At 46.3% G+C, this 57,671-nt stretch carries 45 protein-coding genes (1 of these 45 cut by a window edge); 23 read left to right on the top strand and 22 right to left on the bottom strand.

What is annotated here, in order from left to right; genetic code table 11:
* Positions 1–34: 34 nt before the first annotated feature.
* The 4 genes from glpC to L4D19_RS10835 form a co-directional block, all read right to left on the bottom strand.
* A complete protein-coding gene (gene glpC / locus L4D19_RS10850) occupies positions 35–1,246 on the bottom strand; it encodes an anaerobic glycerol-3-phosphate dehydrogenase subunit GlpC (RefSeq protein ID WP_428452478.1) in 1,212 nt (403 codons plus the stop codon).
* Complete coding sequence (gene glpB, locus L4D19_RS10845) at positions 1,243–2,571, bottom strand: glycerol-3-phosphate dehydrogenase subunit GlpB (RefSeq protein ID WP_428452477.1); 1,329 nt, start codon at positions 2,569–2,571, stop codon at positions 1,243–1,245. The genes glpC and glpB overlap by 4 nt, the downstream gene beginning before the upstream one ends.
* Positions 2,568–4,268 carry an anaerobic glycerol-3-phosphate dehydrogenase subunit A gene (gene glpA, locus L4D19_RS10840; protein ID WP_428452476.1) on the bottom strand — a complete coding sequence of 567 codons (1,701 nt, stop codon included), beginning with the start codon at positions 4,266–4,268 and terminating at the stop codon, positions 2,568–2,570. Before glpA ends, glpB begins: the two co-directional genes overlap by 4 nt.
* Before the next feature lie 218 nt (positions 4,269–4,486).
* Positions 4,487–5,680, bottom strand: a complete 1,194-nt coding sequence (locus tag L4D19_RS10835; RefSeq protein ID WP_428452475.1) for a GGDEF domain-containing protein — start codon at positions 5,678–5,680, stop codon at positions 4,487–4,489.
* Positions 5,681–5,991: 311 nt separating this feature from the next.
* Between L4D19_RS10835 and L4D19_RS10830 the strand changes: the two genes are divergently transcribed.
* Both L4D19_RS10830 and L4D19_RS10825 read left to right on the top strand, forming a co-directional pair.
* Complete coding sequence (locus L4D19_RS10830; RefSeq protein ID WP_428452474.1) at positions 5,992–6,663, top strand: hypothetical protein; 672 nt, start codon at positions 5,992–5,994, stop codon at positions 6,661–6,663.
* A 138-nt stretch (positions 6,664–6,801) separates the two neighbouring features.
* Positions 6,802–6,990 (top strand): DUF4250 domain-containing protein, encoded by a 189-nt coding sequence (locus L4D19_RS10825; protein ID WP_075763343.1) that lies wholly within the window; start codon positions 6,802–6,804, stop codon positions 6,988–6,990.
* Positions 6,991–7,013: 23 nt separating this feature from the next.
* On the opposite strand, the gene metR is transcribed toward L4D19_RS10825, so the two are convergent.
* On the bottom strand, positions 7,014–7,925 hold the full coding sequence (gene metR / locus L4D19_RS10820; RefSeq protein ID WP_428452473.1) for an HTH-type transcriptional regulator MetR: 912 nt from the start codon (positions 7,923–7,925) through the stop codon (positions 7,014–7,016).
* Positions 7,926–8,200: 275 nt separating this feature from the next.
* Between metR and metE the strand changes: the two genes are divergently transcribed.
* Complete coding sequence (metE, locus tag L4D19_RS10815) at positions 8,201–10,531, top strand: 5-methyltetrahydropteroyltriglutamate--homocysteine S-methyltransferase (RefSeq protein WP_428452472.1); 2,331 nt, start codon at positions 8,201–8,203, stop codon at positions 10,529–10,531.
* 106 nt (positions 10,532–10,637) lie between these two features.
* On the opposite strand, the gene L4D19_RS10810 is transcribed toward metE, so the two are convergent.
* From L4D19_RS10810 to L4D19_RS10795, 4 genes are all read right to left on the bottom strand, one after another.
* Positions 10,638–11,075: an META domain-containing protein gene (locus L4D19_RS10810; RefSeq protein ID WP_428452471.1), complete on the bottom strand. Its 438-nt coding sequence runs from the start codon at positions 11,073–11,075 to the stop codon at positions 10,638–10,640.
* Between the two features lie 331 nt (positions 11,076–11,406).
* Positions 11,407–13,026, bottom strand: a complete 1,620-nt coding sequence (locus L4D19_RS10805; RefSeq protein WP_428452470.1) for a mechanosensitive ion channel domain-containing protein — start codon at positions 13,024–13,026, stop codon at positions 11,407–11,409.
* A 441-nt stretch (positions 13,027–13,467) separates the two neighbouring features.
* A complete protein-coding gene (locus L4D19_RS10800) occupies positions 13,468–16,572 on the bottom strand; it encodes an efflux RND transporter permease subunit (RefSeq protein WP_428452469.1) in 3,105 nt (1,034 codons plus the stop codon).
* Between the two features lie 3 nt (positions 16,573–16,575).
* Positions 16,576–17,715, bottom strand: a complete 1,140-nt coding sequence (locus tag L4D19_RS10795) for an efflux RND transporter periplasmic adaptor subunit (RefSeq protein WP_428452468.1) — start codon at positions 17,713–17,715, stop codon at positions 16,576–16,578.
* Between the two features lie 158 nt (positions 17,716–17,873).
* On the opposite strand from L4D19_RS10795, the gene L4D19_RS10790 reads away from it, so the two are divergent.
* On the top strand, positions 17,874–18,803 hold the full coding sequence (locus L4D19_RS10790) for a LysR family transcriptional regulator (protein ID WP_428452467.1): 930 nt from the start codon (positions 17,874–17,876) through the stop codon (positions 18,801–18,803).
* Positions 18,804–19,581: 778 nt separating this feature from the next.
* Here L4D19_RS10790 and pstB read toward each other — a convergent pair.
* The 4 genes from pstB to L4D19_RS10770 form a co-directional block, all read right to left on the bottom strand.
* Positions 19,582–20,331, bottom strand: coding sequence for a phosphate ABC transporter ATP-binding protein PstB (pstB, locus tag L4D19_RS10785; RefSeq protein ID WP_428452466.1), 750 nt, complete (start codon positions 20,329–20,331; stop codon positions 19,582–19,584).
* A gap of 17 nt (positions 20,332–20,348) precedes the next feature.
* Positions 20,349–21,215 carry a phosphate ABC transporter permease PstA gene (gene pstA, locus L4D19_RS10780; protein WP_428452465.1) on the bottom strand — a complete coding sequence of 289 codons (867 nt, stop codon included), beginning with the start codon at positions 21,213–21,215 and terminating at the stop codon, positions 20,349–20,351.
* Positions 21,216–21,220: 5 nt separating this feature from the next.
* On the bottom strand, positions 21,221–22,132 hold the full coding sequence (gene pstC / locus L4D19_RS10775; protein ID WP_160657374.1) for a phosphate ABC transporter permease subunit PstC: 912 nt from the start codon (positions 22,130–22,132) through the stop codon (positions 21,221–21,223).
* Positions 22,133–22,242: 110 nt separating this feature from the next.
* On the bottom strand, positions 22,243–23,061 hold the full coding sequence (locus L4D19_RS10770) for a phosphate ABC transporter substrate-binding protein (RefSeq protein ID WP_428452464.1): 819 nt from the start codon (positions 23,059–23,061) through the stop codon (positions 22,243–22,245).
* Between the two features lie 338 nt (positions 23,062–23,399).
* Between L4D19_RS10770 and L4D19_RS10765 the strand changes: the two genes are divergently transcribed.
* Positions 23,400–25,028 carry a methyl-accepting chemotaxis protein gene (locus tag L4D19_RS10765; RefSeq protein WP_428452463.1) on the top strand — a complete coding sequence of 543 codons (1,629 nt, stop codon included), beginning with the start codon at positions 23,400–23,402 and terminating at the stop codon, positions 25,026–25,028.
* Positions 25,029–25,157: 129 nt separating this feature from the next.
* Entirely contained in the window at positions 25,158–26,078 is a 921-nt protein-coding gene (locus L4D19_RS10760) for a LysR family transcriptional regulator (protein WP_428452462.1), read from the top strand.
* A 4-nt stretch (positions 26,079–26,082) separates the two neighbouring features.
* On the opposite strand, the gene L4D19_RS10755 is transcribed toward L4D19_RS10760, so the two are convergent.
* Complete coding sequence (locus tag L4D19_RS10755) at positions 26,083–26,523, bottom strand: cytochrome C (protein WP_428452461.1); 441 nt, start codon at positions 26,521–26,523, stop codon at positions 26,083–26,085.
* Positions 26,524–26,861: 338 nt separating this feature from the next.
* On the opposite strand from L4D19_RS10755, the gene L4D19_RS10750 reads away from it, so the two are divergent.
* Positions 26,862–28,079 (top strand): NupC/NupG family nucleoside CNT transporter, encoded by a 1,218-nt coding sequence (locus tag L4D19_RS10750; protein ID WP_428452460.1) that lies wholly within the window; start codon positions 26,862–26,864, stop codon positions 28,077–28,079.
* Positions 28,080–28,409: 330 nt separating this feature from the next.
* On the top strand, positions 28,410–28,685 hold the full coding sequence (locus tag L4D19_RS10745; RefSeq protein WP_428452459.1) for a hypothetical protein: 276 nt from the start codon (positions 28,410–28,412) through the stop codon (positions 28,683–28,685).
* 72 nt (positions 28,686–28,757) lie between these two features.
* Here L4D19_RS10745 and L4D19_RS10740 read toward each other — a convergent pair whose 3' ends face one another.
* Positions 28,758–29,552, bottom strand: a complete 795-nt coding sequence (locus tag L4D19_RS10740; RefSeq protein ID WP_428452458.1) for a family 16 glycosylhydrolase — start codon at positions 29,550–29,552, stop codon at positions 28,758–28,760.
* Positions 29,553–29,691: 139 nt separating this feature from the next.
* Positions 29,692–31,188, bottom strand: a complete 1,497-nt coding sequence (locus L4D19_RS10735) for a DUF3131 domain-containing protein (protein WP_428452457.1) — start codon at positions 31,186–31,188, stop codon at positions 29,692–29,694.
* 276 nt (positions 31,189–31,464) lie between these two features.
* On the opposite strand from L4D19_RS10735, the gene L4D19_RS10730 reads away from it, so the two are divergent.
* The 3 genes from L4D19_RS10730 to L4D19_RS10720 are packed head-to-tail and all read left to right on the top strand — an operon-like array spanning position 31,465 to position 35,360.
* Positions 31,465–33,216, top strand: coding sequence for a type I secretion system permease/ATPase (locus tag L4D19_RS10730; RefSeq protein ID WP_428452456.1), 1,752 nt, complete (start codon positions 31,465–31,467; stop codon positions 33,214–33,216).
* Positions 33,209–34,507 carry an HlyD family type I secretion periplasmic adaptor subunit gene (locus L4D19_RS10725; protein ID WP_428452455.1) on the top strand — a complete coding sequence of 433 codons (1,299 nt, stop codon included), beginning with the start codon at positions 33,209–33,211 and terminating at the stop codon, positions 34,505–34,507. The genes L4D19_RS10730 and L4D19_RS10725 overlap by 8 nt, the downstream gene beginning before the upstream one ends.
* A gap of 25 nt (positions 34,508–34,532) precedes the next feature.
* Positions 34,533–35,360 carry a hypothetical protein gene (locus L4D19_RS10720; protein ID WP_428452454.1) on the top strand — a complete coding sequence of 276 codons (828 nt, stop codon included), beginning with the start codon at positions 34,533–34,535 and terminating at the stop codon, positions 35,358–35,360.
* A 63-nt stretch (positions 35,361–35,423) separates the two neighbouring features.
* Here the strand turns inward: L4D19_RS10720 and L4D19_RS10715 are convergent, their stop codons facing one another.
* The gene (locus tag L4D19_RS10715; RefSeq protein WP_428452453.1) at positions 35,424–39,575 is read right to left on the bottom strand and encodes a calcium-binding protein; all 4,152 of its coding nucleotides are present in this window, start codon (positions 39,573–39,575) and stop codon (positions 35,424–35,426) included.
* A gap of 265 nt (positions 39,576–39,840) precedes the next feature.
* The gene (locus L4D19_RS10710; protein WP_428452452.1) at positions 39,841–40,770 is read right to left on the bottom strand and encodes a hypothetical protein; all 930 of its coding nucleotides are present in this window, start codon (positions 40,768–40,770) and stop codon (positions 39,841–39,843) included.
* A 315-nt stretch (positions 40,771–41,085) separates the two neighbouring features.
* Here L4D19_RS10710 and L4D19_RS10705 point away from each other — a divergent pair, with 315 nt between their 5' ends.
* Genes L4D19_RS10705 through L4D19_RS10665 form a run of 9 tightly spaced genes read left to right on the top strand, consistent with a single transcriptional unit; the run spans position 41,086 to position 51,470 of the window.
* Positions 41,086–42,345 (top strand): SpoIIE family protein phosphatase, encoded by a 1,260-nt coding sequence (locus L4D19_RS10705; RefSeq protein ID WP_428452451.1) that lies wholly within the window; start codon positions 41,086–41,088, stop codon positions 42,343–42,345.
* On the top strand, positions 42,297–42,629 hold the full coding sequence (locus tag L4D19_RS10700; RefSeq protein WP_428452450.1) for an STAS domain-containing protein: 333 nt from the start codon (positions 42,297–42,299) through the stop codon (positions 42,627–42,629). Before L4D19_RS10705 ends, L4D19_RS10700 begins: the two co-directional genes overlap by 49 nt.
* 10 nt (positions 42,630–42,639) lie before the next feature.
* Entirely contained in the window at positions 42,640–43,821 is a 1,182-nt protein-coding gene (locus L4D19_RS10695; RefSeq protein WP_428452449.1) for a nucleotidyltransferase family protein, read from the top strand.
* Between the two features lie 15 nt (positions 43,822–43,836).
* Positions 43,837–44,289, top strand: coding sequence for an ATP-binding protein (locus L4D19_RS10690; RefSeq protein ID WP_428452448.1), 453 nt, complete (start codon positions 43,837–43,839; stop codon positions 44,287–44,289).
* A gap of 17 nt (positions 44,290–44,306) precedes the next feature.
* On the top strand, positions 44,307–46,169 hold the full coding sequence (locus L4D19_RS10685; RefSeq protein WP_428452447.1) for a glycosyltransferase family 2 protein: 1,863 nt from the start codon (positions 44,307–44,309) through the stop codon (positions 46,167–46,169).
* On the top strand, positions 46,159–47,478 hold the full coding sequence (locus tag L4D19_RS10680) for a DUF3131 domain-containing protein (protein ID WP_428452446.1): 1,320 nt from the start codon (positions 46,159–46,161) through the stop codon (positions 47,476–47,478). The genes L4D19_RS10685 and L4D19_RS10680 overlap by 11 nt, the downstream gene beginning before the upstream one ends.
* 26 nt (positions 47,479–47,504) lie before the next feature.
* Entirely contained in the window at positions 47,505–48,899 is a 1,395-nt protein-coding gene (locus L4D19_RS10675) for a DUF3131 domain-containing protein (protein WP_428452445.1), read from the top strand.
* A 28-nt stretch (positions 48,900–48,927) separates the two neighbouring features.
* Positions 48,928–50,310, top strand: coding sequence for a DUF3131 domain-containing protein (locus L4D19_RS10670; protein WP_428452444.1), 1,383 nt, complete (start codon positions 48,928–48,930; stop codon positions 50,308–50,310).
* 59 nt (positions 50,311–50,369) lie between these two features.
* Entirely contained in the window at positions 50,370–51,470 is a 1,101-nt protein-coding gene (locus L4D19_RS10665) for a hypothetical protein (RefSeq protein ID WP_428452443.1), read from the top strand.
* Positions 51,471–51,475: 5 nt separating this feature from the next.
* On the opposite strand, the gene L4D19_RS10660 is transcribed toward L4D19_RS10665, so the two are convergent.
* Positions 51,476–51,718 (bottom strand): hypothetical protein, encoded by a 243-nt coding sequence (locus tag L4D19_RS10660; protein ID WP_428452442.1) that lies wholly within the window; start codon positions 51,716–51,718, stop codon positions 51,476–51,478.
* 365 nt (positions 51,719–52,083) lie between these two features.
* On the opposite strand from L4D19_RS10660, the gene L4D19_RS10655 reads away from it, so the two are divergent.
* The 3 genes from L4D19_RS10655 to L4D19_RS10645 all read left to right on the top strand — a co-directional run bounded on the left by L4D19_RS10655 (position 52,084) and on the right by L4D19_RS10645 (position 55,242).
* Entirely contained in the window at positions 52,084–53,169 is a 1,086-nt protein-coding gene (locus tag L4D19_RS10655) for a TRAP transporter substrate-binding protein (RefSeq protein WP_428452441.1), read from the top strand.
* 130 nt (positions 53,170–53,299) lie between these two features.
* Positions 53,300–53,866: a TRAP transporter small permease subunit gene (locus L4D19_RS10650; RefSeq protein WP_428452440.1), complete on the top strand. Its 567-nt coding sequence runs from the start codon at positions 53,300–53,302 to the stop codon at positions 53,864–53,866.
* Positions 53,863–55,242, top strand: a complete 1,380-nt coding sequence (locus L4D19_RS10645; protein ID WP_428452439.1) for a TRAP transporter large permease — start codon at positions 53,863–53,865, stop codon at positions 55,240–55,242. The genes L4D19_RS10650 and L4D19_RS10645 overlap by 4 nt, the downstream gene beginning before the upstream one ends.
* 41 nt (positions 55,243–55,283) lie before the next feature.
* Here the strand turns inward: L4D19_RS10645 and L4D19_RS10640 are convergent, their stop codons facing one another.
* From L4D19_RS10640 to L4D19_RS10630, 3 genes are all read right to left on the bottom strand, one after another.
* Positions 55,284–56,042 carry a DUF481 domain-containing protein gene (locus tag L4D19_RS10640; protein ID WP_428452438.1) on the bottom strand — a complete coding sequence of 253 codons (759 nt, stop codon included), beginning with the start codon at positions 56,040–56,042 and terminating at the stop codon, positions 55,284–55,286.
* A gap of 258 nt (positions 56,043–56,300) precedes the next feature.
* Positions 56,301–56,948: a LutC/YkgG family protein gene (locus L4D19_RS10635; RefSeq protein ID WP_428452437.1), complete on the bottom strand. Its 648-nt coding sequence runs from the start codon at positions 56,946–56,948 to the stop codon at positions 56,301–56,303.
* 11 nt (positions 56,949–56,959) lie between these two features.
* Positions 56,960–57,671 carry the final stretch of a LutB/LldF family L-lactate oxidation iron-sulfur protein gene (locus tag L4D19_RS10630; protein WP_428452436.1) on the bottom strand. Its footprint extends 719 nt past the window's final position, so the window shows 712 of its 1,431 coding nt (coding positions 720–1,431); its start codon lies beyond the right edge, outside the window; its stop codon occupies positions 56,960–56,962.

Genomic DNA, 57,671 nt, shown 5'->3' with positions numbered 1-57,671 from the left:
AAAAGAGGAGAGGGCCGGTTAGGCCCTCTTAGGATCAGGCTAGAGCCATCGCCAAGACTGAGACGGGATGGATGGTTTCAAGGTCGGTATTTTCTTCGATTTGCCATTTACAGGTTTCACAGTCCGTAATGGCGAAATCAGCATTTTCCTGGCGAATTTGCTTGAACAACTTGCTGCCGATAGCCATCGAGGTGTCATAGTTCTCGGTTTTGAAGCCGTAGGTTCCGGCTAGACCACAGCACTGGCTGTCCAGCACCACCAGTTCCAGGCCAGGGATCATCTTCAGAAGTTCAATGGTATACAGGCTGCCACCAGTACGCTCTAGGTGACACGGCGTGTGATATACCACTTTCTTATTGACCGGCTTCATTTTCGGCATATTGCCATTCATAAAGCTTCTTAGAAGAAAGCGGGTAACGAACTCGATTCTGTCGGCCACCTGGCTGTTATCAACTTTGAGTACCTCTGGGTATTCTTCGCGCAAGGTGAAAGAACAGGTCGATGATGTCGAGATGATAGGCGCATCATACTTTTCGATGGCATCGGTAAAGTTCTTGATGTTCAGCTTGGCGTTTTTCTTGGCTTTATCAAAGAAGCCGTTGGCGATGAGCGGCACGCCGCAGCATTTCTCTTTGTCGAGCAGCTGGACACCGATGCTCATGGCGTTCATGACTTTGACGAAGTCTTTACCTAGCTGAGGGTGGTTATAGTTTACATAGCAGCCGTGGAAGTAATGTACCTGCTTGGGATACAGCGCCTGGCTGGTGCAGTTTTGCTTGTACCAGCGACGGAATGTGCCATGGGAGTACTTCGGCAGGCTTTTATGATCGTGCACGCCGATGGTTTTGTGCATGATCTTTTTCACCGGCTTCATACCAGTGATGGCGTTAACAACAGGGGCAAATGGGGTTGCTGCTGTTCCCATCAGATCGGTATGGCTGAGTACAAAGTCACGGATAGTCTTGATGTTCAGCGGCATTTTGGCATGCTCGTCGCGGGCGACGGCAATCATATCGCCAATCTTGACTCCGGAAGGACAGGCCGTTTCACAGCGCTTGCAGTTGGTACACAGCTTCAGGGTTTCATCATAAAACTCAGGACTCTTGATTCGCAGACGCTCGCCATCCGGGCCACATTGCTTCGGCCCCGGATACTGCGGGTTGGCCTTTGCGACTGGGCAGTAGACGGTACATACAGTGCACTTGATACATTGATCAAAGCTGGTGTCTTTTTTTGGAAGGCTCATGCGATAGTCCTTTCTTGTTGTACGTTTTCTGTTGTTTGGTGCTGCGCTTTAATCATTTTCTCGGCAACATGATAGCCGGTGCTGATGGCGACACCGCTGCCGCAGCCTTCGAAGACCGGATCATAATGGGCAAGCAGGGCGCCTGCGCAGTACAGATTGCTGATGCTCTGGTTGTTGATAGATGGCTGTAGCTGAGAATTGCAGGTGACACCCATCTTGAGGAACGGATGACTCTGCTTGGCAAAGAACTCAGGTTGATACCAGTGATCGCGATGTGGCAGATCAGTCATGTCCAGACCGAAGATTGGTTCTTCGATAGCATGTCTTTGTGCACTCATACCACGGCTGAAGAAACTACCGCTGGCAATGAGGTAATTGTCAGCAACGAGCGGCATGTCATGATGGTGCTTGGTATAAATACGTTTTAGCTCGCCGTCTTCGAATTCACCGCGCTTTACTTCGTCACCGGCAAGGATCAAGCCGCCTAGCGCTTTGAAGTGAGACTTCATGGCTTCTTCCAGACGAATACCCAGCAGAGAAGGTGGCATGGTTGGGATCTCACAGATCTTAAAGCCAGTCAGCCCTTCAAGCAGCTTAATAGTCGCCGCCCCGTCGCCATTGCCAAAAATGGACGGCAGAATCACAAGATCGGCTTTGCCGACGTGTTGGATTAATGACTTGGCAAAAGCACAAAGCTTGGTTTCGTCACGTAGCACCCGGGAGAGATCGATGGAGCGAAATTCACACGGGTTACGTTGCATTGTCTCGAAGTCAGGTAGCTCGACGGCAGCTGTCGTGATGGTGACATCTTTAAACTGCGGTAGCTTCGCCAGGTTGTCGGCCGCCAGTTTAGGCTGGAAATCACGGAAACCGTCAATTGTAACGAGGGCAACACTGCTCAGACCTTTCGCGACATCCTTTAGGGGGAATTGATGGACGGTTTGCTGAGATAACCAGGTAGAGCGGAAAGTGCCCATAGGTGTGACGCGCAAATGGTTGGCTCCATCTTCCTGAGCTGTCAGGTAGACGCCGCATTTTTCCATCATCGACTGATACCAATCGAGAGCGTCACGTGTCGTTTTTTCACCCAGCTTGCTGTAGGGATGCTCCGGGCTTTGGTTTTTCAGTTCGTCAAAGGCACTGAATGGGTTGGCGACTGGTTGGCCGTCAGGCAGGCGGCTCAGTACATCGATAGATCCCGACGAAAAGTGCAGGGCACTTTGGCCTGCAGCAATAACTGCTGTCTTTAACCCAGCCTCGGCACAGCGGATCGCACAACTTAGGCCGGCAACACCGCCACCAATAATTACGCTATCAAATTTCATTGCTCGACCTCGTCTGCTGTTTCGCTTGTTGTTTTGTTTGTGGCGTTTGTTGCTGTACTGGATGCCTGATGTGTTGTTTCCGGTTGTTGTTCCGGGAGATCACTGACACCAAACAAGCCTTCGTAGATCCAGTAGGTAAACTCGCCTTCGCGCATAGCATCGCCCCAGAATACCGGCTTTATACCTTTCCAGCGTTCTTCAAGGAATTCGCCCAGTAGGTGGCTCGCTTCGGTCCCTGATGTTTTGCCGTACTCCGAGAATAAGCCAGCGGCACGGTAAGAGCAGAGTTCTCCCTGGCATGGCCCCATACCAACGCGGGTACGGCGACGTAAATCAACCAGGTTATGGACATCAAGCTCTTTGATGGCGTATTCCACTTCGCCACAAGTAACCATCTCGCATTCGCAGATCACGGCCTGGCTCTTCTTGTCGCCCTTGAGGAACTTCTCGGCCCGCTCGCCATGACGGTAGTAGGCGGACTGATAGACAGGTTTGGCAAGACTAGCTGTTTTCTTGGTTTTCTCGGTTGCTTGCTCCGAGCCGGGCAGTGGTTTTTCATGGGTAATACATGGTTGCGAGTTGCCCAGTTTTTTGGCAACTAGATCGGTCGTCCATTCAGCCATCATGCGGTATGTCATCAGCTTGCCGCCGGTGATGGTTACGAAGCCGTCCATGCCATCTCGTTCTGCATGGTCTAGCAATACAATGCCGCGGCTGATATTACGGCCGCTGGTATCACCGTCGACGGCAACGAGAGGGCGGACACCCGCGTAGGCACGAAGAACACGGGTGTTGGCCATGATAGGCGCAAGCTTGGCGCCTTCCTCAAGCAACACATCGATCTCTTTACTGGTGACATGCAAGTCGTCGATCTTGTCGTAATCGATACGCTCAGAAGTGGTTCCGATCAGAGAAATCGTGTCACCGGGTACCAGAATATCGGCATCCGACGGTTTACGGCAGCGGTTGATGACAAGGTTATTGATCCGGTAGTCGAGGATCAGTAGGGATCCTTTGGCAGGGAACATCTTGATATTGAGATCCCCATACTCACAGATCTGTTGACCCCAGATCCCTGCAGCATTGACAACCTGCTTGGCGTAAATCTCAAAATGTTCGCCCGTTTTCGTGTTCAGACAGTTAACGCCTTTCACTGTGTGGCCGTCTCGGATCAGGCCAGTCACAATCGTGTGATTGAACAGGCGAGCACCATGCTCGACTGCATCAAGTACGTTGGAAGCGGCAAGGCGAAACGGATCAAGCGTACCGTCAGGTACCTTGACGGCACCAATCAAATCCGGGTTACAGTTAGGCTCTAGTCTCAGTGCCTCTTGCGGTGTCAGCTGCTCGACATCAATGTCTGCTTTCTGGCAGGACGAAAGAAAAGTTTTCTGAAAATCGAGATCATCGTCCGGCAGTGAAATAAACAGCCCCTGCGTATCTTCCACACAGTGGCGAGCAATCTTTTTGAGGATGCGGTTTTCTTGAATGCACTCTTCAGCGGATTCCTGATCCGTGACGGCATAACGAGCGCCCGAGTGGAGTAGGCCGTGGTTACGTCCGGTCGTACCTGAAGCAAGGTCATCCCTTTCAACCAGAATACATGCCATTCCTCGTAACGCACAATCACGCATGATGCCTGTGCCGGTTGCGCCACCGCCGATAATAACAACGTCTGTTTCAAACCAACTAGTCATGTTCGTTTTCGCTTATTGTTTTGGTCAGTTACTCAGGAACTGTTTGATTCCCTATCTCATAGGAATAAATATGCCACTTTTGCTGCGGGTATTATTTGATCTAATACACATAAATGAGCGAACGAACATTCGTTCGCGCTATAAGGGGCTTGATTGCATGAAAAGCAAACAAAAAAAGAGCCGTTCGGCTCTTTTTCGAAGGAAGGTATGTGTAAAAATTAGGCGATTGCCTTTCGGCGCTCATTTCCATGGTACTGAAAACCAACTGGATGAAAGCGGCTGCAGTCACGGCCGGAGTCTTTGCACTCATAAAGAGCACGATCTGCCCGTTCAATCATGGAAGAGAGCGTATCGCCGCAGGAATAGGTAGAGATGCCGATACAGGTGGTGATCTGTAGCTTGGTATCGGCATAGCCGATTGGCAATTCAAGTTGGCGAATGTAATGAAGCATGCGTTCCGCAATCTTTTCGGCCATGTCAGAATTACAACGAGGCAAGCACAGGATGAACTCTTCGCCGCCGTAGCGGCCAAACAGATCGGTTTTTCGGATCTTGCTTTGCATGAAATCAGCAAATCCCCGTAACACTTTATCGCCCGCGCCATGTCCCCAGGTGTCGTTAATTCGCTTGAACTTGTCGATATCGAAAATCAACACCGAAAATGGCTGGCCTTTATTTTCGCAGTGGGAAATTGACTTGTTTGCCAGTTGCAGGAGCATACGACGGTTATAAATGCCGGTTAACGGGTCCAAAGTGGCCTGGCGATACAGGCGCATTAGCATATATAGCTTGGACAGCTGCGACCAGATCACCATCATTGCCAGGACATTTTGCAGCCAATAGTCAGCAAGGTTTTCGGGTGTAAGTAGCCTGTCAGCCTGAAACTCAACAAAAAGCTGAGTAACAGCAGTAATAAAAAGCAGCCCGAGGCTTTCTTTTATGGTGACTGGAAGAATGGTCAATATGGCGACATGCAGGATAGGAAGCAGGGTATAACCGTATTCAATGCCACTATTGCCGTTGGGAAAGTCGAGCACCTGCATCGAATACAAGTAGAACAAGTTCAATCCAATTACCATCAAAGTCATACACCATTGGGCTTTTTTCAACGACGTTTGACGGCTGTTGTATTTGGCAATGGTAAATAAATATGCAGCGAGGGCAGCACGAGAAATAGCAATTTCGATCCCCTGCGAGCCGGAAAGGAACATTAAATCGAAAGGAACCCAGAGAACAATTAAGATTCCCCAGACGATGGCGAGCATCGAGATGCGGTCACGCAGATAGCCGCTTCGGGTGTTTTGAAAACTGGCGCTGTGCGCTTTTGCACTCCATAAATCAGGAATATACAGCTTAAGCGTCTTAAAAAGCTGCTCTTGATTATCCTGCATTCCTTTATTCGGGTTAGTCATTTTCGCCCTGTATGTTATGTGTCTGACTACCTATTTAGGGTTTAATTGCATAAAAAATGACGCAGCGCAAAGTCAACACAAACTGTCCGTGATTAGTGGGTAATTATTCTACATATTGAATAAACAAACCGTGACCTTGATCCAGTATATTGATTGGTTTTTCTAATGTGACTGGATGAATTAATTAATAGGTTAATCGTTCTTGGTTGAAAAATTTGCCGGTGAGTACTTTTACCGTGGTACTTCATTGTGCAATCAAACAGTGAACTTGATATGATCCTTCCCAATTTTTTATTGATACAAGTTAAAGCATGATTACAGGTTATTTGACGTTTCTGATCCCCGCACTGCTGGGGGCACAATTGATTTTGACGTTGGTGTTAACCAAGGGGGAAATCTGTCCGGGTCAACGAGGCAGGGTACATAAAATGTTGCCTGTAATCTTAGTGGGTTGGCTTGTTGCGGTCATTAGCCACCCGGTAGCTCTATTACCTTTGTTAGTGCTGGGCTTTTTTACCTTTAAGGTCAAGACGGGCAAAACCCGTGACGCGGGGCCGCTCAAGGCTCTGTACGCGGCCGATGTGCTGGCAGCACTGAGCTGGTTATTGCTTCTGCCGACAATGAGCCTGCCTCAAATTGGCCTGAGCCTGATGGCTGTGGCACTGTTTGGCGCCTCTCTGGCCCATTTGTTGTTGACGCTGGCAAGAACTCGCCTGCAGGCTTTTCACCGTATTTTGCCATTTACCGGTTTTGTCAGCGCGATTATGAGCGTCTTGTTGATGTTATGGCTCTTGACTGGGATGGAGGAATCCGCACTACAGGCCATGACTGCAGATGTTGTCGGGGCATTGGCCTTATTAGTGTTGGCACTATTGGTCTGGGGGGGCCACATTCTGCTGACCAAGACGGTTAATCGCTGGCAGCTTTTGGTCGCCTCATCATTGCTGGTGGCATCCGGCAGCATGCAACTGGTGATGTTCTAAGCTACATCACAATATTACGCATTTTCTGTATAAGCCCTTCCATTTGGAAGGGCTTTTGTTAGCAGGCTAACGGAGAATGACTATGCTTATCTTTAGGTACAGACACTGTTACCGTTGCTGTTGAGCTAAGGGGTGAGTATGGAAATTAGCAATCTACTGAATATGGATGGCAATATCGTTCTTGGCATTGTAAATGAACGGCTACGGCTTGAATGCTCGACTATCGAAGAGCTGGTAAGTCGTTATGAGCTGGATAACGATGAATTGAATGAGAAGATGGAAGCGCTGGGTTATCACTACGATCCCATCTCAAATCAGTTTAAATAAAAGCTGGATAACAACTTAACGCTTTAGGCGCTTTTAATTCCCTCAAGATGGGTTTGGCATTGCTGCTTGGCGGTTGCAAAAAACGCCTGCAGATAATGCCTTTCCCGCTCTGAAGCTCGAATGGCTGCAAATAGCCTTCGCCATAGTCCCTCTCCAAGCGGTTTGCTCACGACCAGCCCCTGACGGGCAAAATCATAAATGGCCCAGTTAGGCAAGGCGGCAACCCCCAGTCCGGCCGACACCATCTGGACCAGCATCAGGGTATTGTCGGCTTGTTTCCAGTTTTCTGGCTCGATATCTGCCGGTTGCAAGAAGTGTTTCACCACATCCAGGCGTCCTTTTTGAACTGGGTAGCTGAGCATGGTCTGATCGGCGAGATCCTGTGGTGAGATAAAGTCTTTGCTGGCCAATGGAGATTGCGGAGAAACTACCAGACGCATTTCGAAATCAAACAGGGGTTCGAAGTGGACTTCACTGCGGGCCTGAATGTCCGAAGTGATCACCAAGTCGAGTTCACCTGCGCTTAACGCCGGCAGTGGTTCGAATCCGAAACCTGACGAGAAATCCAACGTCACGCTAGGCCAGTGAATCTGGTATTCCTTGAGAGCTGGCATCAACCATTGGAAGCAGGAGTGGCATTCAATAGCCATGTGCAAGCGACCGTTGGCGTCTTCCTTCAGGCTGGCAAGCTCATGCTCGGCTTTGGCGATGCGGGGGATCAGGTCATCTGCGAGTTTGAGGAGGATCTCGCCTTCGGCAGTGAACTTTACCGGCCGGGTTTTCCTTAAAAATAGCTGGCCGCCGAGCCGCTGCTCGAGATCTTTTAGCTGGTGAGACAGGGCGGACTGGGTCAGGCAGAGGGTATTGGCTGTTGCTGTCAGCGAGCCGGTATCCCGTAAGACTGATAATGTTCTTAAGTGTTTAATTTCGATCATGACTTCCTTTACCGTCCTTGTCTCAGATGGCTCATCGCTTTCGTTATCATTTGAAATCCAGCGATTTTCCTGTTGCTGTCCGATGAGCTGATGAGATCAATGTACCTGTAAAAATGAGAAGTGTAAACATCTAGACGTCCAAATGGATTTGTTGTATGAGCCTTGATGATTATTAATTTTTTTCATAATCACTTTGAATTATAAGAAATTGTTCATGTATCGGGGTTAAGTCATTGTTTGGTCATCAACAGTTACCAGCACAGAGAGACTGCAACATGACGACGAACAACACCGTACCTGCGAATAACACAACGACCGCAAATAAAACAATCACCCATATTCTTGGTTACCCACGAGTAGGCAGCCAGCGTGAACTCAAGTTTGCCCAGGAAAAATACTGGCGAGGTGAAATCGACCAGAAAGAGCTTAAAGAGGTAGGTAGCTTGCTGCGTCATCGCCACTGGGGTGATCAGGTCGGTGCCGGTCTTGACTATGTATCGGTCGGGGACTTTGCCTGGTATGACCATGTGTTGAGTACCAGCATGTTGCTTGGCCACATTCCTAAGCGTCACAATACTGGCTTCCCTGATCTCGATACCTTATTTCGGGTAGCGCGAGGCAAGGCGCCGACAGGCTGTGCTTGCGCAGCGTCAGACATGACAAAGTGGTTTAACACTAATTATCATTACATCGTTCCAGAGTTCAGCGCCGATGATCAGTTCAATGTCAGCTGGCAGCAGCTGTTCGAAGAAGTAGCAGAGGCCAAGAAGGCCGGCCATGACGTCAAGCCGGTGTTGCTTGGTCCGGTGTCCTACTTGTGGCTGGGTAAAGAAAAAGAGCTAGATTTCGATCGTTTGTCGCTATTGCCTCGACTGCTGACTGCCTATCAACAGATCCTTGGTAAGCTGGCAGGACTTGGGGTGGAGTGGGTTCAGATTGACGAGCCGGTGTTGACCCTGGAGTTGCCAAAAGAGTGGGCGGATTCCTTTAAGCTGGCTTATCAAGTGTTAAATGGCAGTACCAAGCTGTTGCTGACCACGTATTTTGACAACATTACCCACCACCTGGACAAAATAGTTGCGTTGAATGTCGACGGCTTGCACATTGATTTATCAGCGTCACCGGAACAGCTAGGTGAAGTGGTCGCCGCTTTGCCACAAGGCTGGGTACTGTCGGCGGGGGTAATTAACGGCCGGAATGTATGGCGAGCTGATTTGGCTCAGCTACTGTCAGTCTTGCAGCCAGTTAAAGAGCAGCTAGGCTCGCGCCTGTGGCTGGCAAGCTCTTGTTCTCTATTGCATAGCCCTATTGACCTTGACCTGGAAACAGAGCTTAAACCCGAGGTACGACAGTGGCTCTCATTTGCCAAGCAGAAGTGTCGCGAGGTGACATTGCTTGCACAGGCACTTGACGGTAGCAAGCTGGCTCAACAGGAATGCCTCCAATACAGTGCGCCAATTAAGGCCCGTGCAACCAGTCAGCTGGTAAACAATGCAGAGGTGCGTCAGCGCACTGCGGCAATCACGCCGGCACTGGCTGAGAGAAAGGCTCCTTATGCTGAGAGGGCCAGACAGCAGCGAACGGCGCTTAACTTACCATTATTACCAACCACAACGATTGGCTCGTTTCCACAGACGAATGAGATCCGTACCCAGCGACGTGACTTTAAAGCCGGGCGACTAACGGAAGCCGAATACAATACTGCACTGAAAGGGCATATTGCGGATGCAATTGAGCGCCAACAAAAGCTCGATCTTGATGTGTTGGTGCACGGTGAAGCCGAGCGTAATGATATGGTGGAGTATTTTGCCGAGCTGCTGGAAGGCTTTGCTGTTACGCGTTTTGGTTGGGTACAAAGCTACGGTTCCCGCTGTGTTAAACCAGCCGTTATTGTTTCAGATATCTACCGTGCCAAACCGATGACGGTAGACTGGACGTGTTATGCCCAATCGCTGACAAACAAACTGGTGAAGGGCATGCTTACCGGACCGGTAACAATCCTTGGCTGGACTTTCCCGCGTGAAGACTTGACGCGGGAAGAAGTGGCCAACCAGATAGCCCTGGCATTGCGCGACGAAGTGGCTGATCTGCAGTCTTCAGGCATTAAGGTGATTCAGATTGATGAGCCGGCGATCCGTGAGGGCTTGCCGTTAAAAGCCTCGCAATGGCAGGCATACCTGGATTGGGCGGTGAACGCATTCAAAATCTCTGCTGCCAGCGCGGAGCCGCAAACTCAGATCCACACTCATATGTGTTACAGCGAATTCAACGACATTATTAAGTCTGTGGCAGCGTTGGACGCCGATGTGATCACTATCGAAACGTCTCGTTCAGATATGGAGCTACTGAAGGCCTTTGAGGAGTTTGACTATCCGAATGAGATTGGCCCGGGCGTCTATGATATCCATTCACCTAATATTCCGGAGGTCGAACACATTACCCAGTTGGTTGAAAAAGCGGAAACGCTCATTCCTGCAGAACGACTGTGGATTAACCCGGACTGCGGTCTGAAAACCCGTAACTGGGAGGAGACAGAAGCTGCACTACGTAACTTGGTGGCAGCAGCCAAAGCATTGCGTGAGCAGTGGCAGGCGAAAGCGGTGTAGCGAAAGTGGGCCGCATAATATAGCTTGGTCGTATGATAAATAAAAAGAGCGCATTTGCGCTCTTTTTGCTAACTGCACCAGTCCCGCTGTAGTGGCGGCTCGAGGATTATTGTGTTTCAGTACGCTTGAATGTCAGCGTGTGGTCGGCATTGGTCAACGTTAGTTCACTGCCTGTAATGCTGGCCTCACTCCACTCCATCAGGGTAGTACTCATGATTCGTTCCATTTCCATGGCTGGTTCTGGACAGGCCATCATGGTCATTCCCATTTTCTCGACACGCAGCTTACCTTCTTTCAGCTCTGCCTGACCGAAGTAGCGGTTACAGCCAGAGTGACCGTTGGCTGCCAGATCTGTGCTTAGTTCAAGGTTTGGTGCTTTAAATGGTTCCGGCAAATCAATGGCTTTGTTATCGACCTTGGTTAATACCCAGTTGTGGGTGGCCAGATCGGACTCGGCGATGACATGTGTACTGCTGCTGTTGTTGGCCGCGCAGGCCGCTAGAATAACTGGTAACGCTAGAATGGCTAGAAAACGCTTTCTCATAATATGATTCCCGGAGTTTAATTTTTATACTGCGTTCATTCGAACATAAGCTTCCTGAATATTAGTTTAATCGCTTACATTATCAATTGTACGCCGTTTCTTATTGATATGACTCGACTATAAACCAAGAGTTCAATCTCGTGAACACATCGCAACATGTATTGGTAGAAATAACAGTGGAATGTGAGTATCTATAATTTATAGCTAATAGTTTGCCAAAGGTAATCTTGTTTTCTGTTAGGTGGATGTCATTTTTATCCCATAAAATAGGGGGATAAGATAGCACTTTGCAGTGACTATTAATCCGGCAAATGTGTAGCACGGTAATGTATTAATCTTTTTTATTGTCGACCATATGAAGATGCACATCTTGCTGCGGGAATGGGATGGACAATCCTTCTTTGTCAAAGCGAATCTTCACTTCTCGGGTAATGTCCCAGTACACATCCCAGTAATCTTCTGTTTTTACCCAGGGGCGAACAATGAAATCGACCGATGAAGTATTGAGGGTATGAAGCTTTATCGTTTTTTCTGGGGATCTCAGTATCGCCGGGTGTGCGTCAACAATATCGTTCAGTACTTGTTCGGCGTGCTCGACACTGTCGCTATAACCAATGCCGAATACCATGTCGACACGGCGGACGCGCTCATGGGTGACATTCTTTATAGTGTCTCCCCAAATTTTGCTGTTGGGCACAATCATTATCTGGTTGTCAAAGGTCTTGATGGTGGTACTGACCAGACTCATGTGACTGACTTTGCCGGATACGCCGCCAGCCTCGACAAAATCTCCGACATCAAATGGGCGATAGATTAGCAGCATCATGCCGGATGCAAAGTTCGACAGGGTATCCTGGAGGGCAAAGCCGACGATAACACCGGCAACACCGAAACCGGTCAGTATGGGAGCCAGATTGAGGCCAATTTGCGACAGGGCGATCAACAGGCCGATGATGAAGACACCCTTGCCGCTCATCGAGATAAAGAAGTCCTGCATTAACTGGGACATGCGCAGATTAGGTGAGGATACCGCCCGGGTGACCATTCTTCGTGTGAGATTTTTTAAGATCCTGAAGATAAAAATAATAAAGGCAAAAATAACCAGCTTGAACAAGACCTGAGGGGTATTGTCGACCAGCCATTGGCCGATACCCTTTACCCAGCTGGAAAATAAGGAAATGAGGACTTTGGGCTTTAGCAAATCATCGGTCAGGTTTCCGGTTACCTCAAAAATTTGCTGGGTATATTGAGTGGTGTCTATCTCCATTTCGTCGGCCAGTTCGACGAGAAATCTGAGGTTGTCAATATCGCTGGCGACACTTCTCTGAGCCAAAAGGTGTTCAAGCTGGACAGAGGGCTTCTCACCTTCAGAGGCTGTTTTTAGCTGTTTGAGCAACAGGGCTTCTTGCTGGCTATTGAAGGAGAGTGAGGCTGACATGAATTCAAGCCGGTGGCTGATGTCTTCGGTGAGAGCGTCAGCACTGTTGGGATTCGGAGAGCCAAGTAATTCAAGCCATTCGTAGTTTATCCATTGCTCAGCCAGCAACCGTGTATAGAAGCGGCGGGCATCATCGAGGTTTTTTTGTACGGATAACTTATCTTCCTGTGCTGCCTCGTCGAGCTTCACTTCTTCTGTAGTTATTTTACCTTCAAGAAACTCAGAGGCCTGAGAGATGAAAATGACCTGTTGATTGACGTATTTTAGCAGTATCGGAACGGTTTCATCTGTGCGGTTGTCGATTAAGCTTTTAATTATTCTGCGCAGTTCGTCATTTTTGTTGAGCAGCTGCATTTCGACGACACTTCTTGCCGAACCACTTTTGGTAAGAGATTCCTGATGGAGTGCGGCGATCTCTTGTTCGAGTGATGCCAGTTGTTGTGTTTGTTCGTCATGTTGTTCTGCCACCACGACAGAGGAGATGAATAACAAGATGATCATCAGTATGCGCATCTTACAGCTCACTCTTGCTAACTGATTTATAAAACAGGTTAATCAGGCCAATAGTTGAAGCTGTTGGGCCATGATACCCAGTATCAGATTATGTATTGTTGAAATAAAAATCGGTGCCGGGGAGAAGTGCCAACACCAGTCCGGCATGTCATTCCCACGATAATGATAACCGTCATAGGCTGGTGGCGGAGGCTCAATATGTAGATTAGGGCGTTATAATGGCCTAAACACATCAAAAACAGTCAATACTGACGACTTTGAAACAGTGTTTTTATCTTAGGGATGCGGTTTGGGGGTATTGTCAGCAGAGGGCCAAATGATTTGAATAAAAAAGCCCATAACACTTGCATGAATCAGCAAGGGCTATGGGCAAAGTAGCGAGGAGCAAAAGCGTGTGTTAAATGAACACACAAGTTAGTACTCTTTGTTATGTTCTTTTTATTAGGCGGTAACTGGAGCCTCCTGGGCAAAGGCCGGTTGTTCGGTTTTAGTTGGAATACGGAAAATCAACGTATAACTAACCGGCAAGACGATCAGTGTCAGCACGGTGGCAAAGCCAAGACCAAAGATGATAGTGACTGCCATTGCCACAAAGAACGGGTCAAACAGCAGCGGGATCATACCTAGCATAGTGGTAATTGCTGCCATGCCGACCGGTCTGACACGGCTGACGGAAGAATCAAATACGGCGTCATATGGCGCCATGCCTGATTTGATCTCGGCGTTAATTTGGTCGACCAGAACAATGCCGTTTTTGATGATCATACCGCTAAGGCTAAGCATACCGAGGATCGCCATGAAGCTTAGTGGCGCATCAAGCAGCAGCAGGCCGGATGCAATACCAATAATCGCAAGGGGGACGTTGAACCAGATCACCAGTGGCTGCCTGACTGAGTTGAACAGGACAACAGTGATCAGGAACATCGCGAGGTAGCCTAGTGGCAGGGAGCTAAAGATACTTGCCTGCGCATCACGTGAGGTCTCGTACTCGCCACCCCATTCAAATGAATATCCGTCCGGCAGTTCAATCGCCTCGACTTTGTCGCGTATCTTGCGATGGACTGAGTCGGCTGTTTCGCCGCTGCCAAGTACCGGATCAGCAAACACGGTAAGCATACGCTTTCGGTCACGACGCATGATAATAGGGTTTTCCCATTCGGTATCGAAAGAGGAAACCAACTGTGTCACAGGGACAAACGTGTTGTTCTCGCCACTCCAGACCTGCAGTTTAAGCAAGCTGTTTGCATCAAGGCGTTCCTGCTCCGGCGCTCGGGCCATGATCGGCATCAGGTGTGACTGCTCTCGATAGGTACCGATAGCTTTGCCGCTGAAGTTGATCAGCAGGGCGGTATCAAGATCCTGTTTGCTGATACCGACCTCGCGAGACTGGGCCAGATTCAGCTGAGGACGAACTACTGTTACCTGATTTCGCCAGCTGTGACGGATATTCTCGGCCATTGGCTCAGCCAGAAAGATTTGCTCGGCCTGATGGGCAAGCTGTCGCAGCACCAGAGGATCTTCACCATAGAAACGCGCTTCAATTTTAGCCGCCGGTGAAGGGCCGTTTTCCAGCAGTTTTACCCTGAATTCCGCTTCTGGGTAGCTCTCACGCAAGTGGGCTGTCAGTTGCGGCATATTTGCACTCTGTGTTTCCAGGCTATCCATTTCAATGATGAGCTGGGCGTAGGCGTCGTAGCCTTTCTCCGGAACATAAGGCAATACAAAGCGCTGTGCACCCTGGCCGATAACCGATGTAAGGTTTACCAGTCCGACCTTGTTTTCTTTCTCGTAGCCCAGAATCTCTTGTTCAACGTTAGAAACAAACTTTTCTGTTCCACGAATATCTGTGCCTTCCGGCAGCCAGATATCAACAAAGAAGATTGGTGTGTTCGATGGCGGGAAGAATACATTCTTCACATGTCCCATTCCGATAACAGCGGCAACCAGCATAGCGATGACCAGAGCAAGCGTAACAACACGGAATCGCATTGCTGTCGTTAGCAGGCCACGGTACAGGTTAAAGAACCAACCTCGATACAGCTCTTGTGGCTCGTCGCTGACTTCTCCGTCCTTAAACAGAAGGTGACAGAAGAAGGGAGTGATGGTGATAGCCGTGATCCAGCTGATAAACAAAGAGATCAGCAATACCTGAAACAGAGACGCACAGAATTCACCTGTCGCATCCTGAGACAAGCCAATAGGGGCAAAAGCAATAATGGCGATGATTGTTGCGCCGAGGAGCGGCCATTGGGTTTGCTTGACAACTTGACCGGCAGCCTCGAAGCGTGTCTGGCCTCGCTGGATACCAATCAGGATCCCTTCGGTCACAACAATCGCATTATCCACCAGCATGCCGAGCGCGATAATCAAGGCTCCCAGTGAGATGATTTGTAGCTGGATACCGAGGACATTCATCACGATGAAGGTGCCCAGTATCGTCAGCAACAGGACAACACCCATCAGCAGGCCCGAGCGCACGCCCATAAAGACCAGCAATACGACGATAACAATGGCAACAGACTCGGCCAGGTTAATCAAAAAGCCGGTAACAGAGACCTCAACGATGGAACCTTGGTCGTAAACTGTATTTAGGTCCATACCTACCGGTAGCTGTGATTCTAACTCGGTAATTTTCGCCGATACGGCTTTGGATACATCGACAACATTGACACCTGTGGTGAACGAAATACCCAATGACAACGCGTCCTGCCCCATGTTGTGGTATAGCAGGGTAGGGGTTTCTGTCGTTGTCTTATATACCTTGGCAATGTCACCCAGATAAACCAGATCGCCACTGCTTGGTGGGCTGACCAAAAGACGGTTCATTTCGCTGACGTCATCGAACTCACCGGTTGGGTGGATACGAATTCGCCCGTCACCAATTCGAATTTTACCTGCATTGGAGACCACGTTCTGGTTTTGGATCTGGCTGTAGATATAGTTCTGGTCAAGGCCAAGCGCAGATAGTTTCTGCTGGCTGATCTCGACGACGATTTGCTCCTCTGGCGCACCGACGACTGAGACTTTCTTGACACCGTCGATAAGCACCAGCTCACGACGAAGGTAGTTGGCATAGTTCTCCAGCTCGCGATAGCTGTACCCTTCACCGCGAATATTAACCAAGATGCCAAACACGTCAGAGAAATCATCAATGATCTGTGGCTGCAGAGTGCCCGGAGGCAAATCGGCAACTGCGTCATTCACCTTGCGACGCAGTTCATCCCACACTTGCGGCAGGGCATTGGCGTCGTACTCGTCTTTCATCTCGACTTCGATCTGTGAAAGACCGGCGTTGTTGATCGAGGTGATATGCTTGATTTGCGGCATTTGCTGGATGGCATCTTCCAGCGGCAGTGTGACTTCCTCTTCGACTTGTTCTGGTGAGGCGCCCGGGTAAGGGGTGATTACCAGCGCATTTTTGATAGTGAACTCTGGAAATTCCAGCTGGCCGAGGCCGGTGAAGGAAATTGCTCCGCCGATTAACATTAGCAGAACGAACATCCAGCTTATGACTTTGTTTCTAATACTATAGTGTGCAACATTCATCAATTAAACGCCTCGTTCCCAACGAAGAGGTTTAACTTCCATGTTGGATTTCACTGCAGCAGCACCGACGGCAACCACCTGGTCACCTAGTTTCAGGCCAGACAGGATTTCAATTCCGTTTGCTCGTACTTGTCCGAGAATGACCTCTACAGATTCAAGTGTTTTGTTACCGGACTGATAGCGCCATACATTGGTTTCACCGGTATCGTCGCTACGAACGATGGCGGTTAAAGGAAGTACGGTAATGACCTGACCGGAAGTGTTCACCGCAGACATATCTAGCAGCAGCTCGGCGCTCATTCCCGGCAGAATGTTCAGGTTATCTGGCGGTGTCAGGCTAAACACAACCTCGTAGGTCTGGCTGCCCGGGCTAACAGTGCTGGCGTGCTCTTTGTATTGCACCGGGTAGGTACCCTGCTGGCCAGCCGAGGTTAGGGTAGGTGTAAAGCCCTTTTCCAGTGCCAGAGTCTTAGGAGCATGAAAGCGCACAGTTGGCTTGAATGCTTCGTCGAATGAAACATCTTTTAGCGTCAGTAACAGGGATTCAGGAACTTGGATCTTTACATCTATCTGATTATTTCCCTGAAGCGTCAAAACGACCTGGGTCGCTTGGATCATTTGGTGGTTGTCCAGGTTTACCTTGGCAACGGTACCGGAAAACGGTGCTTCCAATCGGGTATAGGCCAACTGGTCACGAGCAGAATATAGCGAGGCCTTGGCAGATTTCAACGTGGCCCTGGCGGTGTCGAACTCAGCTTTTGAAATCAGCTTACGCTTATAGAGTTCTTCTTTTCGTTTGAAATCAACAGCTGCTAGGTCGTGGTTGGCTTCGGCGTTCAGTAAGGCGTTCTTGGCATCGCGATCATCTAACTGTGCGAGCAGTTGTCCTTTCGTGACATGCTGGCCTTCTATTAACCCAAGCTTTACCAATTCGCCATTGATGCGAAAAGCCAGATCAGCTTGCTGACTTGCTGCGATTTTTGCGGGGAAGACACGTATTTGATGAGAAGTACTGTCGTTGACGGTCATGAGCTTGACTGGGCGGATAACGGCCGATTGCTGGATTGCGCTTTCAGCTTCATCACAGCCAGTTAGTACAACTGACATCATAACGGCAAGCAGGCTAAGTAATGCCGGTTTCATGGTGGTATTTCCTATTGTTATAACTTGCGGAAAACTATAACCTTTGAATGGGTTGCGAAAAACCAAACATTTTGGAAAGAGTAGTTCTGTTTTTTGCAACAAATAATGGCAGTAATTGGCTTTACAATAACTGCAGACTGTGAACAAACGGGTGAGAAATGAAGACCGAAGATATTAAGTTATTTCATCAAATTGTCGATGCGGGAAGCCTGATTCGCGCTGCTGAAATCTTTGATTTGCCGAAGTCGAATCTCAGCCGGCGAGTGAAGGCGCTGGAAGAGGAACTGCAGGTCCAACTCTTTCACCGTCACAACCGTTCTATGCAGTTAACCGAAGCCGGTGAGACATTTTATGAACGCACCAAAGCTCTCATTAGCGATTTTGAGCTGTGTATTCAGGAGGTTACGGCACCAACGTACGAACTGTCGGGGCATTTGCGGGTTCAGGTTTTGCCGTTGCCCGGGGTTATTGATATAGGGCGAGCAATATTTAAGTTTATGGATTTATACCCGAAGGTGACGGTCGAAATTATTACCAGCTCGATAGAAACGGATCTAATTGAAAATCATATTGATGTTGCCTTACGTATCGGCGATAAGTTAGAGGATTCAACTTTAATTGCCCGTCCGTTTATGTCAGCATCATTTGGCTATTATGCTACTGAAAAGTATATCGAGGCCAATGGCATGCCTCAAACACCTGAAGATATGGCTAACCATAATATGATCCGTTTTCGTTATCCTAATGGTCACTTGTATAACAAAATGCCCCTGGGACAAGATAAGGTCATCGAGGGAGCTGGAAATCTGATCATGAATAGTGCGCCGCTGATGATGGAGGCCTGCTTGCAACACCGCGGGATCATTTTTATACCGGAGACCTTGGCTGATTTTTATATCGAGAGAGGCATGCTGGTAAGGCTATTTGAAGATATTGAGCCATCAATGAGTTATGGTTGGCTGGTTTATCCTTCCCGAAAATACCTGTCGGTAACGGTACGCACTTTTATCGACTATATGATGACCGAAGCAGAGAATTTAGGGGTTTGTCAAAACATCGAAGGTGATATTCGTGGGATGTCGATTTGAGCACTTAACCTGGTGGGCCTTTCCTTGGCAGGTACTGACTGTAAATAGCATGCTATTACATGGGGGAGGTGTCAGTGTCCTTAAAATTCTTACATGAAAGTTCGTCATGTTCGTTGATTAGACTGTGAGTGTTATATTTTTCTAAAAACTTTCTTCTAGTGTTTTTTAATATATCCCTAGATTTTGAATTAATATTCCGTTTAATTAACACTGAGTCTTTATTCATATTTTAAATATTTTACCGCAGTCTTTGCATCTAAATATCGAACTATAAAATAAGCGTTGCCAAAAAGTACGTTTGACCCTTTCTTTGTGAATACAACTGCAATTTGTCATCTTGGAAACTGTTTTTCTGTAAATCAGGTGCAGAATGATACATAAAGTCCCCTTAATGCTCAACAAGTTTAATATGCCAAATGTGACAAGTAAACATGATGATTTTATTAAGTAACATTGATGTGGCTGAACGAAGAAAATAAAATATAAAACAGCATTCACATGCGCGAGTGATATAATTTAAGATATTGTTTTGGCGTGATGATAAATGGGTAGCCCACGGCCATGCAAATAAAACATTCAAATAAAGCAAGCAATCGTTTTCTATTTCCTGAGTTTATATTATCGGTCGGAAATATTAACCGAAATGACTCTGTTCTGCTTTTGTGAATCCGCTCTATAAAAAAAGCCCCCTTACAAGAAGGGGGCAATAAGTACCATCGCTTTTTATTATTCGCTTACATAGCCTGCGAGCTGAGGAAGTAATGTTGTGTTGGCTCGCTTAGCCGAAGTCACCATTTACGTAGCCACGGGTGCGATCATCACGCGGGCTGTTAAACAGTGCATGTGTTTCATCATGCTCTACCAGCTCGCCCATCAGGAAGAAGGCTGTGCGGTCAGAGATACGTCTTGCCTGCTGCATTGAGTGAGTAACAATGACAATGGTGAAGTCTTTCTTCAGAGACTCCATCAGATCTTCGATTTTCTTGGTTGCAATGGGATCCAGTGCCGAAGTCGGTTCATCCATCAGGATTACTTCTGGCTCCATGGCAATGGTACGGGCAATACACAGGCGTTGCTGCTGTCCGCCTGAGAGGCCGAAAGCGTGTGACTTCAGGCGATCTTTAACTTCGTCCCACAGAGCAGCACCACGCAGTGATCTTTCGACGACTTCATCAAGGCGTTTCTTGTCAGTGATACCCTGGGCACGTAGACCGTAGGCAACGTTCTCATAGATACTCATCGGGAATGGGTTTGGCTTCTGGAATACCATCCCCACCTTGATACGCAGCTGCGCGACATCAATGTTGCCGTAGACATCTTCGTTATCCATGGTCAGCTGACCATCAATCTTGACACCTTCAATAAGGTCATTCATACGGTTCAGGCAGCGAAGCAGTGTAGACTTGCCGCAGCCTGACGGGCCGATGAGCGCCGTTACCTGACGGTTAGGGATTGGCAGGCAGATTTTTTTCAGTGCCTGGTTTTCGCCGTAGTATAGATCTAGGTTTTCGATGCTGAATTTATTCATGGTTCTCTTCCTCAAAATTAGTAAGTCGCAGTGTTGAATCGGCTAGCAATCAATTTCGTAATCATGTTAATCACAAGAACAATCACAATCAGGACGGTGGCGGTTGCATACGCCTGGTTCCATTCATGAATGGTGTAGAGTTCCTGTGTTAGCTTGTACAGGTGAACGGTTAACGTACGGCCAGAGTCAAGCATGCTCTCCGGGATACGCGCTACCATACCTGCTGTCATGAATACCGGTGCAGATTCACCGATGACACGACCAACGCTGAGGATGATGGAGGTTACGATACCAGGCATTGCGCTTGGCAGAATAAGTCTCCAGATGGTGTAGATTTTGGATGCCCCCAAACCGTACGAGCCTTCGCGGTAGGTTTGTGGTACAGCCATCAATGCTTCTTCCGTAGTACGGATAATGACCGGAAGAATCAAAATACTTAGGGTTAGGGCGCCAGACAGAATCGAGTAACCAAAGCCAAGTACAACCACGAAGAAGGTCATACCGAACAGGCCGTAGATAATCGACGGGATACCGGCCAGTGATTCGGTACAGAAGCGGATCACCTTAACTAACTTGCTGCCGACCTTGGCATATTCTGTCAGGTAGATGGCAGTCATGATCCCTAGTGGGGCGGCAACGGCAATTGACGCGGCAACCATGTAGAGGGTTGAGACAATCATTGGCCAGATACCTGACTCTTGGCCGATTGTGGTGTAGTTACTGGTAATGAAGGTCCAGTCTACGTGTGACAGACCGTTACTTAAGATGTACCAGACAACCCACAGAAGGAAACCGACAGTGATAGAGGCAGAGAGCCAGATAACACCCAGTGCGATTTTGTCTTTAAACTGCTGCTTGGCAGCATTGGTTGATTGTAATGACATAGTGATTACCTCGCACGCTCACGGTTTAGATAAAGAAGCGCGGCATTAAGCATCATGATGAAAACCAGCAAGACAATACCTGTAGCGTACAGTGCACTTGCGTGAATACCAGTTGCGTAAGACATTTCGATAGCGATGTTGGCTGTCAAAGTACGCGCTGAGTCCAGTAGGCCTTCCGGCATCGCAGGTGAGTTACCCATTACCATAATGATGGCCATGGTTTCGCCGAGAGCACGGGCAACCCCCAGAATGACACCGGTCATGATGCCTGAACGAGCGGCAGGCACGAGGAGTTTAAAAATAGTAAACATATGAGATGCACCCAGTGCCAAAGAACCTTCTTTGTACGTACGAGGTACAGCTCGAATCGAGGTTTCGGATACGGTAATAACGGTTGGCAGAATCATTACTGCCAGAACAATGATACCGGCCAGTACTGTGTTACCTGCAGGTACCTGGAAAATATCCTGAATGAGCGGCACGATGATGACCAAGCCAAAGAAACCGTATACCACAGAAGGGATACCAGCCAGTAGTTCAATCATCGGGCGGATAATATCTGCCAGGCGCTTAGGTGCAACCTCGGCAATGAAAATAGCGGTAAGTACACCGATTGGCACACCCAATACAACCGCACCTGCAGTGGATACGATAGAGGCAACAATCATCGGTGCGATACCGTATAGAGCCGGTGGCAGCCAGTCGGTACCTAATACGATGCCAGTAACACCAGAGTGCTCAAACGCGGCGTAACCTTCACGGAAGATAAAGTAGCCAATCGTAATGAGAGACAAGATACCTAGCGCGGCACTTCCCAAAAATAAGTACTTAAAGAACACTTCACGCCAATCAATTTTATCTTTGGCTTTTAGTGAAGACCCTTTAGTAGGATTTTCTATATTATTTGCGATGGTCATAATGCTTACTCCAGATATTGATCAAGCAAAGGGCTTATTCAAATACCGAGGAATCAATAAAGACCGGCCACCGCCACGAAGACGCTGACCGGGAAAGTTGTGTTCAGCTGTTACTTAACAGAGATGAAACCTTTATCAGCAACGATTTTCTGAGCTTCGGTGCCTTTGACCCAAGTCAGGAAGTCCAGTGCTGCTTTAGATGGACGGCCATCTTTATAAACAACCAGGAATGGACGCTGTACGCCGTATTCACCAGATTTTATTGCCTCAACAGAAGGCTTGTGGTTGTCGATAGCCAGCGGCTTAACCGAGCCGTCTACTGAACCAAGAGAGATGTAACCGATAGCAAACGGGTTGTTGGCTACGATTGTTTTTAGCTGGCCGTTGCCGCTGGCAACCTGCGCACGCTGAGAGATAGCAGAAACTTTGATACCGTTAATTTTCTTCTTCAGTTTCATGATGTCTTCGAAGGCACCACGAGTACCAGAGGCTGTGTCACGTGTTGCAACGACGATTGGCTTATTTTCGCCGCCAACCTGGTTCCAGTTAGTGATTTCGCCTTTGTAGATTTTAGATACTTCTTCTTTCGTCAGGTCTGCGACTGGGTTGTTGTTGTGAACGACAACAGCGATACCGTCACGAGCAATAACGATTTCTTTGATATTGTCAGCTTTCTCTGATGACTTAAGGTTGCGAGAACTCATACCTAGGTCAGAAGAACCATCGTGTGCTGCTCGAACACCGGCAGAAGAGCCCGGGCCCTGAACCTCGATGGTGACATCATTGGATTTTGCATAGGTTTCACCAAGTACTTCCATGATTGGTGATACGGAGCTTGAGCCTACAACAGAAACAGTCTCATTTGCTACCGCAGTGTTGAATACCATTGAACCTGCTAGGGCTAGTGCACCAATAACCTGTGTTTTCATTTTCCTAATCCTTAAAAAGCTTGGCCTTATTGCCAATAGGTTTGAATGAACGAAGCAAAGATTAGGAGAGTAATATGACAATCATGTTTCAAAAGTTTGAACACTCTATGACGTTAGTCATAAATGCTTAATAGGTATCTGAGAAATAACGAGAGGTTTTTGTTTATTACGCTTCCATACGATTATTTAATGGAAACATCAAATTGCATGCGCGTGGTTGCATTGGTTTTGTTGTTTTTTGTGACGCAGCTCTATCTTTTTGAGGGTTTTCGGGTGATAATGCCGCCATTATTTTGTGCACGGATGCATATCTCAATCTTCATGTCTTTGAGGCTGTAATGCAATTTTCATTAAAAAACATATCAATTAGATATCAGGTATTGTTGCCTGTAATGTTAATGGTAGTTGTTCTGTTGGTGTCTTTGCTAACAACAAAAACTAAGTTAGAAACTGAACAGCAAATAATCTCAACCAACACTGAAAATCTTGTTGATTATAAAGATACGATTGCCAGCATAGATGATCGTATTTACCCATTGCGTATTAGTGCGGTGTATTCCATCTATGATGCCAAACGCCGTAGTTCGTTTCTTGGTGAGTTAAAAACGACGTCTAGCGATGTTGCTAGTGACTTGCAGTTGCTAGAGCTGGTGCCTGAGTTTAAAGCTGAGTCTCAAGCTGTTCGTAGCGCTATCAATGATTACATTAATTACTCAACACGTGCTGTTGATGTGCTTACCCGCCACGATCGCGGTGAAGTAAGTGAATCAGAATTTGAGGCATTCATTGCACAATATCGTCAGATAGGTAATACGATGGTCGGTTCGATCAACCAGCTATCAGAAAGCGTGAATAGGTTCTCGTCACAGAGTATGGCGCAGAGTGCCGAGAACAACAAAGTGTTGATGTCAACGGCATCAATGGCAATTCTATTTGTTTTCGTTGTCGTTTTTGCTGTTGCATGGTGGTTGTCGGGGCTGATTGTAAATCCGATAGTGAAGCTGCAGGCCGTTATGCGCGAAGTCGCGAGCGGTAACTTGCGTGTCCATGCTGAGCAGGACGGTGACAATGAGGTTGCACGACTCAGTGCCGACGTAAATATAACGGTAGACCAGCTTCATAAAACCGTTGATGCCCTTGTACGCATTAGTGAGGATGTGGCGTCTGCCTCGACTGAACTTGCTGCCGTGATGACCCAGTCTGAAGCGAATGCGCAGTCTGAGCTGAATGAAATTGACCAGGTTGCCTCAGCCGTTAATGAGCTATCAAGTACCGCAGAAAACGTGAGCGACAATGCCACAGCGGCAGACTCAACAGCCAAGCAGACCGACGAGCTGGCTCGAGAAGGGCTGGAAATCTTTGAACAGAGCAATGCGGCCAGCGAACAGATGACTCAAACTTTGTCTGATGCTGCCGGTGTTGTTACACGCCTGCAGGAGCAATCTGAGCAGATCAGCAAGGTGATCGAAGTGATCCGCGGTATTTCCGAGCAGACAAATTTGCTGGCGTTGAATGCTGCCATTGAAGCTGCTCGAGCTGGTGAATCAGGTCGTGGTTTTGCGGTAGTTGCTGACGAGGTGCGTATGCTTGCGGCTCGAACCCAAGATTCAACTCAGGAAATTCAGGCAATTATCGAAGAGCTTCAGTCGCAGTCAAACAATGCTAACGACAGTATGCAGCTGAGCCTGGAAATGCTGGAGCGTAATCAGGATCTGACGAGTCGTGCTAACGAGGCTTTGATGGGAATTACGGAGTCAGTCGTGCAGATCAGCGATATGAATACCCAGGTAGCGACCGCTGCTGAGCAGCAGTCCCAAGTGACGCAAGACATTAACCGTAATGTCACCAATATGTCTGAAATCATTAATCAGAATGTCGCCGGTATTAGCCAGAGTGCTTCTGCAAGTAACGAGCTGTCTCAACTTGCCGAGAAGCAAAAGCAGCAGCTTTCTTTCTTTAAGATGTAAGCTGGAATACAATATTTGAATGTACCACGCCATGCGTGGGTTACATCTTATCTAAAGACCTGTCACTGACAGGTCTTTTGTTTTTGTGCGTAGCGGCTTGTTGCGCGAATCGAGTTCTTGAAGGTCTACATGCTAAAAAAAGCCCAGCAGATGGTTGTGTTCAATGCCCTGACAAAGCAGCAAAGCTTTACCCGTGCCGCGCAGATACTCGATATATCCAGAACACAGGTCAGTAAATTGGTGCAGCAGCTTGAACAGCGGCTGGGGGTACAACTGGTTCAGCGAACAACTCGCTCTTTTGCCCTTACAGAAGCAGGCCGGCAGTTTGCTGTTCACTGTGCCAATATTGTTGACGAGATCAATGAGGCAGAAAGCGAGCTGGTGCAAGATACTGATACCCTGCACGGCGCACTGCGTGTCGGCATTGCACAGTCCTTTGCCCTCAATCATATCGGCCCTTACATTTCCGAGTTTCATGAGCAGTATCCCCAGCTTGATCTGGAGATGAGCCTGTTTGATCATCGGGTCGATCTGATTTCCGAACAGCTGGATCTGTGGATAGGGATCATGTCATCACCGCCGGAGGGCTTTGTCGCAAGACATCTTACCGACTGTCAGTTTGTTCTGGCTGCCAGCCCGGGCTACTTAGCCAAGCATGGCGTACCGTATCATCCGGAGGATCTGAAACAGCACAACTGTATTACCTACTTCAGCCGGGAACGTAAAGATACGACGTGGCGTTTCTGCAACGAGCAGGATGATTTGCAGGTGAAGGTTAAAGGTAACTATCGTGTCGATTCGGCCGATGCCATCCGGGATGCGACATTGGCCGGGCACGGCATTGGTTATCTGGCGACTTACCTGCTCAAGAATGAACTTAGGGAAGGGCGGCTGATCCGCTTGATACCAGATTGGCAGCTCAATCAGCAGATGCCCTTGTATGCTATTTACCCACGCCACAAGTATTTACCAGCCAAGGTAAAGGTGTTCATAGATTTTGTCCGGGCTCGTATCGGCGAGCCCGCTGTTTGGGATCGCGGTCTGTTCTGAGTTATCAACGGTATATTATGTACTCAGTGCGTGTGTATGGCTCTAGCTCATAACGTGACTCTAGGAAAGTGATGAGGTTGATGAGCTGCTCTACGGTTAATATGTCGTTATATACGGGCATGACAGACTCACCCGACTCCTGGATCTCTGATAGCTCGTAGCCTTCCGCAAGCTGGTGTGAGGGATTAATAACTGACGTGACAAGCTCGGCATAGGTTTTCAGGTTCGCAACCTTACCTCCTAGCGTCACTGAAAGTTTGTCCACTCCGCTTTCGGGTCGTTCGTAACCTTCCATTTCATGGCAGCTCAGGCACTGCATACTCATAAAGACTTCTTCACCTTGTACCGGATCGCCGATCGGAAGGCTAAAGCCTTTTGATGCTTGCTCGCAACCAACCAGTCCAAACACAATGACAAATAAGATTAGTATTTTATGGCAGTTCATGGAATACCTCTCAGAATACACCAGTGACAACTAGTTGATGGCAGCTTGATAATGAGCACCGCAGTGAAAAGTGTAGAAGATGTATCAAAAAGCAGGGGAAAAAGTCTTACAAAATTTGTGGCTATTGGGTTGGGTAATTGTCATCTGATGTGACAATAGTATCCGCATATGGAACTAATCGGCCGATTTCGTTTGCTTTGTCGATAAAGGCAGCAACTTTTTCAAGATGTGTTTCTTTACTGTAAAACGGCTTAACAATTTGATCCTTGTCACGGTTTTTTTAATCCCTACAATGCCGCCGCAATCGTTTACTAAAACACTAACATTGGAGAATGACCGTGAACCATTTGGTCGGCATCTTAGGCATTATTTCGCTATTTGCGGTTGCTATACTTTTTTCTGAAAATCGCCGTGCGATAAGCTGGCGCGCTGTAGGTGGTGCGTTTGCAATCCAAATCTTGTTTGCTGGCTTTATTCTATATGTCCCTGTAGGACGTGAAGTACTGAACACTGTCTCAAATGCTGTCTCCGGTGTGATTGACTATGGCCGCATTGGTTCTGAGTTCTTGTTTGGCGATTTGGCCAAGTTCAAAATCGGCTTTATTTTTGCCGTGAATGTACTGCCGACCATCGTGTTCTTTTCTGCACTGATCTCTGTGTTCTATTACCTTGGCATTATGGGTTGGGTGATCCGTTGTCTGGGTGGCGGTCTGCAGCGCATCCTGGGTACGAGCCGTACCGAATCGATGTCTGCCACGGCTAATATTTTTGTGGGTTCTGTAGAAGCACCATTGGTGGTTCGTCCATACCTGGCCAAAATGAGCCGCTCTGAGCTTTTTGCTGTCATGGTGGGCGGACTTGCCTCGGTTGCTGGTGGCACCCTGGTAGGCTATGCCGGACTAGGCGTTGAAATTAGTTACCTGATTGCCGCAAGCTTTATGTCTGCGCCTGCAGGCCTGATGATGGCGAAAATTCTGGTTCCGCAAACGGAAACCTTGAGCGACGAGCCACAGGTTGATGAGGAAGATGAGACGGCACCGGTAAACATTATCGATGCGGCTTCGCAAGGTGCATTGAGCGGCTTGCAAATAGCGATGGCTGTCGGTGCAAGCCTGCTGGCAATTATCAGTTTGATCGCGTTATTAAATGGTGGCCTTGGCCATGTCGGCAACTGGATTGGCATTGATGACCTAAGCCTTGAACTAGTGTTCGGTTATCTATTTGCACCCGTTGCCTGGTTAATTGGTGTTCCTTGGTCTGAGGCAACGGTAGCTGCAAGCCTGATTGGTAAAAAGATTGCAGTGAATGAGTTTGTGGCATTTGCGGATCTGATGGCCGTTAAAGAGCAGTTGAGCGAACACTCTCAGGCAATCGTGACTTTTGCATTGTGTGGTTTCGCCAACCTGACATCGATTGCCATGATGATGGGGGGATTGGGAGGAGTAGTACCAAGCCGCCGTCCGGACATTGCACGACTTGGCCTTAAAGCGATATTCGCTGCTACTCTGTCAAACTTGATGAGCGCAACGCTAGCCGGCATCTTCCTGTCGTTCTAACGCTAGTCCTCCAGAATAAACAACAACAGAGAGCCAATGCTCTCTGTTGTTGTTTTCAGCAATGAAACTCGAACTCAAAATAGCCCGCTAGTCAGGATAATCCTGTAGCGGTATAAGACCTAAGGACACATTAATAGTAGTGCGATGGTTTGAGTGATTTTGTCTTATAAATGATACTGAATGGATGTTAGTCGTATTATTATTCACGTTAAAAGCTATATAACCGTCTGTATTAAAAGCTATTATCAAATAGACATCGATAGTTTGAATCATTGCTTGTGGCTGTGAATTCATTTAGCATTTCTCTATTACGCGTTATAGAGATAAACCATGAAGTCGCCCGTTGATAAATTACTGCACAGTCATGAAAGCCTTGTTCATTCCGAGGGGGTAAAAGTGCTATCCCATACTCAGCGTGAAGATGGAGAGTGGGTTCAGCATACCTTGATGATTGAAGGCTGCGACGCGCCGTTTAAATTTAAGCGAAAGAAAAAATACAAAAGCCTGAAAGGGGCTAAGGTCAATATGACTTACTACCCGGCGGTTGAAGTGGTTGCCGGCTTCGATATCGAAGTGATGAAAGTGGTGCGGGTTAAGTTGTACTGAAACTTGAGCGTGAAACTAAGAGTCGATTACCAGACTCTTAGTTTAGTGTTGATTTCCGCCTATCATTATATTTTAGGGCTTGAACTTACATTTTCGCCCTGCCTTGTATCGTATGTTTCGGTAGCTGGCGGTGAGCGCAAGTTTGCTATTTGTATCAAACAATCCTGCCCAATTAGATATACGTTCATCGGTAGGCCATACATTGGCCATTATGCGCAGTTTGCTGTCTTTGGCTGATGGCGTCGGTACTGCTCCACTGTTTTTGGCATGATGAACCAGTTTACCATCGACGTACCATCGGATAGCTCTTTTGGTCCATTTTATTCCATAGCGGTGGAAAGCTTCTGAGGCATCGAAGTCAAGATATATCAATGTTTCATTGCTGCTGAGGTATTGGTCATCATTGGTCCAAAAGTTGAGTTGAACAGCATTGGTATTGTTACCGAGAAACTCGATATCAATCTCATTATGTTGGCCATTGCCTCCCTCAGGCTTATCGTAGGGACCGGCGAAAAGGAAAAAAGATGTGATAACACCGGATTTGGCGATGGGTTTTATTTCAGCTTCAAAGCAGCCGTAGCCGTAGAAGTTATGGCTACGAAGTTCTCCAGACCTAAACTCAAAATGGCTATCGGTAGTGGGGGCCTTGTTTAATAGAATATGCATTCCATTATTGTCAGTTATTATTGATGACTCCTCCCATCGGTTATTAAACGGAAACCCGTTACTCCATCCGTTTGATTTCCACCAGAGTTCTTGGTCGAAACTAGTTAATGGATCGATAAAGCTATTTGAAGCGATTGTGTGACTAGTAAATAAGGTTGCGGCTGAAAGTAATCCCGGCCTAAGTGCTGGAAAAAAAGACATAATAATTCCCGAAAAGATACAACAAACGGATAAAGAGTAGCTGTGGATTTGTGGCTGAACAGGAGAAAAAATGTCTCACCAATAAGACGAATCTATAAAAAGGGAATAATTGTGTGTTCGTTGATGATTATTTTTACTATCAATTGGTTATAAGTGATTTTTGTCTTGTGTTTTGTACTTTATTGTCGGTAATTACAGCATCCTCAAGGATTGGTCGTTTGTTGCGGTGTTTAAACCACAGAGAAACAAGGATCAGTGAATTGGTGTTGATGTTATATGCTAGGTTAGGGGCATTATTGAGGTATACGCCAGTGGGGACTGATTTCGAAAAGCGGCTATTTTTTATGACCTGTTGCTGAAGTCGTTCGCTAAATGCATCATTAAAAATAACGCTTAGCGCAAAAGCTATTTTATTGCTGAATACTTGTGGGTTTTCAATTGGCTTACCTCCAGCAGATGTGCTCAGCCAGCTTTTTCCATAAAAGTAGATATTGTTGTAGGAGAACCACGGCGCTTTGCTTATTGCGTCTTCGGCAAAAATCCATAGTTGATCGGTTCTGTTAAACTGATTCTTGTGAATTGAATAAAGAGCTTCTAGTTGGTCCCACCAGATGTCGTGAATCCCAAGCTCAATTGCATTCAATACATAGGGATCGGGCGTGAAATAGGGGAGGTTACGTTTATCGATGATTAACTCTGTATTACCCTGATATACAACCTGAGTATCAGTCTTTTCATAAGCTTTAGATACATCATACCCGGATAACGAATAGCCTTGAGCAGCATACTGTAAATAGCCTAGCCTTCCTTCCTGACGATATTGGACTCGTTGTTTGTTTCTGTATTCCCCGTAAAGATTTTGTTGGTTGACGGCATCAGCTAAAGACCAGTTCTTCTTAATTTTCACGATCTGGTTAATAAACTCAGGTTTGTATTTGGCGGTGATCTCTAGCCATATTAGTAACCGCCCAATATCGAGAGCAGACCAACCATTGCCGTTTGAAGCGGTACTGCTGAGAGAGCCAGAGGGAAGCCCTGTCTTGGTGTTGTATTCACGATTGGGAAGCTTGCCGTTATAGAGCGGCATGGCTCCCAGTGTTGATAGGAGTGCCTCAAGTTTAGAAGACGCCTGATCAGAGGGAAGTAGCTCAAGTGCCTCAAGGGCTAGTATGGCGCCTATACTGCTGGCAATATCCCACATTGTACTGTGGTGATAGCCCTGAACAGAGTCAATAAACCCGGTATTGGGGTTCCAGTTTTGCTCAATGTAGTAATGGGCTTTGTTAGCAAGCATTCTCTCTTGCTGCGTTAAGGGAATTGATATTGTTAGTCGCGCCTCATCTGACACTTTCTGGTTTTCGGTTCGTGCTTCGGTGGCAAGTATTGAGGCTTTTTCTTCTTTCTTGTTTTCTTCTTGGTTCACAATTGGTGGGGCAATAGCTCGTCTTTGAAACGTGATTTTTTGTTCTGCAGTTGGAGCCTTAGATTGGGTAATTGCTCGGTTGCCGTAGAAGCTTGGCTGTTTTGGCTCTGAGTTGCTGGTATCAGAAATAGGATTATCTTGAGCAATGACAAGGCTACTCAACAAGAGTAAAGCTGATGTAGTTTGAACCAAAAGTAACTGGCCCGGCCTCATTGAACCCCCAAGTTTTCCTGTCTTAATATTGTCTCTACAACTATATGATTAGTAAAAGATTTCAATAAGTTTAAAGCGCCTCCTATTAACAATCCCCGTTTTAGAACGAAATATGTTCGTTTTGTGATGAGCTTCAAAGGATACTGGCCAATTTGGAGGCATTGATGAAATACCCCATAAACCAATGAAATTTATTAAATTTTCAGAAGAAAGATTCAGCATTTTTAGTTCTAATGTCTATATTTATATACTACAGGTGGCTTATGGGGTTGTGTTTTGTTACAGCGCATATTGGAAAATGCTTTAAAAGCATGCAAAAGGGACTTGGTGTTTGTAGCATTTTTTAGCTTAGCGATTAATTTTCTGGTTCTAACTTTACCTGTCTATAGTTTACAGTTATTTGACCGCGTGTTGAGTAGTGCAAGTATAGATACATTATTTGCTTTGCTTATTGTGGCAATAGGTTTGCTTTCTGCTCAAGCTGTTATTGAACATGTGCGAACATTGTTGTTACAAAAATCAGGCTTGAAGCTTGATGTTGCTTTAAGTCCGCACTTACTAGCTGACAGTATTCGCCACTCATCCAAACAAAACCGGATAGAAAAGCAAGGTCTTCAGGATCTTTCTGAACTAAGAAACTTTCTGGTTACTCCGTCAACTTCTGCCATTTTTGATATTCCTTGGGTGCCTGTATTTTTAGTAATTCTCTTTATTCTTCATCCTTATATAGGAATTGTTGCCATTATTGGCAGTTCATTGTTTGGCCTCTTAGCTTTATTGATGATGTACACAGCACGAAAGCCGAGTGATGAAGCACAAATACTGGGGAATAAAACCAGTATGGAGTTGAATAACTTTTTACGAAATGCGCCTACATTAAGAGCCATGGGAATGGCTGAGAGTATTGGTAGATTATGGAACAATCGAAATTTACGGTTATTGGATTTACAGTGGCGGCTTAATGGAAAAACAAGCCTGTTACTGGCCATTAGCCGTTACGTAAGGACATTGCTTCAGGCGATAATATTAACTGTCGGAGTTCTCCTAGCCTTAGATAATCAGTTAGGTGCCGGGGCGATTATTGCAAGCTCTATTATTATGTCACGAGTGTTGTCTCCGTTTGAGCAGGCCGTCAATGGTTGGAAAAGTTGGTACAGTGCATATTTGGCCTATTCTCGCCTGAAAAACTATGATGATCTTAGCCGAATTGATACAAAAACAGCATTGCCTATCCCTACGGGCGAGTTACTACTTCACAATGTTGGCTTGAAGTTCCCCGGGCAAAACCAACCTGTTCTACAGAACATTAGTTTTAAATTAGGTGCTGGAAACGCTTTGGCTATCATGGGGAATAGTGGATCGGGCAAATCTACACTTGCCGCTCTGATGATGGGAATTCATAAACCAACAATGGGAAGTATAAAGATTGACGGGGCTGCTCTGGAACTATGGCCTGAAGAGCAGTTTGGTCGGTATATTGGCTTTTTACCCCAAGATGTTGGTTTATTTGCGGGAACGGTGGCGGAAAATATCTGTCGTTTTTCAGATGCTTCTGCGGACGATGTCATCAAAGCCGCAAGGCTTGCTTGTATCCATGAACTTATTATTTCTCTTCCACAAGGTTATGACACCTATATCGGTGAAGGGGGAGTACAGCTTTCTGGCGGGCAAAAGCAACGAATTGGTCTTGCCAGAGCAGTATTTTCCAACCCGAGTTTGCTCATACTTGATGAACCCAATTCCAACTTGGACCCGGAGGGAGAAGTTGCACTGGCAATCGTGCTGCAGCACTGTAAAGAGAATAAAATCACTGTGGTAATGATTAGCCATCGCCCCGGCTTTTTACGACAAATGGATTGGGTTGTTATTTTAAAAGATGGAAGAGTTGAAAAAGCAGGAACATGCGACAAGTTTCTTAGTGCTATTTCGGGAGCTAATTCGTCTGGGGGGGACTTGATAAAACAGGAACAGAGTACTGCTTCCATTAATCAAAATGCTGTACATCAGGCAGGAGTCACTCATGGATAAAGCAGCGTTTGAAACGAAACGGATTATTATCTTTGGCTGTTTATTTATTTTGCTGACGGTTGGTGGGTTCCTGCTCTGGAGCTTTACAGCAAAGCTGAGTTCTGCGTCTATTGCTCCCGGCACGCTGGTGGTTGAATCGCAGAGAAAAAAAGTCCAACACCTTCAAGGTGGATGGGTTAAAGCTATATATGTGAAGGAAGGTCAGCACGTCGAAGCTGGGGATGTTCTTCTTGAGTTAGCTAATAGTAAAGTGGAATCGGATTATCGAAGGCTCCAACTCAGGGCTGCCACATTATCTGCTCAACGTCATCGGTTACAGGAAGAGCTGAATCATGTAAAGGAAGTAGATTGGTCTGATATACAAGTGCTAGGTATTGAACCTGAAGAGCTGGACAATATTCTACGATCTCAGAAATTACAGTTTCAGCAATCATTGCTTAGGGCTGAGTTACGAGAAGGGCAGTACCAGCAGCGCAAGATGTTGTTGGAAGAGCAGTTACGCGGATCGAACTATCAGTTAAAAGCTATTTCTCGTCAGTTGAGCTTGGTAAATCAAGAAATCCAAATGACATCTGGGCTGGTTGAAAAAGGTTTCGTATCTAAAACTCGGATGTTAGAGCTACAGCGATATCAGGCTGGAGTAGAAGCAGAGGCTGCTGAACTAAAGGCGAATGAGGAAGTATTACTAAGGCAGCTGACTTCCCTGAAGCAAGACTTCCGAACAGAAAAGGCTGAGTTTGAGCAGAAACTAGCTTCCGAGTTAGTACAGATTGATAAAGAGTTATGGGATGTGCAGCAGTCTCTAAATGCAGTCACAGATGTTCGTTCAAGGATTAGGATAAAAAGTGAACATACTGGAACTGTTGTTGGCATGAATGTCCACAGTATTGGCGGTGTCGTTAATGCTGGGGATGTTATATTGGAAATTGTTCCGGACAGCGATGATTTAGTTGTAGAAGCCTTAGTCAAACCAGAAGATATTGATGTTGTTCATTATGGGCTTGAAGCTAAAGTTAGATTAAGTGCCTATAACATTAGGCGAACTCCTCCTGTAGAAGGAGAGGTGATATATGTTGCTGCTGATCGGATAATCCCCTTAGACCCGAATCACCCGACAGGGTATCTGGTAAAGATCAGGCTGAATTCTGATGAAATCTCATCGTTGAAAGATATAGATTTATATCCAGGTATGCCAACAGAAGTGTTTATTTTACTGGAAAAGCAGACATTGTGGGAGTACTTCACAGCGCCGCTGTTTAATTCGTACTATCGTGCATTTCGAGAGTCGTAATGGCGTTCTTACAGATGGAGTTTATATGGGAAAAGTTAAAACTCATCGGCTAAATAAAAAGATTGATAAGCCTAAAATGTTTTCTGTGCCGTTAAAAAAAGCAAAGTTTGTAATTTTGTTCATCAGTTCTCTGCTTGTAGTGCAAGGTGGATATTTATACTATTCAGCAGAGCAATATAAGTCTCAACTTGAAGCTAACCAGCTCGAGATTAAAGAGCAAGAGCATGTAATCAATGAGCTCGTTGAACAGCTTGGTGTGGTAGAGAAAAGCTTCAGTGACCTGAAAAAAGAAGTTAGTGTCAGTAGCATAACGGTGGTTGACCAAAATCGTGTAATTAATGATCTTGAGCAAGAGTTGCGAAAAACTAAGAATGCATTTAACAACAAGTCTAAACAATATGTGCAGCTCAAGAGATCCTACAAAAAGCAGCTTGATCATGAACTAGATCTAGAACGTAAACAGCTGGCTGAAACCCAGAGATTACTTGAAACGGAGCTTGTAACGGTTAGGAAGAAAGAAGAAAGTATAAGTTCGAAAATATCTGATGTTGGTGAATGGGAAAGGAAAAAGGCGGAGTTTGACCGCCTTTATGCTAATTCTGCCCTTGAGGCTGAGAATGAAAAGCGTGTGAGTGATCTAATGAGTCAGTTTAATGATCTTCGTGTTGATCTAGATGTGGTTAATGAATGCGATAAAGACTATTTATATCGCTATAACGAGGCAAAGAGTTTACTGAGTCATATTCGAACCTTTATTCAGAAATATGAAATGAAGCAGGATTTTTATTACTTTGTAATCTCTAATGATAGTTTGATTAGTGCTCAAAATAGAAAGCTGTGCCTAACCAACTAATATGAGCGCTAAGAGCAAGGCCCGAATGTATTCGGGCTTTGCTTCTTAATTAAGACGAAGGGGCTAGATATCTGTACCGTTGAAGCTGATTTGATCAGTTTCGTTATCACTCCAGATAGTTACAGCCTTACCGTCTGAGTTTGTGAAGGTATAGCCATGGAGAGAGTCGGTATCAATGTTTCCTGCTGAATAAATATCTCGTAACTCGGATGATAGTTCAGGAGTGCTCTCTGCCATTTCCCAACCATAACCTTCAAGTTCGAGTTTTCCTGCACCAGAGCACACGAATTGACTATTACTGATATCAGCAGTTTCGTTGACCAATATTTTATCTAGGCCGATTTTTAGCTCAGCATCGGTAGCATCAATAACGACAGCTTCGATTTCCTGAAAGGCTGTCTGGGTCATGTCGATGATTTGCCCATCAGCTTCATTCCCAACAGCAAGAATATCAACACCTTGTCCACCACTAAAATGAACGGTGGTTCCGTCAGTGTTATCAGCCTCTTCTTTGTCAAAGACAAGAATATCATTGCCAGCACCGGCAAATAGCTGATCCGAACCAGAGCCGCCATCTAAACGGTCTGAACCTTCCTGGCCAAAGAGGATGTCGTTGCCTGAACCTCCGGATAGGACATCATTTCCAATTCCGCCGTCAAGGGAGTCGTCGTTGTTACCACCAACCAACGAGTCATCGCCCTCCGCGCCAGAAAGTGTATCATTACCCGAGCCTCCGGATAGGGTGTCGTTGCCATCAGCACCGTACAAAGTGTCGTTACCGCTGTCTCCAACTAGCTTGTCGTTGCCAGATTCACCATATAGGACGTCGTCATTAGAACCACCGCGAAGGGTATCATTACCTTCTCCCCCATAGAGGGTATCGTTGCCGCTGTCGCCTTTGATAAAGTCATTCCCTGTGTTGCCAAGGAGACGATCATTTTCAGAACCACCGTAAATACTATCGTTACCTTCGCCACCCTCGATTTGGTCTGCTCCACCTTCACCGTAGAGTTTATCCGCTCCTGCACCACCAAGCAGAATGTCATCACCAGCACCGCTTTTTACGGTGTCGTTACCAGCTCCGCCGTCAATCTTGTCGAGGCCAGATCCAGTCGTAACACTGTCATTGCCCAGTCCGCCAGAGACGGTATTGTTTCCATCCTTGGTTGCAATGTCATCATTACCATCACCACCATCGATGATATTGTTACCTTTTCCGCCTTCAATGACATCATCGCCAGTATTTCCGTAGATGGTGTCGTCACCGTCAAAGCCTTTTAAAGTATCGTCGCCTGTTCCACCGTCAATGGTGTCAGCATCGATACCTCCATAGATGGTGTCATTACCGTCATCTCCGTACAGAGTATTGTTTCCGGAGTCGCCATGAAGCTCGTCATTACCGCTTCCGCCATGAAGCTGATCTGTACCAGCTCCAGCGAACAGTTTGTCGGCACCAGCGCCTCCTTTCAGTGAATCGTCACCTTTGTCACCGAGCAGTATATCGATGCCATCCCCCCCATCTACGGTATCATTACCAGAACCAGCTTCCAGTAGATCATTGCCATCGCCACCAGTGATAGTGTCATTGTCTTCACCGCCATAAAGGGTGTCAGACATAGCACTTCCGATAAGCTTGTCATCGCCGCTACCGCCGAATATTTTATGACTGCCCGATGAAGCGGCGACTAAGGTATCGTTGCCACCTTCACCCAGCACGGTATCAGTTCCATCATCCTTGATGTAATCATCGCCTTCGCCACCTGCAAGGTAATCGGCTCCCGCGCCTCCAACGAGAGTGTCATTACCGCTACCACCGAGAAGAATATCGTTACCCTCACCGCCATCCACGGTATCATTGCCAGAGCCTGCTTCTAGCAGATCATCCCCAGCACCACCTGTGATGGTGTCGTTATCTTCACCGCCATAGAGGGTGTCAGACATAGCACTTCCAATAAGCTTGTCATCGCCGCTACCACCGAATATTTTATGACTGCCCGATGAAGCGGCTACAAGGGTATCGTTGCCTCCTTCACCCAGTACAGTATCTGTACCGTCATCCTCGATGTAATCATTGCCGTCACCCCCGGCAAGGTAGTCAGCCCCTAAGCCCCCCACGAGAGTGTCGTTACCGCTACCACCGAAAATGGCATCGTTACCTTCACCACCCAACAGGTTATCATCACCGGCTGCGCCATCGAGAGTATCATCGCCCTTACCGCCGTTAATGCTGTCACTATCTTCACCGCCATGTAAATAGTCATTCTCGTCAGAGCCCGTCAGGCTGTCTGTACCTTTCCCTCCGAATAGTTCTGATGCGTTTAAGCCTGCTGTGATAGTGTCATTTCCACTCTCGCCATAGAGCTTATTGTTACCAGAAACGCCCTCAATGATGTCGTCATCAGCACCGGCATACACTTTATCGTTACCTGTACCGGCTGTAATGGTGTCGTTTCCTGCTCCTGTGAAAACAGTGTCATCACCAGAGCCCGCTAATATTGTGTCTTGGTTCTTGCCAGAATAGATTGAATCATTGCCCTCACCGGCATCGATAGTATTTGCACCATCTCCGGAAAAAACAGTATCGTCACCGTCTCCTGCAGTGATCTGATCGTTTCCTGAGTTAGAATAGATTGTATCGCTGCCAATGCCCGTATCTATTAGGTTCGAGCCACCACCTGCAAAAACGGTATCGTCGCCATCACCGGTTGTTATTGTGTCATTACCAGCGTCGGAATAGACGATATCGTTGCCAGCACCTGAGTTGATAAAATTATTGCCAGCTTCTCCAAAGATGGTGTCATTTCCCACGCCACCATCGATGATGTCATCGCCGTCACCAGCGTAGACAAAATCATCACCGTCTCCAGCATTGATGATGTCTTCGCCTTCATTAGCATGAAGGGTATCGTTTCCTTCGCCACCATCTAGCGTGTCGTTTCCTTTCCCCCCGAACAACTGGTCATTGTCGGCACCACCTTTTAGCGTGTCCTGCCCATCACCACCGTAGAGCATGTCATCACCGGCATTCCCGTAAACGGTATCGTCGCCCATTTCACCAAAGACCTGATCTTTACCGTCACCACCGCTAATGGAGTCGTTATCGTCGCCACCTAGCAACAGATCATTACCGGCACCACCTTCTATCGTATCTTTTCCTGCGCCTCCCATGACGAAATCATCACCGTCATCACCACTAATTTTGTCATCACCAGCATCGCCATGGATTTCGTCATTGTCGGTGCCTCCTGAGAGCGTATCTGCACCGATTCCGCCAAATAGTTTATCTGCACCAGACCCGCCGAAAAGCTGGTCGTCACCATCATCACCTAGAAGAATATCGGCACCGGTACCACCATCTAGTTTGTCATCACCGAGTTCGCCTAACAGTAGATCATCACCTTCACCACCGTAAATTATGTCGTTACCGTCACTGCCAAGCAGGGTGTCAGCACCTGCATCGCCATATAAAGTGTCATTACCATCACCGCCGATAATGACATCATTATCGTCTCCTCCGTGGATGGTATCGTTATTGATATCACCATCTAGGAAGTCATTGCCTTTACCACCATATATTGTATCTTCACCTTGTTGACCAAATATTGTATCGTCGCCATCACCACCCTCAATGGTGTCATCGTAAATATGGTTGGCAATGATTTCGACAGAACTAATATCAGTGATTGTATTGCCAGAGTTATCGACCAAGTTAAAAGTAATAAGCTGGTCGTCCCCGAATTTCTGATTGGAGTAGGTGTAATCGAGGCTGACTTCACCTGTGCCACTAATATTGGCAGGCACTTTGTCTACTACATTCCCATTGGAATCGGTTAGCTCGATGTATATAGCCGCATAGGATTCAATCAGAGTGAATTTCGCATTGATTGAGCCGCTATTATCAACCAAATAGTTTCCAAGCCTTACGCTGTGGGTGACTGTTTCTGTTTTATCTGCTGAGGCTGTGTACTCATATACAGATTGTGCAGTACCCCAGCTATTATCAGCGGTAGGCTCAGAGGGGGTATCATCACCATATTGAACATCGCCGAAAATGGTATCGGCGCCCTCATTACCTGCTAATTTATCACTGCCTTCACCACCGACAATAAAGTCGTTACCGCCTTTTGCTTCAACCTCATCACTACCGGAAAGTACATCAATGCTATCGTCGTGCACCGTCCCGGTAACTTTGTCGTTATATTTGGTTCCTTCCATATTAATCTCTCCTGAGTTTATAACTTTGGCTCGTGAACTATGCGCTATAAATCAATTGCATATGGAATGCCATAATTAATTAGTTAGCCCCAAAAAAGTTGATTTTGGTTATAACTATTTGTTATTTATCAACTTTTATGTTTTTGATTCTATATGCAACTAGTAGCTTTAGTTTGTTAGCTCAAGAATAGACGGGAAATAAGACATTGCAGTATGGATTTTTGCAATCTGCATAACAAAATTGCAAATTAGAAGAAGAGGTTACTTAGAATGAAAAACTGTAAGCAATACTGATAGATCCATCTTTAAATCGACCTGTATCTTCGCCCCTATCGGAAGAGTTCCAGCGGTTACCTGAATAGTTGTTGTACTGAATTGTAATGGTCCCGGGGCGCCAATCGAAATAACCAAAGCCGTAGGTATAGTCTGGGTTCCAAGGCTGTTTTTGTTGACTATCCAAGTAATAGAATGCGGTTGCATTGACATACCAATTTCCGACAATAGCGTATTTGCAACCAAGGCTTATTGTATTGTGGCTTTTCTTATAACTAGTTGAAGTTAAATCAAAATATTCGGGGGTGTAGTTATAATCTACTTGGCATCCAATTGCGCCGTCATCGGTAAAAGTCAGCCAATCATCAAAGGGAGCAGTGATTGGGAATTTCCATCCTAGTGACCACGTTCCTTGATTGAAATGAGTGACAGGTTGCTCATCAGTTGCTTGGAAACGATTGCCTCCGTAATTGGCGTATATAAGACTTAACGTGTAAGGACGCCAATCGCTGTAACCAAATACATAAGTGAAATCAGGATTCCAGGGTTGTTGCTGGTCTTTATCTAGATAATGATAAAGAGTTCCTGAGATAAACCAGTTACCAAGGACGGTATATTTTAGTGATAGAGAGGCGACCATGTTGTTGTTGGTTGGCCCCTGGACTGTATTAGCTGGCAAATTAGCCGCCGGTGTTTCCAAAAGGGGATAGCCAAAACTTAGATTTCCGCTTAGGCCATGAAGCCAGGTTCGATTTTCATCCTCGGTATTTTCCCATTCTTCAAATGGGAGTGAAAAAGAGCTTGAAACACCTTTCCAGATTAAATCAATCTCTTTTTTTTCCTTCTCTTCAGTTTCAGTGGCAAAAGTGTGCGTAATGTTGGGTGATTGAGGGGAAGGGGCATGTTTCTGAGAAGCTGCCATGTAATCACTCGCATAACTTAGTGAGCTTATTGAGTAACATGTTATCAACAAAAGGGTGTGCTTTTGCATCGCTTTCCTTGCCGCCAGTTATGGTCGCTTCTAGTGCAATAAAATCGAAAATACGCTAACTATTAGATATTTATATTATTTTTTGATGCTGATTGGAATTGAAATGTCTAAATTTTTGTTTCTCTGAGTTTGCGTTACTAGACTTTCATGTATAGACATAAAGACAGTAAAAAATTGACATAAACACAAAACAGATGCAACATGTTGTTTATGCTGGAAAAGCATATGGCTGGCAGGTGCTTCTAAATGAAAGATGTTCTACTTGTTGAAGATAATAATACCATGCTGATGTATATGAAATCAGTATTGACAAGGCGCGGATACAATGTAATCACAGCCAGCAATGGCGAGCAGGCTCTGTCTATATTAGATAGCTGTCCATACATCCAGTTTGTATTGAGTGACTGGATGATGCCTGAGATGAATGGTATAGAGCTCTGTGCACGCCTCAAGTCCGGAAATTATTCGCGTTATATTTTCTTCGTTCTGCTATCCGGCAAAGATGACCAAGAGTCTATTATTAATGGTATTAATGCGGGTGCTGATGACTTTGTGGTTAAGGACACCCATGTTGATGAACTTCATGCTCGTATCAAAGCTGGCTTTCGCACACTTGCTCTCCATAACGAGATAACGAAAAAAAACATTGAGCTCGACCGAGCGCAGGCCGTCATGAAAAAAGACTTGGAGTCTGCAGCTGATCTGCTCAGCCAGCTTCTCCCAGCTCAAAAGGAGTTTACTGGCGCTGAGGTTAGTTACGTGTCGCTACCAAGTGCCCAGATTGGTGGAGATATGTTGGGTTATATGCAGCTGGATCCGGACAATATCGCCTTCTATTTGTTTGATGTTGCAGGGCACGGGGTTTCATCTGCGCTCATGTCATTTTCTGTGCAGCAAAGTATAAGCGCTAGTTCAAATAAAGGCTCTCTTGTTAAATCACCAATATCAACTCCTCCCTATTATCAGCTGAACTTACCGCATGAAGTTATTAAGCAGCTTAATGATCTTTATCTTAGTGATGATAAGAATTTGCTCTATTTCACCATGGTGTATGCGGTGCTTAATGTCAAAACTGGGAAGCTAGCCTTTTCTGTGGCTGGCCACCCGCCTTTAGTGTGGTTGCATAAAAAGACGGGGAAAGCTGAATTTGTCGGTCAGGACAGTTTCGTTGTTGGAGCGTTTGATTTTGTTGAATACCAAACCTCATTTATTCAGCTTGAGCCAGGAGATAGGGTTTGGATTTATTCCGATGGAATCACAGAGGCAGAGCAAGGAGCTATCCAGTTTACTGAAAAAGGCTTGAAAGAGATGGTGGTGGAGTTAATTGATCACCCGATAGCAGTACAAACAGAGTTATTAGTCAATAAAGTGAGAGACTGGCAACAGTCAGAGCAGTTTGATGATGATGTCAGTGTACTTGTCGTGGAGTGGACCGGTCATTCAGAAGGGGAAGCGTTATGCAATACGAAGTTATCAACAAGGGGCAATGCACAGTTTTTCAACTAAATGAAGAGCGCTTTGATGCAAAGTTAGCGCCTGTTTTTCGTAAAGAAGTCGAACAGATGTTAGACAAGATTGAGCCAAACTTGGTACTGGATTTATCTAATGTCCGCTTCATGGATAGTAGTGGCCTTGGAGCAGTGATGAGCATTTACAAAATGTTAAAAGGAAAAAAAATCAGTGTAGTAAATCCTCAGAGAGCGGTTCGCGAGCTCTTGAAGCTCACTCGCATGGATAAATTGATTGCAAGCTATGACTCGGTAGAAGATGCAGTTGCGATGATGGCATAAGGAGCAAGAGATGAAAGGAATGATTCTCGCGGCGGGGAAAGGGACACGAGTCCGGCCGATTACTCATACTATTCCAAAGCCGATGATCCCTATCCTAGGCAAGCCCGTTATGGAGTCCATGATTCAGCTCTTTGCGCAGCATGGTATCGACGAGATTGTTGTAAACACCAGTCATTTGGCCGAGGTGATTGAAAACTATTTTGGCGACGGGCATCACTTTAACGTTCAGCTTTCTTTTTCGTACGAAGGAGAAATGCAAGACGGCCAGTTTGTGAGTAAGGCGATAGGCTCAGCTGGTGGAATGCGGAAGATTCAAGATTTTTCAGGTTTTTTTGATGATACCTTTGTAGTCGTATGCGGTGATGCATGGATTGATCTTGATTTTACTGAGGCGATTCGGCGTCATAAGCAAAGTGGGGGAATAGCGACAATTATCACTCGTGAAGTAGATCTTGCAGAGGTAAGCAAATATGGTGTTGTTGTAACTGAAGAAGATGGCCGAGTGACTAGCTTTCAGGAAAAACCTGCGATTGACGAAGCACTATCGAGACAGGTTAATACCGGTATTTATATCTTTGAGCCTGCCATTTTTGATTATATTCCCAAAGATCAGGAGTACGACATCGGTAGTGAGTTATTTCCGAAGTTAGTGGAAAAGGAAATAGACTTCTATGCAACTAATATGAACTTTCAGTGGCTGGATGTTGGAAATATTAGCGATATATGGGGCGTTACCCGTGAAATCCTAAATGGTAAGGTTCCCGGTTACCCAATTCCAGGCAGACAAATAAAACCCGGTATTTGGGTTGGTATTAACACTGTTTTTGAACCTGAACAATGTCAGATCACTCCACCAGTCATTATTCGAAATGGTTGTGAAATTGAAAATGGTGCCATTATTACTGGTCCGGCAATGATTGGAGCTAATTGTAAAGTTGAGTCTGGTGCCGTTGTTAACCAAAGCTTGATTAGTGATTATATCCATATTTCGTCGTCGGCCTATGTTGATAATAAAACGGTCTTTGGCGATTACTTTATTAGCCATGATGGTTTTACCCAGTCTCTAAATGAGTTGAATGCCGTTCACATGGTTAAGGATCGCCGACAAGTTCAACCATTAGGTAGAAGTGGGGTTAATTTCCCTTTGTACAGTTCTGTTGGGAATGTTGAGGAAGATATCCTAGATAAGTGAATTAAGGACCGCTTGATGGAAACGCTATCGCAAAGTTTTACCAAGCAGTACTGCAGTTCATCTGATGTATCGAGAGCTGTTGCGAAAGATATGCGCTCTTTTATTACCGGCTTAGGTATAGAGGGTGCAGTGATAGATCTCGTAGAGTTATGCACTGTAGAAGTCGTTAATAATGCGTACGAGCATGCTTATCGATATGCAGAAAATAGTCCGATAGGTGTTTCCTGTGTGTTGGATGGCCATAATCAACTAGTGATTGAAATAACAAATTATGGCCTTTCAATGTCTCAGGAAGCTTTTAATCAGGCAATTCACAATGAGTTCATTGAGCCTGATCCTGATGTTCCTGATAGCTGGGTTACATCGGGAAGAGGTTTCATTATCGTAGCTCAACTAGTCGATGCTATTGAGTATCTTCGAAGTGGAAAGGCGAACACGTTTAAGATAACGAAAAGAATCAGCGAATAATAATCGAGTGCGAGCAGATGGATTTTTATTTCAAGGAATTTGAACACCGAAAACCACCTGAGCCAGTATCCTACAGTATGCCCAGGGAGCTGCTTTATCAGTATTTGGCCACGTGTAACTTAACGTTTGGTATCTGGTATCTATGGTGGCGATGGTCTTATGCATTGAATTATGACGCCTTGTGGTTTTCGCTACCGCTGGTAGTGGCAGAGTCGTGTGCATTTATTGGATCGATGCTGTTTACTTTTAATCTCTGGAAAACCAAAGACGAGCCAAGAAAAGCGCCGCCGTATAAGATAAATGAATGTGTTGCTAATGGATCTCTAGACAGTGAGTCGACAAGACCGATCAGCGTTGATGTCTTTTTTCCCACCTATGATGAAGAGCCGGATCTGGTGCGGCTAAGTATTCTGGACGCGCAGAAAATCCGTTATCCCCATGCCATTGATATCAAGATCTTTATTTTAGATGACGGAAAGCGCAACGAGATGGCATCTCTAGCAGCTGAGCTGGAAGTGGAATACATTACCCGAGACAGCAACATTGGTTTTAAGGCTGGCAACCTCAGAAATGCACTTGAGCAAACGGCTGGTGATTTTATTGTTATTTGTGATGCGGACACCCGACCGTTTCCGACAATATTGGAACACACACTGGGCTATTTTCGTGATCCTGATGTTGCCTGGGTACAAACCCCACAGTGGTTTTTTGACTTGCCTGAAGGAGAACGCCTTCCTGCATGGCTGGAGCGGAAAGTAGGGAAAAGTAGCTCGATATTGGGGCGTCTTGTCGAAAGAGTTTATGGTCCGGTTACGATAGGGGCAGATCCCTTCGTTAACGATCCCCAAATGTTTTATGACGTGATTCAGCGTCGTCGTAACTGGGTGAACGCCTCTTTCTGTTGTGGTGCTGGGTCTATTCATCGCCGAGAAGCTGTAATGGAAGCAGCGTTGCGCAGCTACAGCGAACAGATAGGTAGAGAACACAAAGAAGTCGAGAAGCAAATACGCAAACTGACCAAAGAGAAGTGTGTTGATCGCGATGTATCTGAAAATCTACGCCAGGAAATAATGTTCGACACTGAGTTTACTCCTTACAAGTTTCATGTATCTGAAGACATCTACACATCTATGGTGTTGCATTCTGATACCGAACGGGAGTGGCGATCTATTTTGCATCCTCATGTTGAAAGTAAAATGTTATCCCCACAGGATTTGCAGACATGGACCGTGCAAAGATTTAAGTACTCAGGGGGATCAATAGATATATGCTTCAATGATAATCCTTTGTTTCGCAAGGGGATGAGCATAAAACAGAAGATGATGTACGGTGCAAGCTTCTGGGCGAACTTGTCGGCCATCTGGAATGTTATTTTTCTTGCTAGCCCCATTCTGTATTTCCTTACCAGTATTGCGCCTGTTAGTGCTTATGATACGACTTTCTACTTGCACTTTTTGCCTTTCATTCTGACTGCTGAGGTTGCCATGATGGTCGGTACATGGGGAGTTGCGGGCTATAAAGGGAAAACAAATTACTTGTCGTTTTTCCCGGTGAACCTCCGTGCCTTATGGACAGTATTTCGAGGGCGAAAGATCAGTTTTCCCGCTACACCGAAAGAACGCCAGAACGGTACTTTTGGCCATCTGGTGATTCCTCAGATGATGGTATTTGGCTTAAGTCTTTTCAGTCTTTGTTTTGCATGGTTCAACTATGTAACAGGACTGTTCGGTACCTATTCGTTCGGGGGGCTGGTACTCAATAGCTTTTGGATAATAAACAACATGATGGCGATGTGGGGAATGATACGGGCGGCATATTGGGTGCCACCAGTTGGCAATAAACAGGATAAGGGCTCCGAGGAGTTAGAGTATGGAATTTAGAGAGGCGATGGTTAATGCTCGGCATCATATAGTATTTATCGCCGGACTCGTTACGGCTCTGATTGTTGCTTTTAGTATTGAGACGCGTGATGAGGGGCGGGTATTAGGAAATATCTCATTTGATGTGTCAGAGGAGTTACCCCTTCGGGAGCCACGAGTGTTGACCGAGGAGGAATTTTTCTGGGCTAATACAGCTTGGGTTTATTTCGAGAATAATTATCAGGAAAACACAGGGCTGGTCAATTCTGTTGATGGTTATCCTTCGACGACTATGTGGGATACGGCTTCCTATCTGATGGGCTTGCTGGCAGCCGAAAAGTTGAAGGTCATCAGCCAGACTGAATTTTCATTGCGAATGGAGAAAGCCTTGACGACACTGGCACGTTTACCGTTGGTGGACGGGCGCTTGCCTAACAAAGCCTATAACACCCGTACCTTGCAGATGGTGGATTACAACAACAAGGTTGCAGAGAATGGGATTGGTTGGTCGGCTATAGACATAGGGCGGATCCTAGTGCCTTTAAATATATTGGTTTGGAAGTATCCGGAATATAACCAGTATGTGAATAATATTCTGAATCATTGGGATATCAGTGCCATGGTTGATCATGGCTACATGTACGGCTCTCGTCCGGACCCAAAAGGGAGTGGTCTGGAGTTGGTTCAGGAAGGTCGTATTGGTTACGAGGAATACGCATCGAAAGCTCTGTCGCTAATGGGTAGGGATGTATTTAATGCAATGAAATACATCGATCACCTTGAGCTAAAGCAAATTGATGGCGTTGATATTCCTACTGATAACCGCGACCCAGCTCAGTATCATGCACATAACTATGTGGTTAGTGAGTCTTATATTTTGGATAGTATCGAGTTCGGTGCTGACAGTGTGTCTAAGATTTTTGCTCACCGAGTTTACAAGGCCCAGGAAAATCGGTATCAGCGTACGGGTATTCTCACTGCAGTTAGTGAGGACAATGTTGATGAAGCCCCTTATTTTGTCTACAACACAGTTTTTTCTGATGGAAAACCATGGAATGCGATCACTGATTTAGGGGAAGATGCGTCTCACCTGAAAACGCTATCGACCAAGGCTGCTTTCGGTTGGTATGTCTTATATGACACACCTTATACGTCGCTGCTTGTCGATGAGGCCAAGACATTATCTTCCAAAGATCGTGGCTGGTATTCAGGACGATATGAAGCTGATGGTCGTATTAATAAGGCAATTACAGCCAATACCAACGGTATTGTTCTGGAGTCATTGGCCTATCTCGAAAATGGTGCACTGTTAAGTGTAGGAATTAAATAAAACGCAAATATGATAGGGAGTATTGTATGCGTTATATCATTGTTTGCCTTTTGGGGCTAATGGCTGCGGGTTGCGGCAATAGCTACGATAGTTTTTCTGATGAAGTTGTTGAGAGAAAAACACATTGGTCCGTTCCTCAGTCCCGTTATGGTAACTTGACTGAAAAAGAAATGGATATGGCTAGGATTGCCTGGAGGTACTTTGAAAATAACTACCAGGAGTCAACGGGCCTGGTAAATGCTGTTAATAATTATCCGTCGGTAACTTGGTGGGATGCTGCTTCGTATATGGCCGGTATGGTTAGTGCGTATGAGTTAGGCATAATCGAGAAAGAAGAGTTTGATCGGCGCTTTATTCGAATGTTGACGACTTTAAATACCTTGGATCTGTTTCATGGTGAACTCCCGAATAAAGCCTATAACACCCAGACCGCAGCGAAGGTTGACTACGGTAACCAGCCGGGTGAAATAGGTTATTCCGCGTTGGATTTAGGACGTTTGTTAATTTGGCTACATATAATCAAGCATAGGTATCCTGAATATGCGACTGGGATTGATTCTGCCGTATTGCGTTGGAATTTTTGTAACGTTGTAGACGAGAACGGCACGATGTTTGGCGCATTGCTTGAAAAAGACAAGCCTGTTCAGTATTTACAAGAAGGTCGACTGGGTTATGAGGAATATGCTGCCAAAGGTTTCCAGCTATGGGGGTTTGATACAACACAGGCTTCTATGCCTGAGCCTTATAGTACAATTAACCTTTACGGTTATGATGTTCCTTACGATACCCGAGACCCGAGAAAACTGAAAGCACACAGCTATGTTGTGACTGAAAGTTATGTGTTGGACGGTATCGAGCTAGGCTGGGATCTGACTGATGATCGAACTGTTCATGACTATAAGTTTTCAAATGCCTGGATGGCCAAGTTTGCACAGCAGATATATCGCGTTCAAGAAGAAAGATATAAGCAGACAGGTATTATAACGGCTCGTACAGAACATCAGCTGGCAGGTCCTCCGTATTTTGTCTATGACACAATTTATACGGATGGATTTGCTTGGAATACGATTTCTGAAGCGGGAGAGTTTCTTCCCCAATATGCAGCTGTAGCTGTAAAAGGGGCTATGGGGATGTGGGTACTATGGGATACAGAGTATACCGATTTATTGTTTGATCATGTCTCCCACCTGTATGACAGAAACAAAGGTTTCTATGAAGGGATATTCGAAAACGGTACTGGCTTGATTAATACCTTTACCTCAAATAATAACGGAATTACGTTAGAGATATTGTTATATAAACAGCAAGGTAAATTGCTGCAATACAAGGATAATTTAGCGCCGAGTCTATGGGAAAAAGCACTTCAGTCACCATTTGGCTACGAAGGGCAGTGTCTGCCACGTAAACGTCCACAAAGCTAATGTGCATTTCTCTGGTGTAGAGGTATTGATGTTGAGAAAAGCGCTGATTGTCTGCTCTCTGGTTTCCCTTGCATCTTGCGGGGTTGTTTATCAGGGGGTGCAAGATGGTATGACGACGATAAATGGATCCCAGTTGATCCGTCAGGGGCGCTATGGCGAATTGTCTGAGTTGGAACTCCAGTGGGCTGAAACGGCTTGGAAGTATATTGAGAACAATACGAACCTGAATACAGGTTTGGTTAACTCGATTGATAACTATCCAACCTTAAACCTGTCGGCATTGGCAGACTATCTGGTTGCCTTAATGGCTGCTCGAGAGTTTAACTTTATTACTAGCAAAGAGCATGATGAGCGCTTATCGTTGGTGATCAGCTTTCTTGCGGAAATGCCATTGGGGCCAACTGGTGTTCCTAACAAAGTGTATAGTACCTCAAGCGCTAAGAAAGTTGATTATGCCAATCAGCCTAATGATATTGGTTGGTCATCGATTGATATTGGTCGTCTGTTGATTGTGCTGGCTATGACCAAGCAACGAAACCCTGAATTTTCAGAGTATATAGATAAGGCCGTACTACGATGGAACTTTTGTGAACTGGTGACAAAAGACGGAGAGTTGTTCGGTGGAGATATACAGGATGGAAGGGTTCAGCGATATAAGGAAGGGCGGTTAGGGCAAGAAGAATACACAGCATATGGTTATCTTGATTGGCAAGTTGTTCCGGAAAAGGCGATGAAGTTGGAGCCTTATGAAGTTGTTACTATCAATGGAATTGACTTGTTATTTGATGGCCGAGACCCTCGTTATTATGATGTTCTTCGCCCAGTTTATAGCACTCCTTACCTGCTCCTCGGATTAGAGTTTAACTGGGATAAAGTGGACGATACCCGTTCAAGTGATGCTGAGCATAGTAATGAGGTACTTTCCGCAATGGCGGACTCGGTGTATAGGTTGCAGGAATCCCGTTGGGAGGTTGATCGAATCTATACAGCTCGAGGAGAGCATGTTGTAACTGGGGAGCCTTATCATGTTTATGATAGTTTGTATGCGTTAGGCACCCCTTGGATAACGGTTGCTGAAGACGGTAGCTCTCATGATGAACTGGCGTTGGTATCCACTCGGGTCGCTTTTCAAATGTGGGTGCTATGGAAAACGGACTATACCGAACGCTTAATTACGCTTGTGAAAGAGCTCTATGATCCCGAACGCGGGTGGTACGAGGGGCGATATGAACTTAATAGTGCATATGAAAAAACCATTACTCTGCAGACAAACGCAGGGGTAATGGAGGCCTTGCTCTATAAGGCTAACGGCAAGCTGTATCAGCCTCGCAGGGAGAGAGAATATCGAGATGTGCAATTTGACTCCCGTTTTTACCATCCGGGTAAGTGTCTGGTGGAGACGTTCAGATGAGCATAACTTCAATTCTACGGTTCATGTTAATCAGCATATTGGTATGGTCTGGTAATGGAATGGCAGCTGCTATTGATGTGGATTTGGCACCATTTAGCAAGGCTACTTATCTTGTAAATCTCGGCCGATATCAGCAGGCATCTGAACACTGGCATCAAACCTCTATTGCTATATTAGGTTCAGAGGCCAAGCTGGGAAGAAAGAGGATGTGGCAATATGCTGGTCTATCGGAAGCCTTGGCTGCAATAGCTGCTGATAAGGAAAATGATGCTGTCGCCTACCAATATTGGGCAGATAGTATGCGTTTTCTTATGATGGGTGGAACTAACTGGACTCAGATGAGAAGAAAACTTCATCAACGTTATGAAAGAGCCAATACCCAGCTATCCACTCAACTACAAATTACTGATGTTGCCTCCAGTATCGACGAAGAATGGCAAAAAGAGCTATCAACTCTTCAGGTTTGGGAAGAAAAGCTAGCTCTGTTTAGCTTTACTAGTCCAAAGTTAGGTCTGGAAGAGAAATATCCTCAGCCAGATATTTCTGTGATCACGCCATCTGTTCCCAAAAGCTATTATCAGCCTTCCGGTGGAAATAAAAAACTTACTGGCATGAAAGCGCAGTTTCGCAAAGATACACAGTTTGTTCCGATAACGAGTGAACAAGATGAGTTGAATTCGCCAGAGCCAATACCTGTTTCAAATTCTAATGTTGGGGAGTCGCTTCAGGAGCTGCCTGAGCAAAATGTAAAGTCGGATGGCAGTAAGTTGGTGATCCCTCGTCCGTTAAAGAGTGAGGCAAGTAATCAACAGGCGGCAATAACACCGTTGTTGAACAAAACAATCCGGATTTCAGGTCCGTTGGAGGAAGTGAAACCGGGAAAAAAACCAGAGAAGAACAAGCAGAGTTATTCGGAAGGCACCTACAATGTTAATACTGGAGTGGGCGAACAAAATAATGATAGTGATGAAGTGGTTACCTATTCTGTCGAGCCATATCAATTTATAGAGCAACAGGGTAAAGAGAATAGTAACAAGGTGGTTGCCAACCCTCTTGCCAGGGGGAGTGAATTATTATCTAGTGATAAGAAGGGTGTAGAAGCAATACAGCGAAGAAGCTTGGTTCTTGATTCAACTGCGCCGAACAGTTCGGAACCATAAGCACTTTATCCTATATTGAGTTCTTCTAATTGAGAGCAATGTTGGTGACTTGGTTCAGGTTTATATTTGGACAAGGTGCTAGCCCCGGGCTCAATGGTTTCCTGGTGACAAAAAGCGCAGGAGTGAATGTTGAGTTCAGAGATAAACATTAAAGTATCATTGCCACAATGCTTACATGTTCCTGCTAAATGCATAGCGTGACTGCTTTCGCTTGTATATTCAGTCTCTCTAATCATTTCAGCTGACATAACAGGCATCCTTCCTTGCTTAATGCATGAGATTGCTTACAACGCTATCTAGTAGGTTAGACTTAGGAATACCTTTGTGCAATACAACTTATGTCTTACACGGCCAGAGAGCTAACTCTTCAAACTTACTCTCCATTTCCTGTCTATATCAATATTCCTCTACGGCTCTAATAGAGCCTATTTCAACGCGGCATGTTGGCTGTGGATTTGTGGTTGTTTTATGAGCTCGTTCAAATTTATCAATAATTTATAACGACCTCCTTGATATGAATCTATAGTAAAAGTTGGTTAACAAAAACTTAACAGCTGGTTTGTCATAACGGGCTAGTCAAAATAAAAACAACAACTATACGAAGGAGAGGAAGATGTATCTCAAGGATGTCGTCAGAAAGGTAGCCATATCGGTTACTGTCGCCGCCGCACTGTTTACCCCTTTTTTTGCCAATGCCGCTAAAGCTGAATACAAATGGAAAATGGTAACGACCTGGCCGAAGAACTTCCCGGGACTAGGTACTGGCGCAAATGACTTGGCAAAGCTGATTGGCGAGATGAGTAATGGCCGAATTCAGGTGAAAGTCTATGGTGCCAAAGAGCTGGTGGGCGCTCTAGAAGTATTTGATGCCGTATCAAGAGGTACCGCCGAGATGGGCCATGGTGCCGGTTATTACTGGAAAGGAAAGGTGCCTGCAGGGCAGTTTTTCGCGGCCGTTCCTTTTGGCCTGACGGCTCAGGAGATGAATAGCTGGATATATAGCGGCGGTGGTTTGGCTCTGTGGCAGGAAGCCTATGCGCCATTTGGCATCATTCCAATGCCAGGTGGAAATACCGGCGTACAAATGGGCGGTTGGTTTAACAAAGAGATTAATTCGCTGGCAGATCTTAAAGGCCTGAAAATGCGCATCCCGGGTCTGGGCGGCGAAGTGCTCAAGCGTGCTGGCGGAACCCCGGTCTTGCTGCCGGGCGGCGAGATTTTCCCGGCGCTGCAGTCTGGAGCAATTGATGCAACCGAATGGGTTGGCCCTTATAACGACATGGCCTTTGGTCTGCATAAAGCCGCCAAGTTCTACTACTATCCGGGCTGGCATGAACCTGGTACTACGCTAGAAGCACTGATTAACAAGAAAGCCTTCGATAAGCTGCCAAAAGATCTCCAGTCCATCGTGCTGAATGCAACCCGCGTGGCCAATGCTAATATGCTGGCGGAATACACCGCCCGTAACAATGCGGCTTTGGAACGATTGGTGAAGGAGCATAAGGTCGATTTACGTCCTTATCCGACCGAGGTACTGGAGCAGCTGAAGAGCCTTTCAGAGCAGGTGGTCGCAGAAGAAGCGAAGAAAGATCCGATGAGCAAGAAAGTCTATGAGTCTTATAAGACCTTCCGTCAGCAGGCTGTAGACTGGCATGAGATTTCGGAGCAGTCCTACCTGAATTCAAGAAACCCACAGTAAGAAAGTAACACGGATATCAGTACCAGATGGGGGCTTCGCAAGGTAGCTGTTTTTGAATAGTTTGTGAAGATGCTCATCTGGTTTTCCGGTATTGAAATACTTGAAAACTAGATAACTCGGTGAGTGCTGTATGGATACACCTTCTCCCTTCTTGATTGGCCTGATTCGGGGTATTAATCGCTTTACTGATATTACCGGACGGATCGTGTCATGGTTTGTTCTCGCCATTGTGATCATTACCTTTGTCGTGGTTGTGATGCGCTATGTCTTTAATATTGGCTCTGTATTCATACAAGAGTCGATTACCTACTTTCATAACTATGTGATTATGCTGGGCGCAGCGTATGCCTTGTTAAAAGGCGCCCATGTCAGGGTCGATATTTTCTATCGTCCTTCATCTGCCAGAAAAAAAGCCTGGGTTGATTTGTTGGGATTCATCATCTTGATGCTGCCAACCTGTGGCTTCATTTTTTACATTTCTTGGGAGTATGTGCTTTTTTCATGGCAGATGCTGGAAGGTTCCCAGGAGGCAGGGGGAATAGATGCCCGATACATCTTCAAGACATCAATACTGCTGATGCCAGCGCTGATGATCTTGCAGGGGCTGGCGGAAACCTTGAAATGTATCCTGGTACTCAGTGGTTATGAATCAGCCATCGCAGCCTTAGATGAACATGTCGAGGAGCACGGATTATGATTGAATTATTGCCGTTGTTCTTGTTTATCTTCGTCTTTATTGTGTTGCTCGCTGGTTATCCGGTTGCCTTTTCATTGGCGGGATCGGCATTGATCTTTGCTGTCATCGGCTATTTTACCGAAACATTTGATCCTGTCTTTCTTGAAGCGATCCCCAATCGTATTCAGGGCATACTGTCCAATGAACTGCTCATCGCCATTCCCTTGTTTATTTTTATGGGGGTTATGCTCGAGAAGTCGAAAATTGCTGAAGAGCTGCTGGATACCATGGGGCAGGTGTTTGGTGGTTTAGCTGGTGGACTTGGGTTATCAGTGACTCTTGTCGGTATGCTGCTGGCCGCTAGTACCGGGATCGTCGGGGCTACTGTGGTGACTATGGGACTGCTTTCCTTGCCGACCATGATGCGGCGTGGTTATTCGGCGGAAGTGGCGACGGGCACTATATGTGCGTCAGGGACATTGGGTCAGATCATCCCACCATCAATCGTGCTTGTTCTGCTGGGTGATGTTATTTCGTCATCCTATCAACAGGCACAGCTTGATCAGGGGATCTTTGCTCCGGAAAGTATAACGGTAGGCGATCTGTTTCTGGGCGCATTGATCCCTGGGCTTCTTCTGGTGGGGTTATATTGCGTCTATTTGATTGCGATAGCTGTGGTGGCTCCTGAGAAAGTGCCGCCTATTCCAGCTGAAGAGCGCAAGGTCAGCAAAGAACTTTGGATGCAGGTGTTAACCGTGTTGTTCCCGCCAATTTTGCTGATCATTTTAGTCTTGGGGTCTATTCTAGCGGGTATTGCGACGCCAACAGAAGCGGCGTCGGTCGGCTCGGTCGGGGCAATTATTCTGGCTTGGATCAAGCGGACTTTTACCCTTCAAATTCTCCGTGATGTTATGCACAGTACAACCGAAGTGACCGCGATGGTCTTTATGATCCTGATTGGCGCATCGGTCTTTTCATTGGTTTTTCGCGGGTTTGGTGGCGATGACCTGGTAAGGGAGTTTTTGACCGATTTGCCGGGTGGGGTGTTCGGCGCGGTACTGTTGGTAATGCTGGTGATGTTCCTGTTGGGGTTCTTTCTCGATTTTATTGAGATCACCTTTGTGGTGATCCCGATTGTTGCGCCAATCTTGCTGAGTATGGATCTGGATCCTGTCTGGCTCGGTATCATGATTGCCTTGAACCTGCAGACATCATTTTTGACTCCGCCGTTTGGCTTTTCGCTGTTCTATTTACGTGGCGTTGCCCCGGATACGATTTCGACCCAGCAAATATACCGGGGTGTTATTCCGTTTATCGTGATTCAGCTTTTTGTGATTGGGATGCTGGCGTACTGGCCGTCTCTGGCAACTTGGTTGCCTAAGGTGGTATACGGATAACTGTTAAGTCAGTTTGATGCTTATGCCAGACGTCAAACTGATTAAAAGTCGTAACTTAAACTGATGGTGCTGTAAATTTCGCTGTTGCTGCTGTCGGCCGCAACGTTAGAGTTGTTGATATATTCGGTATCAAGCAGCAATGATACCTGCGCCATGAGCTGGTTCTTGAGATAGCCTTTGACGTTGGTTGTTGTATTCTCTTCACCGTAGTCGATGCGAAGTTCACCGCCTAGTTCGAACCTGTCATTAAGCTTAGAGCTTCCTTCGAGGAAGGCGTTGGCAATAACCTCGTCTTCTTTCTTACTGGGTAAGTCAGGATCGAAGTCTTGTCGTTGTGAAAAACGATAACCCGGACCGGCACCAATGCTGAGTGTCGTGTCTTCTTCGTCAATGAGGGTCGCACCGAAACCGGTAGCAATAGTTAGCTGCTCGCGGTAGGTCGCATACAGATCGTGCTCGTACTTGCTGTTGGAGTAGACAAACCAGTTATCATTGACCAAGTGCTTCATACCGTAGCTAAGATTGTATTTATTGGTCCCGTCGCTGTCTTCGTTTCCTTTGGTGTAGTAGGTGGAAAACTCGCCCTTCTGTTGCCATTTATCCTTGTCGTAAATAATGCTGGCGCCAGAGTTGGTAGACATCGAGGTTTCATTGGTTTTGCTGAAGATAAATCCGAGCTTGGCGTTGCCGCTCCACGGCGACTCGACAACAGATGGCTCGTCAAGTTCTTCAGCTTCGTCATCACCCCAAGTGGGCGCGGAAATAAGGCTAATTGCAGTCAGTAGTACAAGTGCTCTCATGTTTATTGCTGGTGTTTGCTGGTTGAATTATGACCTCATTGTAAAAAGCAGAATATTGCACATGTCAGCATGATGTAATTTCTGGGGGTGGGAAATGTATAGGTTCGGAGCGAGTTATACAGCGAGAGCAATGGTAAGCAGTGGATGAATGGCTGCAGCATTTATTATATAAATTCGTATGTAATAAATAATGCGCTCGAGACAGGGAGTGAGCGCATTATAGTTAGTTGGATGTGTCTATTTTGTCAGTTTGCTTAGTCAGTCTTCAACCAGTACTACGATCAGCTCTTTTGGGCCGTGGGCACCGTAGGCCAGTGTCTGCTGAATATCAGCCGTTTTAGATGGCCCAGAGACTAAAATGGCATTGGTTGGCATGCCGATATGCCAGGCTTGTTTGTTCATGAGTTCGGCAAAGTTGCTTACCAGTGTTGAGCGCTTGAGAAGTGCGATGTGTATTGGTGGGACCAAGGATAGAGTGCGTGGCTCCTGGCTGTCGGGCCACAATACCAGCGTGCCCGTGTCGGCAATGCCGGCCAGGCAGTGGGTGATCCCGGCATCAACCTGCTCGAATAGCTCAGTTTTCCACTGACTAACCTCACGCTCAAAAGAAACTGATTCAACCTGCTTTGTGGCTCCATCAATTGCAGACTGAAACTCACCACCTGTGCCCAGGGCGATGTGGTGGAGCTGTTTGTCGGCAATGATCTGAGCAAGTATGTCGCAGAGTTTTTCGGCGTTAGTGGAAATCACATCGGCATGGCTGGCAGTGATCCCTGCGATAAATCGTTGCTCAAGCTCTTCTTCCGATGTTGCAGCCCACGGCTGATAAGTATGACCCTCAGCGCTTTTGGGTGTTGCACCTGCGTTACGAAGGCGAGATAAAATTGATTGTCGTGCTGTGCTCATTGTTCTCTCCTTCATTTTTTTTGTGACTTAAGCAACTGATGCAAGGTTTTGTCCGCAGGCTTTGGTGCGGTCCGGCATTGGGTCCAGGCTCCGAGGTTATTTGGCATTAGGGCTTTGAGCTTTGTTGCTGCCAATGTACCCGTGTGATAAAGCGTTGGGTGAGTTGCCGCATAGGCAAATCCCTTCATGGCTAGCTTTTCGGTTTTATTGGCAGCCGCTTCCTGGCCGTCAATGGCTTGGGCTCCCTCGTTCGGTGGATTCTTGGCTTCATGGCGCAGTCGCTGCAGGAGCTCGGGGATCGGGATCCGGACCGGGCAGACTTCACCGCAGGCACCACATAGGCTCGAAGCTGTAACCAGATCTTTGGTTTTATCCAGTCCCATCATATGCGGTGAGATGATTTTACCGATAGGCCCCGGATAAACAGTGCCGTAGGCGTGGCCGCCAATACGGGTATAAACCGGGCAGTGGTTCATACATGCCCCGCAGCGGATACACTGCAGCGTTTTTCGCATCTCTTCGTCACGATAGGCCTGCGAGCGGCCGTTGTCGAGCAAGACGAGGTGGACTTCTTCCGGGCCGTCCAGTTCACCTTCGCGGCGCGGGGAGGTGATCATGTTAAAATAGGTTGAGATCGCCTGACCGGTAGCCGAGCGGGTCAGGGCGCTGTATAGAGGTGGAACATCTGACAGGAACTCGACCACTTTCTCGATGCCGGTTATA

This window comes from Photobacterium kasasachensis (genome assembly GCF_050336885.1).
Classification (GTDB): domain Bacteria; phylum Pseudomonadota; class Gammaproteobacteria; order Enterobacterales; family Vibrionaceae; genus Photobacterium; species Photobacterium kasasachensis.
The sequence above is the reverse complement of the archived record's forward strand: the minus strand, read 5'-3'. Positions and strand labels throughout refer to the sequence as shown.

Bases quoted from the DNA above. Each gene is read 5' to 3' on its own strand.
- glpC (WP_428452478.1), bottom strand. From the start codon at position 1,246: ATGAGCCTTCCAAAAAAAGACACCAGCTTTGATCAATGTATCAAGTGC.
- glpB (WP_428452477.1), bottom strand. From the start codon at position 2,571: ATGAAATTTGATAGCGTAATTATTGGTGGCGGTGTTGCCGGCCTAAGT.
- glpA (WP_428452476.1), bottom strand. From the start codon at position 4,268: ATGACTAGTTGGTTTGAAACAGACGTTGTTATTATCGGCGGTGGCGCA.
- L4D19_RS10835 (WP_428452475.1), bottom strand. From the start codon at position 5,680: ATGACTAACCCGAATAAAGGAATGCAGGATAATCAAGAGCAGCTTTTT.
- L4D19_RS10830 (WP_428452474.1), top strand. From the start codon at position 5,992: ATGATTACAGGTTATTTGACGTTTCTGATCCCCGCACTGCTGGGGGCA.
- L4D19_RS10825 (WP_075763343.1), top strand. From the start codon at position 6,802: ATGGAAATTAGCAATCTACTGAATATGGATGGCAATATCGTTCTTGGC.
- metR (WP_428452473.1), bottom strand. From the start codon at position 7,925: ATGATCGAAATTAAACACTTAAGAACATTATCAGTCTTACGGGATACC.
- metE (WP_428452472.1), top strand. From the start codon at position 8,201: ATGACGACGAACAACACCGTACCTGCGAATAACACAACGACCGCAAAT.
- L4D19_RS10810 (WP_428452471.1), bottom strand. From the start codon at position 11,075: ATGAGAAAGCGTTTTCTAGCCATTCTAGCGTTACCAGTTATTCTAGCG.
- L4D19_RS10805 (WP_428452470.1), bottom strand. From the start codon at position 13,026: ATGCGCATACTGATGATCATCTTGTTATTCATCTCCTCTGTCGTGGTG.
- L4D19_RS10800 (WP_428452469.1), bottom strand. From the start codon at position 16,572: ATGAATGTTGCACACTATAGTATTAGAAACAAAGTCATAAGCTGGATG.
- L4D19_RS10795 (WP_428452468.1), bottom strand. From the start codon at position 17,715: ATGAAACCGGCATTACTTAGCCTGCTTGCCGTTATGATGTCAGTTGTA.
- L4D19_RS10790 (WP_428452467.1), top strand. From the start codon at position 17,874: ATGAAGACCGAAGATATTAAGTTATTTCATCAAATTGTCGATGCGGGA.
- pstB (WP_428452466.1), bottom strand. From the start codon at position 20,331: ATGAATAAATTCAGCATCGAAAACCTAGATCTATACTACGGCGAAAAC.
- pstA (WP_428452465.1), bottom strand. From the start codon at position 21,215: ATGTCATTACAATCAACCAATGCTGCCAAGCAGCAGTTTAAAGACAAA.
- pstC (WP_160657374.1), bottom strand. From the start codon at position 22,132: ATGACCATCGCAAATAATATAGAAAATCCTACTAAAGGGTCTTCACTA.
- L4D19_RS10770 (WP_428452464.1), bottom strand. From the start codon at position 23,061: ATGAAAACACAGGTTATTGGTGCACTAGCCCTAGCAGGTTCAATGGTA.
- L4D19_RS10765 (WP_428452463.1), top strand. From the start codon at position 23,400: ATGCAATTTTCATTAAAAAACATATCAATTAGATATCAGGTATTGTTG.
- L4D19_RS10760 (WP_428452462.1), top strand. From the start codon at position 25,158: ATGCTAAAAAAAGCCCAGCAGATGGTTGTGTTCAATGCCCTGACAAAG.
- L4D19_RS10755 (WP_428452461.1), bottom strand. From the start codon at position 26,523: ATGAACTGCCATAAAATACTAATCTTATTTGTCATTGTGTTTGGACTG.
- L4D19_RS10745 (WP_428452459.1), top strand. From the start codon at position 28,410: ATGAAGTCGCCCGTTGATAAATTACTGCACAGTCATGAAAGCCTTGTT.
- L4D19_RS10740 (WP_428452458.1), bottom strand. From the start codon at position 29,552: ATGTCTTTTTTTCCAGCACTTAGGCCGGGATTACTTTCAGCCGCAACC.
- L4D19_RS10735 (WP_428452457.1), bottom strand. From the start codon at position 31,188: ATGAGGCCGGGCCAGTTACTTTTGGTTCAAACTACATCAGCTTTACTC.
- L4D19_RS10725 (WP_428452455.1), top strand. From the start codon at position 33,209: ATGGATAAAGCAGCGTTTGAAACGAAACGGATTATTATCTTTGGCTGT.
- L4D19_RS10720 (WP_428452454.1), top strand. From the start codon at position 34,533: ATGGGAAAAGTTAAAACTCATCGGCTAAATAAAAAGATTGATAAGCCT.
- L4D19_RS10715 (WP_428452453.1), bottom strand. From the start codon at position 39,575: ATGGAAGGAACCAAATATAACGACAAAGTTACCGGGACGGTGCACGAC.
- L4D19_RS10710 (WP_428452452.1), bottom strand. From the start codon at position 40,770: ATGGCAGCTTCTCAGAAACATGCCCCTTCCCCTCAATCACCCAACATT.
- L4D19_RS10705 (WP_428452451.1), top strand. From the start codon at position 41,086: ATGAAAGATGTTCTACTTGTTGAAGATAATAATACCATGCTGATGTAT.
- L4D19_RS10700 (WP_428452450.1), top strand. From the start codon at position 42,297: ATGCAATACGAAGTTATCAACAAGGGGCAATGCACAGTTTTTCAACTA.
- L4D19_RS10695 (WP_428452449.1), top strand. From the start codon at position 42,640: ATGAAAGGAATGATTCTCGCGGCGGGGAAAGGGACACGAGTCCGGCCG.
- L4D19_RS10690 (WP_428452448.1), top strand. From the start codon at position 43,837: ATGGAAACGCTATCGCAAAGTTTTACCAAGCAGTACTGCAGTTCATCT.
- L4D19_RS10685 (WP_428452447.1), top strand. From the start codon at position 44,307: ATGGATTTTTATTTCAAGGAATTTGAACACCGAAAACCACCTGAGCCA.
- L4D19_RS10680 (WP_428452446.1), top strand. From the start codon at position 46,159: ATGGAATTTAGAGAGGCGATGGTTAATGCTCGGCATCATATAGTATTT.
- L4D19_RS10675 (WP_428452445.1), top strand. From the start codon at position 47,505: ATGCGTTATATCATTGTTTGCCTTTTGGGGCTAATGGCTGCGGGTTGC.
- L4D19_RS10670 (WP_428452444.1), top strand. From the start codon at position 48,928: ATGTTGAGAAAAGCGCTGATTGTCTGCTCTCTGGTTTCCCTTGCATCT.
- L4D19_RS10665 (WP_428452443.1), top strand. From the start codon at position 50,370: ATGGCAGCTGCTATTGATGTGGATTTGGCACCATTTAGCAAGGCTACT.
- L4D19_RS10660 (WP_428452442.1), bottom strand. From the start codon at position 51,718: ATGTCAGCTGAAATGATTAGAGAGACTGAATATACAAGCGAAAGCAGT.
- L4D19_RS10655 (WP_428452441.1), top strand. From the start codon at position 52,084: ATGTATCTCAAGGATGTCGTCAGAAAGGTAGCCATATCGGTTACTGTC.
- L4D19_RS10650 (WP_428452440.1), top strand. From the start codon at position 53,300: ATGGATACACCTTCTCCCTTCTTGATTGGCCTGATTCGGGGTATTAAT.
- L4D19_RS10645 (WP_428452439.1), top strand. From the start codon at position 53,863: ATGATTGAATTATTGCCGTTGTTCTTGTTTATCTTCGTCTTTATTGTG.
- L4D19_RS10640 (WP_428452438.1), bottom strand. From the start codon at position 56,042: ATGAGAGCACTTGTACTACTGACTGCAATTAGCCTTATTTCCGCGCCC.
- L4D19_RS10635 (WP_428452437.1), bottom strand. From the start codon at position 56,948: ATGAGCACAGCACGACAATCAATTTTATCTCGCCTTCGTAACGCAGGT.